The following is a 55,587-nucleotide window of genomic DNA, read 5'->3' on the forward strand; positions in this document are numbered from 1 at the left end:
TCGCGCTGGAGCCGAAGACCGGCCGGATCCTGGCGATGGTCTCGACGCCGTCGTACGACCCGAACAAGCTGGCTTCGCACACGTCGAAGGCGCAGACCGACGCCTGGAACGCGAACAACAAAGACCCGAAGAAGCCCATGCTGAACCGGGCGATCTCCGAGACCTACCCGCCGGGTTCGACGTTCAAGCTCGTCACCGCGGCGGCCGTGCTCGAGGACGGCAAGGGCCCGGACACCCCGGTCGACCCGGCGCCGAACACGAAGCTCCCCGGCACCAGCGTGACGCTGGAGAACTACGCCGGCGCCGCGTGCCCGGGCACCACGTTCAAGGACGCGCTCGCGCACTCCTGCAACGTGCCGTTCGCGCAGTTCGCCGGCCAGCTCGGCGCGGACAAGATGAAGAAGACGGCGGCGAACTTCGGCATCGGGCAGACCGACCTGACCGTGCCGATGAAGGTCGCGCCGTCGACGGTCGGCCCGCTCGACTCGCAGGGCGCGCTCTACCAGAGCGGCATCGGCCAGCGCGACGTCCGGCTCACGCCACTGCAGGACTGCCTGCTCGCGGCCACCGTGGCCAACGGCGGGATGGCGATGAAGCCGCAGCTCGTGCAGTCGGTGCTGGCGCCGGACCTGTCGACCATCGAGGACTACAGCCCCACCGAGCTCACCGGCACGGCGGCACTTTCGTCGTCGAACGCCGCGATCCTCAAGGACATGATGATCGCTTCCGAGGGCTTCACCAAGGGCGGCGGCAAGCGCCCGGACATCCAGATCGCGTCGAAGACCGGAACCGCCGAACACGGCACGGACTCCAAGAACACCGCACCGCACGCCTGGTACACCGGTTTCGCCCCGGCGAACGACCCGCAGATCGCGGTCGCCGTCATCGTCGAAGACGGCGGCAACCGCGGGCTCGCGGCCACCGGCGGTACCGTCGCGGCGGAAATCGGCCGCGCGGCGATCAACGCCAAGCTCGGGGGTGGATAGCGGATGCTGTCCTCGGGCCAGCTGCTGGCCGAGAGGTACAAGCTGACGAGCCGGATCGCCGTCGGCGGGATGGGCGAGGTCTGGCAGGCCAGCGACACCCGCCTGGACCGGACCGTGGCTGTCAAGATCCTCAAGGCCGAACTCTCCGGTGACGCCGAATTCCTCCACCGCTTCCGGACCGAAGCGCGGATGACGGCGTCGCTCAACCACCCCGGCATCGCCGCGGTGCACGACTACGGCGAGACCCTGTTCGACGGCGACCTGTCGATCGCGTACCTGGTGATGGAGCTCGTCGACGGCGACCCGCTGGCCGGCCTGCTGGCCAAGCACGGGCGGCTGTCGGCGGAGTTCACGCTCGACATGCTCGAGCAGGCGGGCAACGCGCTGCAGGCCGCGCACGAACAGGGCCTGGTCCACCGCGACGTCAAGCCGGGCAACATCCTGGTGACGTCGGCGGGCCAGGTGAAGATCACCGACTTCGGGGTGGCGAAGGCCGCGGACGCGGCCCCGGTCACCCGGTCCGGCATGGTCATGGGCACCGCGCACTACATCGCGCCGGAGCAGGCGCTCGGATCCCCGGCCGAGCCGGCGTCCGACGTCTACTCGCTCGCGGTGTGCGGGTACGAATGCCTCGCCGGGCACCGGCCGTTCCTTTCCGAGAACGCCGTCACGGTCGCGATGATGCACATCCGCGACATCGCGCCGCCACTGCCACCCGACGTGCCGCCCGCGGCGCGCGCGGTGATCGAGGCGACGCTGGTCAAGGACCCGCGGCAGCGCTACAACAACGGCGGCGAGTTCGCGGCCGCCGTCGCCGCGGTCCGCGCGGGGCTGCCGCTGCCGGCCCCGTCCGGTCTGGTCAACGCCGCCTACGCGACCGGGCAGCAGCCGCAGCAGCAACCGCCGCCGCCGCAGCAGGTTCCGCAGCAGCCGGTCCCGCCGCAGCAGCAGCACATGCCGGTCGGTCCGCCGTCGCCCGCGGTGAACCCGATGGTCGTCATCGGCCCGCCGTCCCGCCCCGCGGTGCGGCCGGTCATGATGCCGGTCCCGAAGAAGAAGTCCCAATGGGGCTGGTGGGCGCTCCTCGCGGCGATCCTGCTCGTTGTCCTGGTGGCGGGGATCGTGCTGATCGCGAAGATGATCGGCAGCTCCGGCTCGCCGCCGCACACCGGCCAGACGACGAGCCAGGTGGTCCCGGGCAGACAGCCGCCCACGGAAGAGCCGCCCGCTACGAGTGTCCTACCGGCGGAGTCTCCCGGCACGACCGACGATGGCCAGCAAGGCATCATGACCACACCTTGGACGGAATGGAACGGCACCCAGAGATGAGCACACCCAGACTGCTCTCCAACCGGTACGAGCTGGGCGAAACGCTCGGCTACGGAGGCATGTCCGAGGTCCATCACGGCCACGACGTGCGCCTGGGCCGGGAAGTCGCGATCAAGATCCTCCGTGCCGATCTCGCCAGGGACCCGCAGTTCCTGGAGCGCTTCCGCCGTGAAGCGCAGAACGCCGCCGCGCTGAACCACCCGGCGATCGTCGCGGTCTACGACACGGGTGAGGCCAACGCCGAGTTCGGGCCGCTGCCGTACATCGTCATGGAGTACGTCGAAGGCCGGACGCTGCGCGACATCGTCAAGACCGAAGGCCCGATGTCGCAGAAGCGGGCCATGGAGGTCATGGCCGACGTCTGCGCGGCGCTGGACTTCTCCCACCGGCACGGCATCGTGCACCGCGACGTCAAGCCGGCCAACGTGATGATCACGAAGAACGGCGCGGTCAAGGTGATGGACTTCGGCATCGCGCGCGCGATGCACGACGGCCAGTCCGCCATGACCCAGACCGCCGCGGTGATCGGCACGGCGCAGTACCTGTCACCGGAGCAGGCGCGCGGCGAGTCCGTCGACGCCCGCTCCGACGTCTACGCCGCCGGTTGCGTGCTCTACGAACTCATCACCGGCGAGCCGCCGTTCACCGGTGATTCCCCGGTCGCGGTCGCCTACCAGCACGTCCGTGAAGACCCGAGCCCGCCGTCGTCGGTGAACCCGGCGGTGGCGCCCGAGCTCGACGCCGTCGTGCTGAAGGCGCTGGCCAAGGGCCCGGCGAACCGCTACCAGTCGGCGGCGGAGATGCGCTCGGACCTGGTGCGCACGCTCTCGGGCCAGCGCCCGGCGGCGCCGATGGTGATGTCCGAGGACGAGCGCACCCAGGTGATGAACTCCGACCGGCGCCAGCCGCAGCGCTACGAGGAGTACAGCGAACCGGACGACGAGGACCCGAAGGCCAAGCGCCGCCGCCGGACGATCCTGGCCGCGCTCGCCGCGGTGTTCGTGCTCGGCGCGGTGCTGCTGATCATGTGGCTGTCGGGTTCGTTCAAGAGCAACGAATCCACGACGGTGGCGATCCCGGACGTGCTGCACCAGCGGGTGCCGCAGGCCAAGGAAACGTTGATCGGCAAGGGCTTCAAGACGTTCGACACGAAGAACGTCACCTGCGGCGTGCAGCCGACCGACGGCAGCCCGACGTGCACGCAGGACGACATCAACAACGTCGTCAAGATCGACCCGAACGTCGGAACTCCGGTCAGCACGGACGCGAAGATCACCCTCTACGTCGGGGTCGCCCCGGGCAAGGCCAGCGTGCCGGACCTCAAGGGCAAGACGCGCGACCAGGCCGAAAAGGCGCTGACCGACGCGAAGCTGACGCTGAACCCGGACGTCCAGGAAGTCGAGGTCGACGACCCGAACCAGGCCGGCCTGGTGCAGAACCAGACACCGACGGCGTCGTCGGAGGTCGACGAGGGCACCAGCGTGCAGATCACGGTCGCGAAGTCCAAGGAACTCAAGTCGGTCCAGGACTTCACCGGCAAGCCGTACTCGCAGGCCGACTCGGCGCTGCGCGCGCTCGGCTTCAAGACCAAGAAGCTCGAGCAGGCTTCGGACACGGTCCCGAAGGACAGCGTCATCACGCAGAACCCGAACGGCGGTTCGCTGGCCGTGGGGGCGACGATCACGCTGACCGTGTCGACCGGCCCGGAGAACACCGACCAGATCCAGATGCCGACGCTGGTCGGGATGACCACCGACCAGGCGGAGGAAAAGCTGCGGAGCATGGGCTGGACCGGGAAGCTGAACGAGAAGGCCGACCGGAACAGCAACGCGCCGGAAGGCACGATCACCGGCCAGAGCCAGCAGCCGGGCACGCAGATCAGCAAGGACGCGAACATCACGGTCAACGTGTCGGAAGGCAGCGGGATCCCGAGCTTCACGTTCACCCCGCCGACCAGCTCGCGTTAGCGGAGGACAGCGAAAAGGCCCGCACGGTTCGCCGTGCGGGCCTTTTTCGTTCGTCAGGCTTTGTCGAGGAATCCCCGGACGGCGCCGAGCACCTGTTCGGCGTCGCTCGAAGGGCCGCAGTCGAGTTCGAGTTCCTCGGCCGCGCCGGAGCGCTTCACCTTCAGGGAGACGCGGGATTCGCGGCAGCGGTGCAGCCACGCGAAGAGCGAGCTGCAGAAGACGCCGGCGGAGTTGCTCGTCACGCCGACCACGACGGCGTCGAAGAGCTGGACGCGGCCCCGGAGTTCGTCTTCCCCGCGCAGCCAGGCGGCGAGCTCCGGGAGCTCGCCGCCGGAATCCGGCACGGTGATCGCGACGATCCCAGCCGTCACCCGTTCTCCCTTCACCCAGAACCGGAGAGGCCCCGAACCTTAGTCGGCCGCGGGCTCCCGCAGGAAGCCCGGTGCGGAAATTGAATTCTGCAAGTTGCCATCACGAGCGGCGGCGAACGAGAGCCGAGACGCCGGAGAAGCTGGCGGCCAGCAGGACCACCGACGTCCCGAGCGCGAGCGCCAGCGGGCCGGCCACCGGTTCTTCGTCGGTCAGGGCGTGCAGCAGCGGGTGGACCAGCGGGATCTTCGCCAGCAGCACGACGACCAGCGTGATGACGGCGGCGAGCACCGTCCAGCCGATCCGGCCCACCAGCAGCCGCGAGCACGGGAGGGCGATCGCGATGCCCAGCAGCGCGCACGCGAGGTGGGCGAGCAGCCCGATGCCCAGCGCGGACGGCTGGACCTTGAACGACTTGAGCGCCGACCACACCTCGGTGATCACCGTGAGGACGAGCGAACACGCCAGCACCGCGAGCACCGCGCCGGTGATCATCCGCCGCCACTGGCGGGCGTGGCTGAGGGTCACCAGGCGCTGGACCGGGTCTTCGATGTCGAGCAGGGCGATCGTCAGCCAGCACGAGACGACCAGCAAGCCGCCGGCGCTCACGCCGAACAGCGGCAGTGGCGGCGAATTCGGGTCGGCGTAGAGGATCACGCAGAGCGCGAGGTAGGCCAGGAGCGCGGGCAGGTACCGCTGCGAATGGCCGAGCAGCACGAAGTAGTAGCGGGTCATGGCGAGCACGGCGCCACCTCCCGCACCGACCAGCCGTCCTTCAACGCCCGCAGCAGCACCGCGTCCACCGCGGCGACCTCGACGGTGAGCACCACCTGCGCGCCTTCGACGACGGCGTGCCGGACGCCGGGCTCGCCGGCCCAGCCGGTACCGCCGCCGCGCAGGACGATCCGGGTGGTCGGCTCGGTGCTTTCCGCCGTGAGCCTGCCTTCGTCGATGAGGTGGACGACGTCGGCGTGGTCGTGCACGACCTGCGGGCGGTGGTCGGTGAACACGACGCTCGCCCCGCGCGCCCGCGTCTCGGCGACGAGCTCGCCGAGGATCGCGTGCGTGCCGACGTCGAGCCCGGACCACGGCTCGTCGAGGACCAGCAGGTCGGGATGCACCATGACGGCCTGCGCGAGCCCGACCTTCTGCGCGTTGCCCTTGGACAGCGTGCGCAACGGCGCCGCCGGGCCGCCGACCAGCGCGAGCCGCTCGAGCAGCGGGTCGATCATCGAGAGGTCGGTGAGCCCGTGGATGCGCGCCATGTGCCGCAGGTACGCCCGCGCGCCCATCCGCTGGCCGGCCGGGAAGCGGTCCGGCAGGTAGCCGATCCGCGGGGTGCCGGTGAGGGAGCCGGTGGTCGGGTGCGAGACACCGGCCATGATCCGCAGCAGCGTCGACTTCCCGGAGCCGTTGCTGCCGAGGACGCCGACGACGTGCCCGGGCTCGACGCTCAGGTCGACGTCGCGGAGGACGAAGTCACCTCGCCCGTACCGCTTGCCGACCCCCTCGAGCCGGATCACGCAACAGCGGCCTTCTGGAGCGCCTGGGTCGCGCGCTCGAGTTCGTCCACCCGGACCGGGTCGACGGGGTGCCCGGCCGCGGCCAGCCAGTTCGCCAGCATCCGGTGGCCGCCCTCGGTGAGCACGGACTCCGGGTGGAACTGCACGCCTTCCAGCGGCAGCTCGCGGTGGCGCATGCCCATCACGATGCCGGACTCGGTGCGCCCGGTGACCTCGAAGACGTCTTCGGCGATCGTCTCGGGCAGCACGGTCAGCGAGTGGTACCGGGTGGCCGTGAACTCCGCCGGCAGGTCCTTGAGGATGCCGGCGCCGGTGTGGCGCACCTGGCTCGTCTTGCCGTGGAGCAGCTCGGGCGCGCGGTCGACGGTGGCGCCGTAGACGACGCCGAGCGCCTGGTGCCCGAGGCAGACACCGAGCATCGGCGTGCGCGTCTCGGCGCACTTGCGGACGACGTCCATGCTCTGACCAGCGCGTTCGGGCGTCCCGGGGCCGGGCGAGACCAGCACGGCGTCGAACTCGGGCACGCGGTCGAGGTCCACGACGTCGTTGCGCCAGACCGTGCAGTCGGCGCCGAGCTGGGCCAGGTACTGGACCAGGTTGTAGACGAAGCTGTCGTAGTTGTCGACGACGAGGACGCGCATGGCGCCGAGCTTACCGGCTCCCCGGCGCCGCCCTCCACGCCTTGGATTCCGCCGAGGGAAAAGGCCTGGAACCCGAGATTGGGGGTTCTCGGCCTGCGGATTCACGATCTTGCTGATCCCGGTGCAATTTCCGTTCGACCAAAAGCGGGCCGGGTAGTCGCTGCCGTTCCCGGCGGACTCGCCGACGCCCGCACCCTTTTCCGCGAAGGACAGGCAGTCGCCGGAGGCGACGTTCGAACCACGCCGGGTCGTGGGCCGGCGCTCGGAATCGTCACTGCGACGGCACGAACAACTCACGCTGGAAAACGTCGGACAACAGCATGCCAGGCCATTTCGACCCGGTGAGGCATGTCTTGCTCACGACACTGCGCGACCCGGCCCCTCCCACCAGGTGGACCGTACGCGAGATCACATTTCAAGTTAGGTGACCCTAACTTACGGTGGAACGTGTGAGCCGAACTCTTCGCGTAGCCGTGGTGGGCGCCGGTCCCGCCGGGATCTACGCCGCCGACATCCTCGACAAGTCCGACGCCGATGTGCAGATCGACCTGTTCGAGCGCATGCCGGCGCCGTTCGGGCTGATCCGCTACGGCGTCGCCCCCGACCACCCGCGCATCAAGGGCATCGTGACCGCGCTGGAGAAGGTGCTGTCGAAGCCGAACGTCCGGCTGCTGGGCAACATCGACTACGGCACCGACATCAAGCTCGACGAGCTGCGCGAGTTCTACGACGCGGTGATCTTCTCGACCGGTGCGTCGGCCGACCGCGCGCTCGACATCCCGGGCGCCGACCTCGACGGCAGCTACGGCGCCGCCGACTTCGTGTCCTGGTACGACGGGCACCCGGACGTGCCGCGCACCTGGCCGCTGACGGCGTCTTCGGTCGCGGTCCTCGGCGTCGGCAACGTCGCCCTGGACGTCGCGCGCGTCCTGGCGAAGACGGCGGACGAGCTGCTGACCACGGACATCCCGGAGAACGTCTACCAGGGCCTCAAGGCCAGCCCGGTGACCGACGTGCACGTGTTCGGCCGCCGCGGGCCGGCGCAGGCGAAGTTCACGCCGCTGGAGCTGCGCGAGCTCGACCACTCGCCGAACGTCGAGGTCATCGTGTACCCCGAGGACATCGAGTTCGACGAGGGCAGCATCGCGGCGCTGCGGGCGTCGAAGCAGATCGACATGGTCGTGAAGACGTTGCAGGAGTGGGCGATCCGCGAGCCCGGTACCCGGCCGCGGCGGCTGCACCTGCACTTCTTCCACTCCCCCGCGGAGATCGTCGGCACCGGCGGCCGCGTCACCGGGCTGCGCACCGAACGCACCGAGCTCACCGGCGACGGGAACGTCCGCGGCACCGGCGAGTTCCACGACTGGGACGTCCAGGCGGTCTACCGCGCGGTCGGCTACCTGTCCTCGCACCTGCCGGAGATCCCGTTCGACCACACGGCGGGTGTCGTCCCGAACCAGGCCGGCCGTGTGCTGGACCTGGACGAAAACCAGCTCCCCGGCGTGTACGTGACGGGCTGGATCAAGCGCGGCCCGGTCGGCCTGATCGGCCACACGAAGGGCGACGCGGCGGAGACCGTCGCGAGCCTGCTGGCGGACGCGGACACGTTGACGGCGCCGAAGTTCTCCTCGCCCGACGCGATCCTGGACTTCCTGGCCGCGCGCGGGATCCCGTTCACGACGTGGGACGGCTGGGGCCGCTTGGACGCGCACGAGAAGTCGCTCGGTTCGGCGGCGGGCCGGGAGCGGATCAAGGTCGTCGAGCGCGAGGAGATGACGCGGGTTTCGCGCGGCTAGGCGTCCGCGCCGAGGTAGGCGAGAACGGCCAGCACGCGGCGGTTCGTGTCGTCCGAAGCCGTGATCTCGAGCTTCGCGAAGATGTTCGCCGTGTGCTTGCCGACCGCCCCTTCGCTGAAGTGCAGCTTCGCCGCGATCGCCGCGTTCGAGCAGCCTTCGGCCATCAGGCCGAGCACCTCGCGTTCGCGGGCCGTCAACGCGGCCAGCGGGTCGGTGGCGTTGCCCGCCACCAGTTTCGCGATCACCTCGGGGTCCATCACCGTGCCGCCGGCGGCGACCCGGCGGACCGCGTCGATGAACTGGTCCGCGTTGAACACGCGGTCCTTCAACAGGTAGCCGATCGCGCCCGTGCCGTCGGCCAGCAGTTCGCGCGCGTACAGCTGCTCGACGTGCTGGGACAGCACGAGGATCGGCAGCCCCGGCACCTCGCGGCGGGCGGCCAGCGCGACCTGGAGGCCCTCGTCGGTGTTCGTCGGCGGCATCCGGACGTCCACAATGGACACCTCGGGCCGGTGTTCCCGCAGCGCGTCCGCCAGTTCGGGACCGCTGCCGACCGCCGCGACGACGTCGAAGCCGTGCGCCGCGAGGAGGTGCGTCAGACCGTCTCGGAGGAGGTACTGGTCCTCGGCGACGACGGTTCTGGGTAGATCTGACACGGGAGCTCCACGGTCGCCCTGGTCGGCCCGCCGATCGGGCTGGTCAGCGTCAACCTACCGTCGAAGGCGCCCAGCCTGCGTTCGATTCCGCGGAGTCCCGACCCGCGGGCCGGGTTCGCGCCGCCCGGGCCTTCGTCGGTCACCACCAGCGTCAGCAGGTCCTCGTCGAAGGAAACCTCGATCGACGCCCGTTTCGCGCCGTGCTTCGCCGCGTTGCCGAGCAGCTCGGACACGGTGAAGTACGCGCACGCTTCCGCCGGCTCCTCGAGCCGGTCCGGCAGTGAGCCGGTGACCGGCACCTTCAGCGGGCTGTCCAGTGCCAGCGCGCGGATGGCGTCCAGCAGCCCGCGTTCGGAGAGCACCGGCGGGTGGATGCCGCGGATCAGCACCCGCAGCTCGGTGAGCGCCTCCGACGACGACGCGCGCAGCTCGGCCGCGAGCCGTTTCGCCGCGGCCGGGTCGGTGTCCACCAGTGCCTCGACCGCGCCGAGCTTCATGCCCATCGCGACCAGCCGGGACTGGATGCCGTCGTGCAGGTCGCGCTCGATCCGGCGCAGCTCCGCCGCCTGCGCGACCGTGACGTCGGTGCGCGTCTGCTTGAGCCGTTCGACGCGCCGGGCGAGCCGTGACGACTCGGTCGGCCCGAGCCACACCTTGACGAAGCGGGCCTGCTGGCGGGCGAGCCAGGTGGTCGGGACCAGGCCGGCGACGATCATCGCCAGCGCCAGCGGGGTCTGCGCGAGCGCACCCAGGTGCGTCGACACCTCGGGCAGGACCAGCCAGCGGACCGGGGAGCTCACGAACGGCCGCCACCCCCACAGCGTCACCAGACCGACGAGCCCCCAGCCGAGCAACGCGACCGTCGGCAGGGTCAGCGCCAGCGAGACGAGCGGGATCAGGCCGCCGCCGGCGAGGTCGCGCCAGGTGGCCCGGTCGCGCAGGATCCACCGCCTGCGGGCGTGCTGCACCGGCCAGAACGGCTCGTCGTAGAGCTGTTTGCCGACCTGGTAGAGCCCGTCCGGTCGCGGCACCGGCAGGCCGGGCGGCGGCAGGTACGGGCGGGCGATCCGCACCCCGGTCCAGTTCCCGGTTTCGCGGCGCAGCGTGTCGGTGATGGTCCGGCTCCACAGCACGACGGGGGCCGCCACCGGCGTGGCAACGGCGATGACGACCAGCTGCCACGCCGAAAAGACGAACTGCACCAGGGAAAGCACGAGGATGCCGATCTGGTGCCCCAGCGATTCCAGGTGCCGCTGCAGCCGGTTCCCGCGGCGTTCGACCACCGGCCGCGGGCCGAGCCACCAGCGCGTCCACCGGCCGTAGCCGCGCAGCACCGACGGCCCGCCGACCAGCACGGCGACCGGGAGGAACAGCGTGACCAGCGGGTTCACCAGCTGCCACGCGAACTCGCGCTCGGCCGCCGGGTCCTCCAGCGCCCAGGTGAGCCGGTGCTGCCAGCGGATCCAGAACGCCCGCTTGTAGAGCGTGTTGCCGTCGCGGTACCAGCCGTCGCGCTCGCGCACGGGCTCCGGCGGCTCGGGCTGGTACGGCGCTTCGACCTCGACGCCGCACCAGCGCCCGGCCAGCGCCCGGGCCGTCGTCGAGCGGCCGCGGGCCCATTCGACCGCGGGGCCGAGGAAGAACACCAGCCCGGCGCAGAGCAGCGCGAACGCGATCAGCTCGACCAGCACGTCGAACCAGCTCAGCAGCGAACGCGCGGCCAGCGCCAGCGCCCGGCCGAGGGCACGCGGGTACGTCATCCCGGCACCTCCTTTCCCCCCGGAATCTTCGCCGGACCGCCGGCGCGGCCGCGATCCGCGAAGCCCCACGAACGGGGTGGGCCCAGCCCCACCCCCGCTTCAGCAAAACGCTACCTGAGCTGGGGTTTCAGCGTCATTCCGCGCGGGCGGGCCGATTCGTAGCTTTGTCGGCATGCCCCTCATCGAAGTCACCGACCTCCGCAAGCGCTACGGCACCCGGGTCGCGGTCGACGGCGTTTCGTTCACCGTCGAGCGCGGCGAAATCTTCGGCATCCTCGGCACGAACGGCGCCGGGAAGACCACCACCGTCGAATGCCTCCAGGGCCTGCGCCGGGCCGACGGCGGCACGCTCTCCGTGCTCGGCCTCGACCCGGCGACCGACCGCGCGGCGCTGACCCGCCGCGTCGGCGTCCAGCTGCAGGAAAGCCAGCTGCCCGCGAAGCTGCGGGTGCGCGAGGCGCTGGAGCTGTTCGCCTCCTTCTACCCGGACCCGGCGGACATCGACGCCCTGCTCGACCAGCTCGACCTGCGCGACCACGCCCGCAGCGCGTTCGGAAAGCTCTCCGGCGGCCAGAAGCAGCGCGTGTCGATCGCGCTGGCCCTCGTCGGCCGCCCCGAGCTGGCGATCCTCGACGAGCTCACCACCGGGCTCGACCCGCACGCCCGCCGCGAAACCTGGCAGCTGGTCGAGGGCGTGCGCGACACCGGCGTCACGGTCCTGCTCGTCACCCACTTCATGGACGAAGCCGAGCGCCTCTGCGACCGCGTCGCGATCTTCGACGCCGGGCGCGTGGTCGCCACGGGCACCCCGGCCGAGCTCCGCCAATCCGTCAACGCGTCCACTTTGGACGACGCTTTCGTCTCGCTGACCAGGAGTGCGCTGTGAACACCTTCGCCAAGATCACCACCACCGAAACGAAGCTCTTCCTCCGCTCGCCGTTCATGGCGGTCGCGGGCGTCCTGCTGCCGTCGATCCTGCTGCTCGCGATCGGCGCCATCCCCGGCATGACCGAACCCAGCGAAAAGACCGGCGGGTTCCGGTTCATCGACGCGTGGGTGCCGTCACTGATCGTCGTGAGCCTCGCGATGCTCGCGCTGCAGTCGATCCCCGCCGCGGTCACCGCCTACCGCGAGCAAGGGGTGCTGCGCCGGCTGGCCACGACGCCGGTGCACCCGGCGAACCTGCTGGGTGCGCAGCTGCTCATCCACGTCGTGGTCGCGCTCGCGGGCATCGCGCTGGTGCTGGGGCTGGGCAACGCCGTCTACGACGTCCCGCTGCCGAAGCACCCGCTCTCGTTCGCGCTGACGCTGCTGCTCGGCGTCGTCTCGATGTTCGCGCTGGGCCTGGTCGCGGCCGCGGTCGCCCGCACTTCGAAGGCCGCGAACGGCGTCGCGATGGTCGCGTTCCTGCCGACGATGTTCTTCGGCGGCGTGTACCTGCCGCGGCCGCTGCTGCCGGAGGTCGTCCGCCGGATCGGCGACTACGTGCCGCCGGGTTCGCAGCCGCTGCAGGACGCCTGGGTCGGCACCGGGGTGCAGCCGCTGCAACTGGTCGTGCTCGCCGCCTTCGCGGTGGCCGGGACCGCGCTGGCGGCGAAGCTCTTCCGCTGGGAGTGACCAGGCCTTCCGCCATATTGGTGATGATCATCGTTTTCTCTTGTGGCCAGGCCACCCGGCCGGTAGCCAAGAGGGTGGCCCTGCTCAAACTGGAGGTTCGATGTCCCTGGACGTGTCACCCGCGCTGCTGGAGAAGGCCGAGCGCGGGGAGGTCACCGACGCCGAGTTCGTCACCTGCGTCAAGGAATCCCTGCCGTACGCCTGGGAAGTCATCACCGGCGTCATCGCCGACGCCGAGGGCGCCGCGGACGGCTTCGCCGACAACGAGACTCCCCCGCCGAGCGAGGTCGCCCGCGGGCAGCTGCTGCGGGCGCTGGCCTCGGACGCGATCCGCGGCGGTCTCGAGCGGCACTTCGGCGTCAAGCTCGCGTTCCAGAACTGCCACCGGGTCGCCGTGTTCAAGAAGACCGAAGTGGACGGTGACCGCTACCGCGCGTTCGTCTCGCCGCGCGGCCAGCTGCTCAACCAGAGCCCGGAACTGCGGGACTGCTAGCCCGCAGCGCGGGCAGCACCTCGGTGCCGATCCGCGTGATGTTCGCGTAGGTCCCCTCCGGCGTACCCGACGCTTCCACGAGCATCAGCACGTGGGAGACGCCGGTGCGCCGGAGGCTCGTTCCCAGGGTCCGCACGCAGTGGTCCGCGGTCCCCACGGGGTGGATCGCGCAGAGCCGTTCGGTGTACTCCCGCGGGTCCCGCGACGGCCCCGGCCGCCCGTCGACCGTGACGTGCGCCCCCAAACCGTCCTTCAGCCACGCGGGGAGCGCTTCGCGGACGACGGCTTCGTCGCCGACCTGGCAGAGCACGGTCGAGACGTGGTCCGCCGGCTTCCCGTAGGCCGCGACGGTGGCCGCCTTCTCCTCGTCGTCGGCGTGCAGCCCGAGCAGCAGCGGCAGGTTCCGGTCCGCGGCCTGGCGCACGGCGTCCGACTTCGGCCCGCCGCAGGCCACGACGACGTCCGGCCGCCGCTCCGGCGACGGCACGACGGGCACCTTCCGGAACGCGAAGTGCCGGCCCCCGGCGTGCGCCCGGCCGGTGGTGGCGCGGAGGAAGACGTCGAGGGTCTCCTCGAAGCCGGTCTCGTAGCGGTCCAGCCCGGTGCCGAAGACTTCGAGGTCCTGCCAGGGGCCACCGCGCCCCACGCCGATCCGCAGCCGGCCGCCGGAGACGGCGTCGAGCAGGGCCCACTGCTCGGCCAGCGCCACCGGGTGCGTCGTCGACAGGACGCTCACCGCGGTCCCGACGCCGATCCGCGACGTCCGCCCGAGCACGTGTGCGGCCAGCGTGATGGCCGACGGGCAGACGCCGTAGGGCACGAAGTGGTGCTCGGCGAACCAGACGTCGTCGAAGCCGGCTTCTTCGGCCAGCTCGGCCGCGCGGACGGACCGGCGCAGGACGTCGGAGTCGCGTTGCCCGGGGAACCGGCCGCTGACCAGGAAGACCCCGAACCTCAAGGGCCGAGCCCGACCAGCAGGCGCGCGGTCGGCAGCCCGCTCTCGAGGTACTGCACGAACAGCTCGTTGTGCAGAGCCTGCGCGACGACCAGGCCGGACCGGTTGAGCCCGGCGTGGCAGCGCACGAGCGTCGACCGGCCCGCGCGCACCGCATCGGCGGCCAGCACCGCGAACCGCTCGGCGCCGGCGATCTGCGCCTCGCTCAACGGCCCGTCCGGCATCTCGGCGAGGTGGTGTTCGACGCCGGGCGGCGGCCCGTGCCCTTCGCGCTGGTACAGGCTCAGCACGAGGTCGTCCCGGTCCTTCCGCCGCGTCTTCAGTTGACCGCGACCTCGTTGAACCACAGCCGCGGCTCCAGCCACGGGAAGATCACGAACATCAGCAGCGCGACCACGCCGAGCACGAGGACCACCGCGATCGTCAGCTTGACCGCGAAGGGGCCGGGGAACTTCCGCCAGAGCCAGGCGTACATCAGGCCTCCCCGATCTTCGAAAGCAGGTCGCCGTAGTCCTTGACCTGGTTCTTCGGCACCTGCTGGGTCAGCACCGACGTGATGATGAGCCGCTCGCGGGCGGAGAACTGCGGGTGGCACGTCGTGAGCGTGAGCAGCGCCGCCTGCTGGGCCTTCGGGAGCGTCTCGGCGTCCTTGTACGGGACCGGGTTCACCGCGGTGCCCTGGCTGGGCAGCACGACCTTGCGGCCGAACGTCTCGCTGTACGCCCCGCCGTCTTCGGCGTTGGGGTCGCGCAGCGTCGAGACGCCCTTGCACTTCGGGTCGGCGCCCTTGGTGCCCGCCCAGTTCTCGATCTCGTCGTCGTAGGGCAGGACCTTGTAGATGTAGAAGTCGGTCGAAGTCTCGATCACGATCTGGTCACAAGACGAGAGGTTGTCCAGGTCGTTGAACGGGGCACCTTTGCCGACGCGGTGGCCGGCCACGGCGAAGTTGCCGGGCTCGCCGGGCAGCGACGTGCCCTTGTAGTGGCCCGGGCCGACCTCGAGCGCGGTCTCGTCGGTGCCTTCCTGGATGGTGAAGTTGTAGTCGACGCCGAACGTCGGGATGTGGATCCGGGCGAACGCCTTGCCGTCGATCAGCTCGGGGTGCAGCGTCCGGTCGTGCGCCCACTCGCCGTCGAGCTGGTCGCTCGCCTCGGACTGCTTGCCCGCCGAGAACAGGTCGGTCACGTACAGCTCGTAGACCATGAACAGCAGTACGACCAGGCCCAGCGTGATGAGGACTTCGCCGGCCGTCCGGATCGCGACGCCGCCCTTGCCCAGCGGGGCCGGGGCGGGCTTCTCCTTGGTCGCGGCGCCGCCCTTCCCGACCGGGGCGAAGACGATGGTCTCCTCGTTCGCACCCGCGGGCGGCGGGCTCGCGTACCGGCGGGGCGCCGGGGCGGGCGAACGCCGGGGCGGCTGCTGCCCCTGCGGCCCGCGCTGGGGCGGCCGGGGCGGCACCTGGCCGCGAGGGGGCGTGGCCGGACGACGCGGCGGCACCGGCCGCTGTCCTGGGTGTCTGCGCCGGTCGTCATCCGGTCCTTCGCGCATCTCCACGCAAGCTCCTCTCAAGCCGCGCCGAACCCTGGGTGACGCCGTTGTCACGGTGCGGGAAAATCCGACCACTCCGGCCGCTGCTTTCCTGCGGTCGTTTACGTTAACGTGTGCACGTGGCGCTGGTTGCGCACCCTCAGCGGGACATCGCCACCAGACGAGCCCGAAGAGCACCGCGAGGAACACACGATGCCCAAGTCCAAGGTCCGCAAGAAGACCGCTTACACCCCGCCTGCCGACCGGCGCACGCCGGTGAAGGTGCGGGCCGCCGGCCCGACCGGCCTCGCCTGGAAGATCCCCATGTTCGGGCTGATGCTCGTGGGCCTGGTGTGGCTGCTGGTGAACTACATCGCCGGTGACAAGATTTCCTGGATGGCCGATCTGGGCAACTGGAACTTCGCCGGCGGTTTCGCGCTGATGATCGCGGGTCTGCTGATGACCATGCGCTGGCGTTGATTATTACTCCGAACGGCGGCTTGACGCCGAATTACACCGGTGTGACTCATCCCCAGTGTGGATAACCCCTGTGGATAACTACCTCACCTCTTGGGCGCCCCGGCAGGCCGTTGTGGTATCGGCTTGGGCGGTCACGGCGCTGCTGCTGGCCGGCGTGGTGTTCGACGCGCTGTCGGGCGACCGCGGTGGGTTGGTGCTGTTCGTGCTGGCGGCCGTGGCCGTCGGCGCGTTCGCGACCCACGCCACGCTCGTCCGGCCGCGGCTGGCGGCCGATGCCGAGGGCTTGGTGGCCCGCACGCTGGGTGGCACGCACCGGCTGCCGTGGGCGCAGACCCGCACCCGGCTGCGCACCACGCGCCGGCTGGGCCGTGACGGCGTCACCCTCGAGCTCGAGCACGACGAGCAGCTCTACGTCTTCGGGTGGCTGGACCTCGGCGAGGACCCGCGGGACGTCCTGGACGTCCTCAGCACGCTGCGTGCGCGCGGCTAGGCCGCGCAGACGTAGGTCTGGACGCCGCGGTACGGGAGGAAACCGCAGGTCGCCGTCCCGAACCGGGTGGCTTGGTAGGCCAGCAGGCCGACGATGGCGACCACGATGATCGCGATGCCGATGGCCTGCCAGCGCGCCTGGCCCTCCTGCGGGGCGTAGAGCAGCGCGACGGTGACCACCGCCCCGGTCACCAGGCCGCCGACGTGGGCCCAGATCGAGATGCCCGGGATGCCGAACGTGATGAAGGCGTTCAGGGCGAGGGTGATGATCAGCCCGGTCGGGTTCAGCCGCAGCTTCAGCACGAGCACCGCGTAGGCGCCCATCAGGCCGAACAGCGCGCCGGACGCGCCGACCGTCGGCGGACCGTTCTGGTCGAAGATCAGGACGGCGGCGGACGCGCCGAGCATCGAGGTGAAGTAGAGGGCGAGGTAGCGGCCGCGGCCGCACACCTGCTCCAGGGCCCGGCCCATCATCCACAGCGAGAACGAGTTGACCGCGATGTGGATGAGCCCGTAGTGCAGGAACCCGTTGGTCAGGACCCGCCACCACTCGTCGTTGCCCAGGGTCGCGGCGACGTAGAGGCTGCCGCGCTGGAAGACGGCCGAGGTGTCGTTGTCGTTGAGGCTCTGCGCCTGGAACGCCGTGAAGAGGTAGACCAGGACGTTCACCGCGAGGATGACCTGGGTGACGAGCACGGACTTCGACAGGCGCGCACCGAAGACCGTCCGCTGGCCGAAGCCGGCTTCCTGGTGTTCGCGGTGCTGACGGCGCTGCTGCTGGCCCCCGGCGTGCACGCAGTCGGTGCACTGGAAGCCGACGGGCGCTTCGCGGAGGCAATCCGGGCACGCCGGACGCCCGCACCGGGAACAGCTCAATCCGGTCGGGCGGTTCGGGTGCCACCAGCACCCGGGGAGCGCGGCTTGTTCGGCGGCGGGGTTCGGCGGTTGGTTCACGATGTGACCAACCTACCGAAACCTCGCCGAGTCAGCCGTCAGTGCTCGACGGTGACCTTCTCGATCACGACGTCGGTCAGCGGGCGGTCCGCCGGGCCGGTCGCGGTGCGCGCGATCGCGTCGACGACGTTGCGCGACTCCTGGTCGGCCACCTCGCCGAAGATCGTGTGGCGGAAGTTCAGGTGGGCGGTCGGCGCCACGGTGATGAAGAACTGCGAGCCGTTGGTGCCCGGCCCGGCGTTCGCCATGGCCAGCAGGTACGGCTTGCTGAACTGCAGCTCCGGGTGGAACTCGTCGCCGAACTTGTAGCCGGGGCCGCCGCGGCCGGTGCCGGTCGGGTCGCCGCCCTGCAGCATGAAGCCGTCGATGACCCGGTGGAAGATCGAACCGTCGTAGAAGGGCCCGGAGTTCGTGCCCGCCGCGTTGGGCTGGGTGTACTCCTTGGTGCCTTCCGCGAGCCCGACGAAGTTCGCGACCGTCTTCGGCGCGTGGTCGGGGAGCAGGTTCAGGTGGATGTCACCCTGGTTGGTGTGCAGCGTAGCTTTCACGAGACTCATCGTGCCATCTCCCACATCGTTCGGGGGTCCGGGGGCGCGCCCCCGGCTGGGGTCTGGGGTTTGACCCCAGAAGGACAGAGCGGGCGGCGCGGAAAAGGGGCACGATAGGTTACGGGTAACAGAGCAGTGTCAAAACGAATGATGAGGTGAAGCCCATGTCCCGGGCGACAGCCCAGGCCGTCGAGACCGCCGACAAACTCGTCACCGAGGGTGTCAAGCAGGGGCGGCGCGCGCAGAAGAAGCTCGCGAAGAAGACGGAACTGACCCGCAAGGAGCTCAAGAAGAGCTCGAAGGCCGCTCGCCAGGAGGCGCTCGCGCGCCTGTCCGAGCTGCGCAAGCCGGGTCGCAAGGCGAAGAAGGCCGCCATCAAGGCCGCGAAAGCGGCCGGCGACTCGAAGCGCCGCGGCAAGAAGGACTTCAAGGCGGCGAAGAAGGACTTCTACGCTGCCGTGACCGAGGCCAAGTCGGCCGCGAAGGGCACCCGCAGCCGTCGCAAGTGGCCGTGGCTGCTCGGCCTGGTCGTGGTCGGCGCCGGCGCCGCCTACGCCCTCCGTTCGAAGCAGGAGCCGCCGGTCGCGCCCGCGCCGCCGAAGGCCACCCCGCCCGCGCCGAAGCCCGCCGAAACGGCGAAGCCGACCCCGCAGGCGAACGGCAAGGCGCCCTCCGCGGCGCCCGCCGAAAAGAAGAACTGATAGCGACGCGAAGAGGCCCCCGGGGGTGCACCGGGGGCCTCTTCAGTCGTGCTCCGAGCTAGCTCACGCGTTGGCGGCGTGCTTGTCGACCAGCGCGCCGAGCCTCGGCAGCGCCTCCTCGACGTTCTTCTTGCCGTTCGGGCGCAGCTTGCCGTAGACCTTCTTGATGCTGTCACGGCTGCTGCGCTCCGCGCGCGAGTCGGTGACGCTCAGCAGCGCGTCGGAAGCCTCGTCCGAGCGGCTGGTCAGGTAGGCGCCGAAGTCGTTGCCACCCTTGGCGCGGTAGTCGCCGTAGAACGGCTCGAGCGCGACCACGAAGTCGGGGAGCAGGGTGTCGACGGCCGAGGGGATGATGCCCGGCTTGATCTTCTTGACGGCCGCGAAGCCGGTCTTCACAACGGCACCCGAAACGCCGCCCTTGTCCGAGACCTCGGCGTCGACGAGGGTCTCGAAGTCGGTCACGACCGCCGGGCGACGGCTGGAGTCGAGCAGGATTTCCTTGAGGGTGTCAGCCACGAATCTTGTCCTTTGTCGTTGCAGAGTTGGTGCCCCGCCCCGGGGTGGGGATGCCCCGGTGGCTGCGGTGCGCGAGTCCACGAAGCCTGCGCGTGACGCACAGGGTAATACAAGATCAACATCACTCACCCGTGTGGAGCCCGCTACCTAGAGCTTCAGGGCAGCGATAGCCTTCTTGACCACTGTGCGTGCCTTCACGCTTTGCTTCTGGTTCGTGGTCGCGATGACCGCCGCGGAGCCCTTGGCGACAGCGTAGACAGCGCCGTCGTCGGTGGACAAATAGCCGCCCTTCCAGCCGGAAGGGTCGCTCGCCGGGTTCGACGAGTCCACCGGCGCCGCTTGGTTGACCAGCGCCGTCGCCGTTTTCGCGTCCCCGACGTACACCCGGACGGTGAGCTGGACCTTCCCGTCCGGGCGATAGAAGAAGCACGCCGGGTGGGGCTGGTCGGCGGACACGCGCACCTTCGACACGTGCTGGCCGTTCGAGTCGGCCACGAATTCGCTGCCGAGGTAAGGGCAGTCCTCGGTCGCACCGGGTTGCGGCTCCGGCGGCAGCCCGGCGGCCGCGGCGGAGGAGGCGGACGGCGAACTGGGCGTCGCGGTGCCGGACACGATGGCGGGGCCGCAGCCGGCCAGGAGGACCGCGGCGGGCGCGAGAAGTACGAGTCGTCGCATAGCGCGCACAGTCAACCATGCGGCGTGTGTGAAAACCGCTGGCTGAAGACGCCGGGACGCCGAGGCGTGCGACGATGGCGGCGAGTGGTCCGGTTCACGACCCGAGGAGGTCCGGCGTGCTCACCCCCGAGCAGTACCTCGGCGCGGTGGCCGAGCGCATCCAGCGCTCGGGCGGCCGGCTGAACTCCGTGCAGATCGGGCCCGCGACGGCCGTCGTCGGCCTGTTCACCGAGTCGGTGATGCTCTCGACGATGAACTACTGCGTCATCGCCGCGGCCGTGCCCGAGGTCAGCGCCGCGGCGCTGTACGACTTCACCGGCCGCGCCACGCAGCACGCTCGCGCGAACCTCATCGGCACCATGGGCTGGACCGCGGCGTCGGTGGTCATCGCCGGGCTGGTCGGCCAGCGCGTGTACCCGGACGCCGCGCAGGCCGCGTCCGCGAAGTCGGGCAACCAGTTCGGCGGCGAGACGCGGATGGTCGCGGTGGACCTCTCGGCCGGGCAGATGTTCGCGTTCGTCGGCGGGAAGTTCTGGGGCGCCGCGGTGCAGGGTTCGGTCAACGCCAAGCTGACGTACTGCTTCCCGCAGCCCGCCGAGGTCTACCAGCAGGTGCAGTGGCAGCAGGCCCAGCACCAGCAGCAGCAACCACCGGTCCAGCAGCAACCGCCCGCGCAGCAGCCGCCGCCGGGCTGGCAGCAGCAGGCGCCGATGCCGCAGGTGCCGCCCCCGCCTGCCGTCGGCCCGGGCGGTCCCCAGCCGCCCGTCTACCCGCCGCCGGGGCACCAGCCGTACGGTCGTTGACATGGTGCAGCTGCGCGGGTGGCCGTCGTTCCCCGAAGAACTCCCTGTGTTCACGCCGGAAACGGCGCCGCCGGACCCGCGGGCGCTGTTCCTGGACTGGCTGACCGAAGCCGGCGAGCACGTGCTCGCGCCGCACGCCGTCACACTGTCCACAGTGGACGCCGATGGTGCGCCCGACGCCCGCGTCGTGATCCTCAAGGACGTCGGCACGGCCGGCTGGGCGGTCGCGACCAGCTCCGAAAGCCCGAAGGGCCTGCAGCTGAGCAAGGACCCGCGGGCCGCGCTGACGTTCTTCTGGCCCGGCCGCGGCCGCCAGGTCCGGCTGCGCGGGCCGGTTTCCCCGGCCGCGCCCGAAGTTTCGGCGGAGGACTTCCTCGCCCGGCCGCCGGCGTCCCGCGTCGAGGCGTTCATCGGGCGCCAGTCCCAGGTGCTGGCCGACCCGGCGGACCTCGTCGCCGCGGCCGCGGAAGCGGAGCGCTGGGTCGAAGAAAACCCCGGCACCGCCCCGGAAACGTGGACGCGGTACTTCGTGGACCCGGACGTCGTCGAGTTCTGGCAGGCGAGCCACGACCGCCGGCACGTCCGGTTGCGGTACCGCAAGACCGGCGGCGGCTGGGTCCGCGAACGCCTCTGGCCCTGAGAAGCCCTGATCGGGGGTATCCCGTACGCGGGCGGCTGTGCGCATGATGCACCCATGCGCTCGAAGCTCCTGACCGCCGGGCTCGTCCTGGGGGACGACCGAAGCTGACGGATCCGCACCCGTGCCCGGGCCAACCGGGTTTCACCTGCTCGACGTTGACCGTGCCGCTCGACCACACCGGCCGCGTGCCGGGCACGCTCGACCTCGCCGTGGCGACCGCCGACAACGCCGACGCGCCCAAGGGCGTCCTGCTGTTCCTGACCGGCGGCCCCGGCCAGGGTGGCGTCGGCACCATCACGCGGATCGCGAAGCAGCGGCTGCCGGAAGTCGCGAAGGACTACCGGTTCGTCATGCTCGACCAGCGCGGCACCGGCCCGTCCGGCGCGCTGAAGTGCCCCGGGCTGCAGGAGCAGATGGGCAGCTCGGACATCGCGACGCCTTCCCGCGACGCGGTGCTCGAATGCGCACACATCCTCGGCGACACGGCACCGCTGTACTCGACCGACCAGACGGTCGCGGACTTCGACCAGCTCCGGCGCGCGCTCGACGTGCCGAAGATGGTGGTCGACGGCGTCTCGTACGGCTCCTTCACGGCGGCCCGGTACGCGCTCGCGCACCCGGGCAACGTCAGCAAGGTCGTCCTCGATTCGGTGCTGCCGCACCACGCTTCGGCGTCGGCCTCGCTGTACCTGACGGGGCTGACGGCCGAAGCGCGGGTGCTGCGAGCGGCGTGCGCGGTAGCTCCCGCGTGCGGCTACGACCCGGCCGACGACCTGGCGTGGGTGGTCCGCCACCGCAGTCCGGCCGACGGCGTGCGGATCTTCGACCTGGTCGTCACGTACGAGTTCGTCGACCCGACGTACCGCAACGCGGCGGCGGGCGACCTCGTCGGCGCCGTCCACGAGGCCCGCGCGGGCGCCCCGGCTGACCTGGACGGCCTGCTGGAGGCGTACAAGTCCGGCGGCGACGACCCGGCATCGTTCAGCGCCGGCCTCCACGCGGCGACGCTGTGCGCGGACCAGCGCTTCCCGTGGGACTCCGCGGCGACGCCGGTGTCACTGCGCCAACCACTGCTATCGCTGGCCGCCCGCACGCTGCCGGCTCGCGCGACTTGGCCGTACACGACGGAAGTGGCCACGCAGCAGGGATTCATCCAGAGCTGCCTCCCGTGGCCGGCCGAGCGCCCCGCTTCGAACCCGGCCGGCCGGCTGCCGAACGTCCCGGTGCTGCTGGTGAACGGCGACCGCGACCTGTCGACACCGCTGGAGTGGGCTCGGGAGGAAGCGGCGCAGGCTCCGCGCGGTCAGCTGGTGATCGTCCCGGGCGAGTCCCACTCGATCCAGAACCGCGAGCGCGGCCACGCGGGCCGGGACGCGGTGATCAGCTTCCTGCGGTAGCCGTCCAGGTGACCGGCAGCTCGTGGACGCCGTAGATGTTCATGTCCGTCCGCAGCTTCACCTCCCCCGCGGGCACCGCGAGCGCCAGCGTCGGGAAGCGCCGCAGCAGGGCCTCGAAGCCGGCGCGCATCTCGATGCGGGCCAGCTGCTGGCCGAGGCACTGGTGGACGCCGTGGCCGAAGGAGAGGAGGCCGCGGGCGTTGCGGTGGACGTCGAGGGTGTCCGGGTTGTCGAAGCGGCGGGGGTCGTGGTTGGCGGCCAGCAGCGAAACCACGACCGTTGAGCCCTGGGGGATCGTTTCGCCGCCCAGCTCCAGGTCTTCGGTGGCGTAGCGGAAGAAGATGTCGGCCACCGACAGGTAGCGCAGCAGTTCCTCGACCGCGCCCGGCAGCAGGTCCGGGTTCGCACGAACCCCGGCGGCCTGCTCCGGGTGCTCCAGGAGCGCGAAAGTGCCCAGCGACAGCATGTTCGCGGTCGTCTCGTGGCCGGCGAGCAGCAGCAGGAACGCGGCGCCGGTCAGCTCCTCGACGGTCAGGTCCTCGTGGCGGGCCAGGTCGGACAGGATGTCGTCGCCGGGCTCGGCGCGCTTGCTCGTGACCAGCTCGGTGAGGTACGTGTTCAGCGCGATGTACGCGCCCATCTTCGTCTCGAGCGGCTGGTCGCGGACCATGAACTGCGCCGAGTCGGCCTGGAAGCTTTCGCGGTCCTCGTACGGCACGCCGAGCAGTTCGCAGATCACCAGCGACGGCACCGGGAGCGCGAACTCCTTCACCAGGTCGATCGGCGGCGTCAGCTGTGCGAGGTGGTCCAGCTGCCGCTCGACGATCTCGACGATGTGGTCCTCCAGCGTCTTCATCCGCTTGACGGTGAAGGCGCCGGTCAGCTTGCGCCGCAGCCGGCCGTGGTCCGGCGGGTCCATCGCGATGAACATGCCCGGCAGCTGCGGGGACGGCTCGGTCGCGGCGGGCATGCCCGTCTCGTACGGCACGTGGATGACGTCGAGGTCCAGCCGCGAGCTGAACCGCGTGTCGGCCATCAGCTGCCGGACCTCTTCGTAGCCGGTGACGAGCCAGCCCTCGTGCCCGTCGGGGAACACGAGCGGGCTGACCGGGCGCGCGTCGCGCAGCCGGCTGATCCCGCTCGGCGGGTCGAAGGGGCCCGCGTCGCGCTCCATGGGCAGACCGTGCGGGACGTCGACCTTCTGGCTCATCGGATTTCCTTTCGTGGTGGTTGCCGCCACGATGGCCGGGCCGGCTGACACGGGCCTGACACCGCTCGGACACCGGCGTCCGTGGCAAGATCGGCCTGGTGCAGATCGGGATACTGGGCCCCTTCGAGGTCCGGACGGACGACGGCGCACTGGCCGACGTGCCGGGCGCCCGGTTGCGCGGCCTGCTGGCCGCCCTCGCGCTCGACCCGGGACACGTCGTCCCGAAGGCGACGCTGGTCGACTGGATCTGGGGTGAGCACCCGCCCGCCGATGCCGCGAACGCGTTGCAACGCCTGGTTTCCCGGCTGCGGAAAGCGCTGCCGGAAGGGTCCGTCGACGGGCAGCCGACCGGCTACCGGCTGCTGCTCGGCCCCGACGACGTCGACGCCGTGCGGTTCGAACGCCTCGCCGGCGAACCGGGCCGGCTCCGGGAAGCGCTCGAGCTGTGGCGCGGTCCGGCCATGCAGGACGTCGACCTGCCCGAAAGCGCGGCCCTCGAAGCCGCCGTCACCCGACTCGAAGCCCTGCGCCTGACGGCCGTGGAGGAGTACTTCGACGCCGAGCTGAACCTCGGTCACGGCGCGAAGGTCGTCACCGAGCTGACCGATCTGGTCGCCGCCAACCCGATGCGCGAACGGCTCGTCGCCGCGTTGATGCGCGCCCTCGTCGCCAGCGGCCGCGACTCCGAAGCGCTGCTCCTGTACCAGCGCACGAAGGACGCGCTCGCCGATTCGCTGGGCGTCGATCCTTCGCCGGAACTCTCGGCGCTGCACGTCGCGCTGCTGCGGGGCGAGCTGGCGCGGCCGGAAGCGGACCGGAAAACCAACCTGCGGGCCGAGCTCACCAGCTACGTCGGCAAGGACGCCGACGTCACCGCGGTCAGCGAGCTCAGCTCCGGCCACCGGCTCACCACCGTGATCGGCCCGGGCGGCTCGGGGAAGACCCGGCTGGCCACGGAAACCGCGCGGCACCTGCTCGGCGACCTGCCGGACGGCGCCTGGGTGGTCGAGCTCGCGGCCATCGGCGCCGACGGCGACGTCGCGCAAGCCACGCTCGGCGCGCTCAAGCTGCGGGACGCGCTCCTCGGCGAGGCACCGGACGCGGAGCCGACGGACCGGGTCATCGCGGCGCTGCGCGAGCGATCGATGCTGCTGGTGCTGGACAACTGCGAGCACGTCATCGAGTCCGCGGCGGCGTTCGCCCACCGCGTCCTCGGCGAGTGCCGTCGGCTGCGGATCCTGGCGACGAGCCGGGAACCGCTCGGCATCACCGGCGAGGCGCTGTGGCAGCTCGCGCCGCTGGTCCTGCCCGCGCCGGACGCCGATCCCGCCGAAATCGAGGCCGCCCCGGCCGTCCGGCTGCTGCGCGACCGGGCCGGCGCGGTGCGCAAGGAGCTCGCGACCGACGACGCCGCGCTGCCGACGTTGGCGCGGGTTTGCCGGGCGCTGGACGGGATGCCGCTGGCGATCGAACTCGCCGCCGCGCGGCTGCGCACCATGTCGCTCGACCAGCTCGCCCACCGGCTCGACGACCGCTTCCGCCTGCTGACCGGCGGCAGCCGCACCGCGCTGCCCCGGCACCGGACGCTGCGCGCGGTCATCGACTGGAGCTGGGAACTGCTCACCGACGCCGAGCGCGTCGTGCTGCGCCGGCTGTCGGTGTTCGCCGGCGGCGCGAGCCTGGAAGCGGCCGAGCGGGTGTGCGGCGGCGACGTCGTCGAGGAGTGGGAAGTCCTCGAACTGCTGACGGCGCTGACCGAAAAGTCGCTGGTGGTGGTCAGCGAGCGCGACGGCGCGCAGCGGTACCGGATGCTCGGCACGATCAAGGAGTACGCCGAGCAGCGGCTCGCCGAGGCCGAGGAAACGACGCGGGCTCGGCACGCGCACCTCGCGTACTTCACCGAATTGGCCGAGACCGCGAAGCCTCACCTGCGCGGCGGCGAACAGCTGGACTGGCTGGCCAAGCTCGAAGCCGAGCACGAGAACATCGCGGCGGCGATGCGCGGTGCGCTCGCGGCCGCCGAAGCCGAGCCCGCGATGCGCCTGGCGGCCGGTGCCGCCTGGTACTGGTGGCTCGGCGGGCACCGGGCGGAGGGCAACGAGCTGGTCCTGGCGGCCACGGCCGTGCCCGGCGACGTGCCGGACGAGCTCCGCGGTGTCGTCTATTCGTTCGTCGTCCAGTTCGTGACGTCCGGGCAGCAGAGCGACGAGTCCCAGGCGGTGGACTGGATCCGGAAGGCCTACGAAATCAGCCGCCAGACCCCGGACGGCGACCTGGAGCTGCGGTTCGCCCCCGCGCTCGAACGCCTGCTGCACGGGCCGGACGCGGCACTGACCGCGTTCGAACCGCTGCTCGCCGACGAAGACCCGTGGGCTCGCGCGGTGGCCCGGCTGCAGCTCGGCAAGATGCGGATCCAGTTCGGCCACGGCGATCGCGAGGCGGACGCGCACCTCGAGACGGCGCTCGCCGAGTTCCGCGCGATCGGCGAACGGTGGGGTACGTCGTTCGCGCTGACCGAGCTGGCCGACCGCATCGCCGTGCGCGGCGAGTTCGCCGGCGCCTGCGCGTACTACGAAGAAGCCGTCGTGGTGGTCACCGAGGTCGGGGCCATCGAGGACGTCGTCCGGATGCGGATGCGGCAGGCCCAGCTGTACTGGCTGCTCGGCGACGAGGACGCGAGCGCGGTGGCGCTGGCCGAAGCGCAGCGAGCCGCGGAACGCGTCGCCTGGCCGAACGCGCTGGCCGAGCTGGCACTGTCGAAGGCGGAACTCGCGCGCTGGCGCGGTGATTTCGAGCAGGCCCGCCGCCAGCTCGACGTCGCGACGACGATGCTGGGCGACGGCGCCGGGCTGCCGACCGTCCGCGCGGTGACCGGCGACCTGCTCGGCTACCTGGCCACGGACGTCGGCGAATCCCGTGAACACCGGGCCGCGGCGTTCGCCGCGGCGTCCGAGACGGGCCACCCGCTCGTGCTCGCGCAGGTCCTCGTGGGAATCGCGGATCTGGCGCTGCGCACCGAAGAACCCGCGCAGGCCGCCCGCCTGCTCGCGGCGAGCGCCGGCCTGCGCGGACTGGCGGACCGCTCCCACCCGGACTTCGCCCGGATCGAAGCGGACACCCGGAATCGCCTCGGTGACGAAGGGTTCACCGAGGCGACGCGGGAGGGAACGGCGGCGAGCTGGGACGAGCTGGCGGGCGTCACGCTCGCTTCGTGAACTTCGCCCGCGCCCACACGTAACCGACCACGGCGATCCCGACGCACCAGGCGACCGCGGCGATCGCGTAGCCGGTGGACGGCGTGCCGGTGAGCAGTCCGCGCACGGTTTCGATGATCGGCGTGAACGGCTGGTACTCGGCGAATTCCCGGAGGCCGGGCCCCATCTTTTCGGCGGGCACGATGGCGCTGCTGAAGAACGGCAGCATCACCAGCGGCACGGCGGCCATCCCCGCCGTTTCCGGCGTTTTCGCGGCCAGTCCCAGCGCGACGGTGAACCAGCCGGCCGCGAAACCGAGCAGCACGATCATGCCGACCACGCCGAGCCAGTCGAGGAAACCCGCGGACGGGCTGAAGCCGAGCAGGAAAGCGACGCCGACGAGCGCGGCGATGGCGATCAGGTTGGTCAGCACGCTCGCGACGACGTGCCCGGTCAGCACCGCGCCGCGCGAGACGTCCATGACCTTGAAGCGGTTGATGATCCCCTTCGTCATGTCGGAGTTCACCGACGTCGCCGTGGCGCCGAGGCCGTAGCAAATCGCGAGGAGCGTCAGGCCCGGCGTGGCGTAGTCGACGTAATCGACGCCGACGTCGAACGCGTCTCCGAGCATGTAGACGAACATCAGCATGATCACGATCGGCATCAGGACGGCGTTGAAGACCGACGTCGGGTTCCGGGCGATGTGCTTGAAATTGCGGCGAAGCATGACCGTGGCGTGGGTGCTCATCGGGAAACAACCTCCGTGGCGTGGCCGGTGAGGGCGAGGAAGACGTCGTCGAGATCGGGGGTGTGCACGGAAAACTCTTCGGCGGTGAGCGCGTATTCGTCGAGCCGGTCGAGCAAGGTCCGCAACGATTTCGAGCTGCCGTCGCCGGGAACGCGCAGAGCGAGTGCCTCGTCGTCGCGGGTGCCGTCGACGAGGACGCGCGCGGCGGCGTCGAGCTCGGCGGCGGTGGCGAACCGGAGCCGGACGTGGGTGCCGGGCAGCCGGCGCTTGAGCTCGTCGGCGGTGCCCTCCGCGACGAGCCGGCCCTGGTCGAGCACGGCGATCCGGTCGGCCAGCTGATCGGCTTCCTCGAGGTACTGCGTGGTGAGGAAGATGGTGACGCCGTCGGCGACGAGGTCGCGGATGATCGCCCACATCGTCCGGCGGCTGCGCGGATCCAGACCGGTCGTCGGCTCGTCGAGGAAGATGATCCGCGGGTGGCCGACGAGCGTCATCGCCAGGTCGAGCTTCCGGCGCATGCCCCCGGAGTAGGTCGACGCCGGCTTGCGCGCCGACTCCGTGAGTTCGAAGCGCTCGAGCAGGTCGGCCACGACCCGCTTGCCGTCCTTGGCCCCGCTGAGGTCCACCATCAGCTGGAGGTTCTCTTCGCCGGTGAGGAGCTCGTCGACGGCCGCGAACTGCCCGGTGACCCCGATCGCGGACCGGACCTTCTTGGTCTCGGCCGCGATGTCGTGACCGGCGACGCTGATCGCGCCGCCGTCCGCCTTGAGCAGCGTGGTCAGGACGTTCACCATCGTCGTCTTCCCGGCGCCGTTCGGGCCGAGGAGGGCGAAGATCGTCCCCGCGGGTACCTGCAAGTCGATGCCGTCGAGCACGACTTTGTCCTGGTAGGCCTTCCGAAGCCCGGAAGCCGTGATCGCCATTTCTGTCATGGGAGCACTGTGTTCGGCCGGCCTGACACCGACCTGACCTCACCCTGACACGGGCGCTGTCACGTCAGTCCTGCGGCGTGAGCAGCACGATCGGGATCACGCGGTCGGTCTTCCGCGCGTATTCGTCGTACAGCGGGAAGATGCCGGCCATCATCGGCCAGAGCGTCTCGCGCTCGGCCGCGGACGCCACCCGCGCACGGGCGGTGAACCGGCGCGTCCCAGCCTGGACGCCGACGCTCGGGTTCGCCTCGAGGTTTTTGAACCACGCCGGATCCTCGTCGGCCCCGGCCTTCGAGGCGACGACGACGAAGTCGTCCCCCGAGGTCCCGTAGATCAGGCAACAGCGCCGCGGGGTCCCGGTCCGGCGTCCGGTGGTGGCGAGGATCAGCGTGTGCAGACCGTTCGACTCGTGCCCCTCGGTTCCCCCGGAGTCCAGGTAGGTGCGGGTTTGCTCGGCAACCCAGTCCCAAGCCGAGTCGGTGGCGCGGTCGAGGTCATCGGCGACGGCCATGGCAGTTCCCCTTCAGCTGAGTTCTTCGACGAGCCCGACGATGACGCCGGCGGGCCCGCGGACGTAGGCGTACCGGCAGTAGTCCTGGTACCGCGCGATTTCGCCGACGAGCTCGCCGCCGTGCTCGCGCAGGCGCTTGACGAGGTCGTCGACGTCATCGATGACGAAGGTGATCCGCGGAATGCCGGGGACGTTGACGGGCGCCCACGGCGCTTTCTCGGCGGAGGTCGGTGTCCGGAAGGTCGACAACTCGACCCGGCCGTGGCCGTCGGGCGTCTTCAGGAACGCGATGTCCGCGCGGACGTCGTCGAGCCCGATGAGCTTGTCGGCCCAGTCCCCCTCGACGGTGGCTTCGCCTTCGAGCTCCATCCCGAGCTCGACGAAGAACGCGACAGCGGCCGCGAGGTCCTCGACCACGTAACCGGTGTGGTCCAGCCGGTGGATCGCCATGATTGCCTCCCGAGTCAGGCGGCCTCCGCAGCCGCTCACACCCCTGGGACGGAGCCGGCTCCGGGATTTCGACAACCTCCCGGGACGACGAAGGCCAGGTCTCGCGGACCTGGCCTTCGTCGGACGTGATGTGGAGCTGAGGGGAATCGAACCCCTGACCCCCGCCTTGCAAAGGCGGTGCTCTACCAATTGAGCTACAGCCCCGGACGCGAGCGGCGCACGGCCGCCCGCGCACAGCGTCAGTTGTGGGACGCGCCCGCCGGCTTGGCCGGCGTGGTGCCGTTGCTCGAGGGGACCGGCGCGGTCGCCTCGCGCCAGAGGTCGGCTTCCGCCTTGGCCGCCTTGTTGCGCTTCACGACGAACAGGACGCCGCCCGCGATGACCGCGAGTGCCAGCAGCTTCTTCACCGAAGCCCCCTTCTCAGCTTGCTTCCCTTACCCCGCGATGTTACTGCACCGGCTCGGCGCGGTTGCCGGGTGCCGGTGGTTCCACGTGGAACCACGGGTAATCGACGTCACACGCCCACGGAAATACCGCGGCCGGGCGTCCTGTTGTACCCATTGGTCGGTTCGCCCACCGTGTCCCCCGGGCCTCAACCACTGCCTTCGCGGAGTTCCGTCCGGCTGGAGCCGCGAAGCGCCACCTCGCCGAGAGGCGACCGTGGTGCGTGCCGACCGTGACTGCTCAGCCCTGCCGGCCTTCTCTTCCCGGCAGGGCTGACCTGTATCCGGGACATTTCGGGGTCGGGCCCCGATGCCGGCGCCTTCCGCCGAAGACACCCTCGGGAGAGGAAAGCCGTCAACGGAAGGAGTTCCCGTATGCGTACCGCGTTGCTGGCCGGCGCCGCTGCGCTGCTCGTCGCCACCGCCGCGTGCAGTTCGTCGACGCCGCCCGCGCACTCGGTCGACCAAGCCCAGGCCGCCCGGATCGCCACCGACGAGTACGGCGGCCGGTCGCTGGGCGTGGAGCGGGACACCGCTCAGAGGCAGCCGAGCTGGGAGGTCGAGATCGCGGACAGCAGCCAGGGGCGCATCGAGGTCGACGTCGCCCAGCAGACGGGCGCGGTCCTTTCGATGGAGCGGGACTGACGCGCTACCAGCTGCCCAGGTAGTTGCCCTGGTCGCCGACCTGCGGGTTCGGCACGACGTCGTCCTGCCGCGCTTGCCGCAGCCCGCCGGCGATCCGCTTCCCCTGGCGCCCCCGGTCCCGCAGGTCGACGACCACAGCGATCGCCTGCAGCGCGACGAGCACGATTCCCGCGATGATCCACCCCATGTCCGGCCCCCTTCGTCTGCTTCGACGGTAAACCCGTTGACTGCGAAGAGAACCCGCGCTTGATCGAGAATTAAGGAGCGGAAACGACGAAACCCGGCTCGCGCAGTGGCGAACCGGGTTCTGTTCGAGTGGGCCTACCAGGACTTGAACCTGGGACCTCTTCGTTATCAGCGAAGCGCTCTAACCACCTGAGCTATAGGCCCTTGAACGAGGAGAACTTTACAGGACCCCCGGAGGGGTCCTGTAACCGGGTCACTCTCGTTCCGACAGGGTGACTTCGAGGCCGCCGGCCAGGTCCGCGGACACGTTGTAGATGAACGCGCTCACCGTGGCCAGCGCCGACACCAGGACGATGTTGATCGCGCCGAGGATGGCGGCGATGCCGAAGACGCGGCCCGCGCTGATCAGCGGCTCCGACGACGCATTCGCGCCTTCGCCGCCGACCAGGGACGAGTACGTGCCGTTCAGCTTGTCCCACACGCCCATGCCGTCGAGGACCGTGTACAGGACGCCGACCGCGACCAGCCAGACGAAGAACATCGCCACGCCGAGGACCAGGCTCAGCTTGAGGACCGACCACGGGTCGAACCGCTTCACCTGCAGCGAGGCGCGACGCGGGCCGCGACCCGGGCGACGCAGCGCGCTCGGGCGGGCTCGCTGGCTCGAGGCCGACGGGATCGCCTGCTCGCCGCCCGGTGGGGTGTCGCCGCTGCCGCCGAAGAGGCGGGGGGCGGCGCTTCCGGTCACCACCGGGCGCTGCTCCGGGGAGACCGGCTGGGTCTCCCCGGCCGGTGCCTCCGGCTTGTACAGCGCGGCGTCCTCCGTGGCCAGCTTGACCGTCGCTTCGGAGTCGCCTTCCTTGTCGACCCGCTGCCAGGGCGGGCTCGCCGGAGTCCCGTTCGAACCCGCTGCGTCGGGATTCTCGGATGGTGTCACGAAGAGTCAGTCCTTACCCGTGCCGTGGGGCCGCCGTCGAGAGCAAACTTACTGCTCCGGCGTGGCCGTCGTTTCCTCACCCGCGTCAGGTGCTTCCGAAGCCGGCGCGTCCGCTTCCGGCGCCGGTGCGTCCTCGGGGGTGTCACCATTGGCGACGTCCGAGGGCTCGTCCGCGTTGCGTGCGACGGCGAGAAGAGTCGTCCCTTCGCCGAGATTCATCAGCCGGACCCCCTTCGTCTGCCGTCCTGCCTTGCGCACGTCGCCCGCCGGCGTCCGGATCACGCCGCCGCTCGAGGTGATCGCGTAGAGCTCGTCCTCGGCGTCGACGATGAGCGCACCCACCAGCCTGCCACGTTTGCGGTCGTGCTGGATGGTGAGCACGCCCTTGCCGCCGCGGCCCTGGACCGGGTAGTCCTCGATCGGCGTGCGCTTGGAGTAGCCGCCGTCCGTCGCGACCAGCAGGAACTTGCCTTCCTTGACGACGCTGATGCCGAGCAGCTCGTCGCCGTCGTTGAAGCGCATCCCCATCACGCCGGACGTCGGGCGGCCCATCGGCCGCAGCGCCTCGTCGGTCGCGTGGAAGCGGATCGACTGGCCCTCGGCCGACACCAGCAGCAGGTCGTCCTCGGCCGCGGCCAGCACCGCGCCGACCAGCTCGTCGCCCTCGCGCAGGTTGATGGCGATCAGGCCGCCCGAGCGGTTCGAGTCGAAGTCGGTGAGCTTGGTCTTCTTCACCAGGCCGCGCTGGGTGGCGAGCACCAGGTACGGCGCCACCTCGTAGTTCTTGATCTGGATGACCTGGGCGATCTGCTCGTCCGGCTGGAACGCCATCAGGTTCGCCACGTGCTGGCCGCGCGCGTTGCGGTTGGCCTCGGGCAGGTCGTAGGTCTTGGTCCGGTAGACGCGGCCCTTGTTCGTGAAGAACAGGATCCAGTCGTGCGTCGAGCAGACGAAGAAGTGCTGGACGATGTCGTCCTGCTTCAGCGTCGCGCCCTGCACGCCCTTGCCGCCGCGCTTCTGCGAGCGGTACAGATCCGTTTTCGTTCGCTTGGCGTACCCCGTGCGGGTGATGGTGACGACGACGTCCTCGACCGCGATGAGCTCTTCGTCGGTGACGTCGCCGCCGAAGCCGACGATCTGCGTGCGCCGGTCGTCGCCGTACTTCTCGACGATCGCCATCAGCTCGTCGCGGATGATCCCGCGCTGGCGCTCCGGCTTCTCGAGGATGTCCTTGAGGTCCGCGATCTCCAGCTCGATCTCGGCCAGCTGGTCGATGATCCGCTGGCGCTCCAGCGCGGCGAGGCGCCGCAGCTGCATGTCGAGGATCGCGGTGGCCTGGATTTCGTCGACGTCCAGCAGCTCCATCAGGGCCGGCCGGGCTTCGTCCGCCGAGGGCGACCGCCGGATGAGGGCGATGACCTCGTCGAGCATGTCCAGCGCCTTGACGTACCCGCGCAGGATGTGGGCCCGCTCTTCGGCCTTCTTCAGGCGGAAGCGGGTCCGCCGGACGATGACCTCGACCTGGTGCTTCACGTAGTGGCGGATGATCTGGTCGATCCGCAGCGTGCGCGGCACGCCGTCGACCAGGGCCAGCATGTTGACGCCGAAGTTCTGCTGCAGCTGGGTGTGCTTGAACAGGTTGTTCAGCACGACCTTCGCGACCGCGTCCCGCTTGATCGTGACGACGATCCGCATGCCGGAGCGGCTGTTGGACTCGTCGGCGATGTCGGAGATGCCGGTGAGCTTGCCGTCGCGGACGAGGTTCGCGATGTTCTCGACCAGGTTGTCCGGGTTGACCTGGTACGGCAGCTCCGACACGACCAGGATCGTGCGGCCCTTCGCGTCTTCCTCGACCTCGACGACCGCGCGCATCCGGATCGAGCCGCGGCCCGTGCGGTACGCGTCTTCGATGCCGGCCGTGCCGAGGATCATCGCCTTGGTCGGGAAGTCCGGCCCCTTGATGCGGACCAGCAGCGCGGCGAGCAGCTCGTCGTCGGTCGCCTCGGGGTTCTCCAGCGCCCAGACGACGCCTTCGGACACCTCGCGCAGGTTGTGCGGCGGGATGTTGGTCGCCATCCCGACCGCGATCCCGGAACCGCCGTTGACCAGCAGGTTCGGGAACCGCGACGGCAGGACGTCGGGCTCCTGCGTGCGGCCGTCGTAGTTGTCGGAGAAGTCGACGGTGTCTTCTTCGATGTCGGCCAGCATCTGCATGGCCAGCGGCGCGAGCCGCGACTCCGTGTACCGCATGGCGGCGGCGGGGTCGTTGCCCGACGAGCCGAAGTTGCCCTGGCCGTCGATCAGCGGGTAGCGCAGCGACCACGGCTGGGCGAGCCGCACCAGCGCGTCGTAGATCGCCGAGTCACCGTGCGGGTGGTAGTTGCCCATGACGTCGCCGACGACGCGGGAGCATTTGTTGTACCCGCGGTCCGGCCGGAAGCCGGAGTCGAACATCGAGTACAGGATCCGGCGGGCGACCGGCTTGAGGCCGTCGCGGACGTCGGGCAGCGCGCGCGACACGATCACGCTCATCGCGTAGTCGATGTAGGAGCGCTGCATCTCCTGCTGGATGTCGACCGGTTCGATCCGGTCGTTCTCCGGAGCCGGCGGGAGGGTTTCCGTCATGGGGTCCTTCTCGGGTGCGGGTGGTCCTGGCGGCGGACGAGAGCGGGAGGACGCCTACACGTCCAGGAAGCGCACGTCCTTCGCGTTGCGCGTGATGAACGAGCGGCGAGCCTCGACGTCCTCGCCCATCAGGACCGAGAAGAGGTCGTCGGCCTGCGCGGCGTCGTCCATGGTGACCCGGCCCAGCAGGCGGTTCGCCGGGTCCATCGTGGTCTCCCACAGCTCTTCGGCGTTCATCTCGCCGAGACCCTTGTAGCGCTGGATCGCGTCGTCCTTCGGCAGCCTCTTGCCGGCCTCGACACCCGCCTTGATGACGGCGTCGCGCTCGCGGTCGGAGTACGCGTACTCCGGCTCCGTCCGCGGCCACTTGATCTTGTACAGCGGCGGCCGCGACAGGAAGACGTGGCCGTGCTCGATCAGCGGCGTCATGAACCGGAACAGCAGGGTGAGCAGCAGCGTGGTGATGTGCTGGCCGTCGACGTCGGCGTCGGCCATCAGCACGATCTTGTGGTAGCGCAGCTTCGAGAGGTCGAACTCGTCGTGGATGCCGGTGCCCAGCGCGGTGATCAGCGACTGGACCTCGGTGTTCTTGAGGACGCGGTCGATGCGGGCCTTCTCGACGTTGATGATCTTGCCGCGGATCGGCAGGATCGCCTGGTACATCGAGTCCCGGCCCTCCTTGGCCGAGCCGCCGGCCGAGTCACCCTCGACGATGTAGAGCTCGCACTCCTCCGGCTTGGTGGAGCGGCAGTCCTTCAGCTTGCCGGGCAGACCGCCGATGTCGAGCGCGCCCTTGCGGCGGACCAGGTCGCGCGCCTTGCGGGCGGCCATCCGGGCCTGCGCCGAGGAGATCGACTTGTTGATGATCGTCTTCGCCTCGGTGGGGTTGCGCTCGAACCAGTCGGCCAGCCACTCGTTCGACTGCTGCTGCACGAACGTCTTGGCCTCGCTGTTGCCCAGCTTGGTCTTGGTCTGGCCCTCGAACTGCGGCTCGCCCAGCTTGATGGACACGATCGCGGCGAGACCCTCGCGCACGTCGTCGCCGGTCAGGTTGGCGTCCTTCTCCTTGAGCAGCTTCTTGTCGCGCGCGTAGGAGTTGACGACGCGGGTCAGCGCGGCGCGGAAGCCCTCTTCGTGGGTGCCGCCCTCGTGCGTGTTGATCGTGTTGGCGAACGTGTAGACCGACGGCGTGAACCCGGTGTTCCACTGCATCGCGACCTCGACCTCGAGGCCGGTGCCCTTCGCGTCGAAGGAGATCACGCTGGGGTGGATCGGGTCCTTGCTGCCGTTGATGTGCTTGACGAAGTCCTCGAGCCCGCCCGGGTAGCAGTAGACCTTCTCCTTGACGCGGGCGACCTTGCCCTCCGCGTCGGCCTCGGTCTCCTCGTCGGCGACGCGCTCGTCGCGCAGGGACAGCGTCAGCCCCTTGTTGAGGAACGCCATCTCCTGGAGCCGGCGCGAGATCGTCTCGAAGTTGTACGTCGTGGTCTCGAAGATGTCGCCGTCGGCCCAGAACGTCATCGTGGTGCCGGTCTCGGTCGCCGGGCCGAGGTCTTCGAGGGGACCCGGGACCTGGTCGGTGTAGAGCTGGCGCCAGCTGCGGCCGCCGTACTTGACCTCGGCGAGCAGCCTCGTCGACAGCGCGTTCACCACGGAGATGCCGACGCCGTGCAGGCCGCCGGACACCGCGTAGGAGTCGCTGTCGAACTTGCCGCCCGCGTGCAGCTGGGTGAGCACGACCTCGATGGTCGGCTTGTTCTCCTTGGGGTGCATGTCGACCGGGATGCCGCGGCCGTCGTCGACGACGCGCACCCCGCCGTCGGCGAGGAGGGTAACCTCGACCTTAGTGGCGTGCCCGGCCATCGCCTCGTCGACGGAGTTGTCGACGACCTCCTGGACGAGGTGGTGCAGCCCGCGTTCACCGGTGGAGCCGATGTACATGCCGGGGCGCTTGCGGACCGCTTCGAGGCCTTCGAGCACCGTGATCGACGACGCGTTGTACTCGTGCTGGTTCTCGGTCACAGGCCTTGTTTCTCCTCGTCTCGCCCGAGCGGACGTTCGCTCACCTCCAGTGTACTTGGCCGCGTCCGCTGACATGCGGCAAGGACACCCCTGAACGCGTCACAGACGGACGAAATCGGTTCGAGCCGAGTCTTGACGTAACTCGGGAGGTCTGGATGCGTTCTCGGGGCATTCAACCGAGCAACGCGCAACCCGGGTCAGCCGTACGTGTCACGAGGGCCGCGCCCCGGCACGTGCCGGGGCCCTTTCCGCCAGCTCGGGGCGGTCGGACCCTGGATCCGCATCCGTTTGACGACGCCGTTCCCGACGCCCGCGGCGATCTTGTGCAGCAGTTTTCCCTGCAGCAGCCGGAGCTGGGTGGCCCACGCCGTGGAGCTCGCGCGCACGGTGAGTTCGCCGTCTTTCAGCGCGACCGGTTGGGCGTGTTCCGCGACGTCTTCGCCGACCAGCCGCGCCCACTGGGCGAAGACGCGGGCGCTCGTGACGCTCTCGTTCCAGCCCCGGTCGGCGACCAGCCGGGAGACGAGCCGGCCGAGCGGCTGCGGGTCGCGCGCGTCCGCGCCCGGTCCTGACCAGCGGCGCCGCCGGGGGTTCTGGCCACCGCCACCGCCGACGGTGCGGCGCCGGTACCCGGGGGAAGTCCCCCGCTCCTTGGCCTTCGCCTTGGCCGCTTCGAGCGCGGCGTGGGCGAGGTCGCGCCCGGTCGGGGGTGCCTCGTTCGGCCCAGCGGCACCCTCGCGCTCAGTACTGACAGTGGGCTTGGAGTCGCCGCGGGGCGTTTTGTGCCACCCATCTGGCCGCACGGTCACGCGGGGCGATAACTCATTCACCGTGTTATCCACACTGTCCACAGGTTTGTCCCCAGATCGGGTGCGGTTTGTGCCGCCCGTCACACGGGGTACTCGTCCGTCCCGCTCAGCCACGCGTGATCTCACCATCCGCCACCACGAACCGGCCGCCGGCCAGCTCGCTGGGCACGTCTTCGTCGACCGCCGCGGTCACCAGCACCTGTTCGGCGCTCGCGGCCACCTCGGCCAGCCGGGCGCGGCGCTTGCGGTCCAGCTCGGCGAACACGTCGTCGAGCAGCAGCACCGGTTCGCCGGCCTCCCCGCGCAGCAGCTCGTAGCTGCCGAGCCGGAGCGCCAGCGCGAAGGACCACGACTCGCCGTGGCTCGCGTAGCCCTTGGCCGGCGCCTCGCCCAGGATCAGCTCCAGTTCGTCCCGGTGCGGGCCGACCAGGCTGATCCCGCGCTCGAGTTCGGCCTTCCGGGCCTCACCGAGCGCCTTGAGTAGGACGTCCTTGAGGACAGCGGGTTGCGCGCGTTCGCCATCCGGTACGCCGTACGTCTCCGGCAGGCCCGCACCCAGCGACGACCGGTACACGATCTTCGCCGGCCGGGAGTCCGGCGCCACCCCCATGTACGCCGCGGCCGCGTACGGCCCCAGGTCCGCGACGAGGTTCAGGCGCGCGGCCAGCAGCTCCGCGCCCGCCACCGAGAGGTGGTCGTCCCAGACTTCCAGGGTCGACAGCGCGTACGGGTCTTCGCGGCCCGTGCGCCGCTTCCCGGCCGTCTTGAGCAGTGCGTTGCGCTGCTTCAGCACCTTCTCGTAGTCCGCGCGGACCCCGGCGTACCGCGGCGCGCGCAGCACGAGCAGCTCGTCGAGGAACCGGCGTCGCTCGCCCGGGTCACCTCGCACGAGCGCCAGGTCCTCCGGGGAGAACAGCACCGTGCGCAGGATCCCGAGCACGTCACGCGGCCGGCCGACCGCGCCGCGGTTGACCCGGGCGCGGTTCGCGCGGCCCGCCGTGATCTCGAGCTCGACGGTCAGCTCGCGGTCGTCGTTGACCACCGCGACCCGCACCAGCGCGCGCTCGCAGCCGTGCCGGATGAGCGGCGCGTCCGTCGCGACGCGGTGCGAACCCAGCGTCGCGACGTACCCGATCGCTTCCAGCAGGTTGGTCTTGCCGCGACCGTTCTGGCCGACCAGCACGGTCGGCCCCGGTTCGAGCGCGAGATCGGCCTGCGGCCAGGAGCGGAAGTCGGTGACCTGCAGGTGTCGCAGATGCACCAGAACTCCTTTACCCGCCGACCTTCTTGACCGCGTGCCCGCCGAACTGGTTGCGCAGCGCCGCGACCGCGCGCATCGCGGCCGAGTGCTCCTGGCGCGAAGCGAACCGCGCGAAGAGCGCCGCCGAGATGACCGGCGCCGGCACCGCGTTGTTGATCGCCTCTTCCAGCGTCCAGCGGCCTTCGCCGGAATCTTCGACGTAGCCCTCGAGGTCGTCCAGCTCCGGGTCCTCGTCGAGCGCGCGCACGAGCAAGTCGAGCAGCCAAGACCGGACGACCGTGCCGCGCTGCCAGCCCTTGATCACGGCGGGCACGTCGTTGACGACCTTCGCGGCTTCGAGCAATTCGAAGCCTTCGGCGAAGGCCTGCATCATGCCGTACTCGATGCCGTTGTGGATCATCTTCGCGTAGTGGCCCGCGCCGACGTCGCCGGCGTGCGAGAAGCCTTCTTCGCGCGGGCCTTCCGGGCGCAGCGCGTCGAAGATCGGCATCGCCCGCTCGACGTCGGCGGCCGTGCCGCCGACCATCAGGCCGTAGCCGTTGTCCTTGCCCCACACGCCACCGGACACACCGCAGTCGACGTAGCCGATTTCCTTCGCCGCCAGCAGATCGGCGTTCAGCTTGTCGTCGGTGTACTTCGAGTTGCCGCCGTCGATCACCATGTCGCCGGCGGACAGCAGGTTGCCGAGCTCGGTGACGGTCTGCCGGGTCGGCTCGCCGGCCGGCACCATGATCCACACGATCCGCGGGCCGTCCAGTTTGGACACCAGGTCCTCGAGCGACGTCGTGTCGGTGACGTCCGGGTTGCGGTCGTACCCGACCACCTCGTGACCGGCCGCGCGCAGCCGCTCACGCATGTTGAAGCCCATCTTGCCCAGGCCGACCAGACCGAGCTGAACCATGAGATCCCCTTACGTGCTAAGAAAGTCGCGGGTCAGCCGGGAAGGCGGACCGGCATCAGGAGGTAGAGGTAACCGGGGACGAGGTTGCCCTCGGCGTCGGCGGGCTTGATCAGCGCGGGGCGGTTCGGCGTGGTGAACGTCAGCTCCGCCCGGTCGCTGTGGAGGGCGCCGAGACCGTCGACGAGGTAACCCGGGTTGAACGCGATCGTCACCGGCTCACCTTCGTAGTCGACCTGAAGCTCCTCTTCGGCGCTTCCCTCGTCGTCGCCACCCGCGGACAACCGCAGCGTGTTGTCCCCGAACTCCAGTCGTACCTGAGTCCCCCGCTCCGCCACCAGTGAAACGCGCTTGATGGACTCGGTGAGAGCGGACACGTCGATGACCGCGCGTGAAGTGTGCGACGCGGGCAGCAGCTGGCGGTACGGCGGGAATTCCGCGTCGAGCAGGCGGGTCGTCGTGTAGCGCCCGGACCCGGAGAGGCCGAGCAGGCCCTCACCGCTGGCGAGGGCGAGGCGGATCGTGGCGCCGCTCGCGCCGAGCGTCTTGGCCGCTTCGGCGAGGGTGCGCGCCGGGACGAGCACCGCGGCGTCGGCGAGGCCCTCGGCCGGCTGCCAGGTGAACTCGCGCATGGCGAGCCGGAAGCGGTCGGTCGCGACGAGGGTCAGCGAGCTGCCGGAGATCTCGAGCCGCATGCCGGTCAGCATCGGCAGGGTGTCGTCCTTGCCCGCGGCGACGACGACCTGGGTGACGGCCTGGCCGAACGCGTCGCCGGCGAGCTCGCCCGCGAAGGCGGGCTGGGACGGCAGCTGCGGGTAGTCCTCGACCGGCATGGTCGGCAGGGAGAAGCGCGCGCTGCCGCACGTGATGGTGGCGCGGGCGCCGTCGACGGAGATCTCGACCGGCTGGTTCGGCAGGGACTTGGTGATGTCGGCCAGTAGCCGGCCGGAGACCAGCAGACGGCCACCGTCGGCGATGGTCGCCGGGACGCCGACCGTGGCCGAGACTTCGTAGTCGAAGCCCGAGACCGTCAGCGCGTCGGTGTCGCCGTCCGGACCGGCGTCGAGGAGGACACCGCCGAGTACCGGCACGGGAGGCCGGGAGGGGAGGCTTCTGGCCACCCACGCGACGGCGTCGGCGAGCCCGTCACGCTCGACGCGGATCTTCATGCGCGCATCCTTTCGACGACCGAGCCGCGGTGGCTCGGGCCAGGCCTCTTCTCGCGGGACAGTGACCGGCTGCCCCCTCCGGCCGGTCCGCCCTCCGCGCTAGCGGCCAGAACGCGGACCAGGTGCAGGCGTCCACGTTAGGCCGTCGCGGGGGCCGCCGTCACCTCGGCCTCCCCTTGAGTTTGTCGACTTGACGACACGTTCTCGCGGCTGTCCCCAACTTCGTCCATCGCCTGTTTTTGTTTTGTTCTCTCTTAGAAAAGATCTAAGAGCAGTAGCAGTAGTAGGCGTTGTGGATTGTGTGGATTGAGCTCGTTCGCGCAGGTCGGAGTGCTCGCGGGCATGTGGAGAACCATGGTGGTGGACCTGTGGGTAGATCGGGGCATCGGTGGATGGTTTCGGGCGATCCCCGATTCGTCCACAGCCGGGCCCAGTTGTCCCCACGGTTGTCCCCAGGTGTGGGGTGATCGATCCCCAGGATCTGGGGGTGCTTGCCGGGGTCCGGTTCGCCCTACCGGGTGATCGGGACGTCCTGTGCACAGAATGTGGGCAACCTGTGGAATCAGCGTGGACAAGGGTGTGGATGCGCTGTGGATCACCTGTGGGCGGGATGTGGACGGAACCCGCGTCGTCGCTGATCAGAGATCTGGTGGCACTGTGGGCAATCCGCCCACACCATGGGGAAACTTGGCTGTGTACAAAGAAGTTTCACGAATTTCGGGCGGGCACCCCGAACACGACTTCGGGGCGTCCACTGTGTGCGGACGCCCCGAAGTCGTTGCTGGGTAAGGGAGAGCTGCTACTGGCGGGCGCGCTGCTTGATGCGCGACGTCAGCTCCTGCACCTGGTCGTAGATGCGCCGGCGCTCGGCCATCTCCTTGCGGATCTTCTTGTCCGCGTGCATGACGGTCGTGTGGTCGCGGCCGCCGAACGTCTGCCCGATCTTCGGGAGCGACATGTCGGTCAGCTCGCGGCAGAGGTACATCGCGATCTGGCGGGACGTGGCGAGCGCCTTCGTCTTGCCGGGGCCGCACAGGTCGTCGAGCGTGACGTCGAAGAACTCGGAGATGACGCCCATGATCGTGGGCGCGGTGATCTCCGGGGCGTGGGAGTCGGGGATGAGGTCCCGCAGCACGATCTCCGCCAGCGCGGCGTCCACCGGCTGCTGGTTCAGCGACGCGAAGGCGGTGACGCGGATGAGCGCGCCTTCCAGCTCCCGGATGTTCGCCTCGACGCGCGAGGCGATGAACTCCAGGACGTCGCCCGGCACCGCGAGCCGGTCCTGAGCCGCCTTCTTGCGGAGGATCGCGATACGGGTCTCGAGCTCGGGCGGCTGGATGTCGGTGATCAGGCCCCACTCGAACCGCGTCCGCAGCCGGTCCTCCAGCGTCTCGAGGCGCTTGGGCGGGCGGTCGGAGCTGACGACGATCTGCTTGTTCGCGTTGTGGAGGGTGTTGAAGGTGTGGAAGAACTCTTCCTGCGTACCTTCTTTGCCTTCCAGGAACTGGATGTCGTCGACGAGCAGGATGTCTATGTCGCGGTAGCGCCGCTGGAACGCGACCTTGCGGTCGTCGCGCAGCGAGTTGATGAAGTCGTTCGTGAACTCTTCGGTCGAGACGTACCGGACGCGCATGCCGGGGAAGAGCCGTTGCGCGTAGTGGCCGACCGCGTGCAGCAGGTGCGTCTTGCCGAGCCCGGACTCACCCCAGATGAAGAGGGGGTTGTACGCGCGGGCCGGCGCTTCGGCGACGGCGACCGCGGCGGCGTGCGCGAAGCGGTTGGACGCGCCGATGACGAACGTGTCGAAGGTGTACTTCTCGTTCAGCTTCGTCTTCGACGTCTGCGGCTGCGCCGGCGCGGTGTAGGGCTGGCCGGCGATCGGCTGGCCGGAGAACGTCGGCCAGATCTCGTGGACGGCGGCGAGCGCTTCGCCCTCTTCGTCGACTTCTTCGTCCGTGTCGTCACCGTCGTCGGGCTTCGGCGCGACGGACTGGTGCGGGGGCAGCGGCGGCGTGGGCTCGGGGCGCGGCGGCGGCAGCATCGGGCCGGGACCCGGCCGCGGCACGGGCGCCGGCTCGGGCCCAGCGCCGTTTTCCACCCGGCCGGGTGACGGGACGTAGTGGGGGCCGGGAACCGGGGCGACGGCTTCGGTGCTGTCGACCTTCACCGCGAGCGAGATGGCGCGGCCGAGCCGCCGGGAAAGCGCGTCCGTGATCGCGCCGCGCAGGCCGCGTTCGATCGCTTCCTTCGCGAAGTCGCTGGGGGCCGCCAGCAGAGCGGTGCCGTCGAGCAGGCCGATCGGGCGGGTGACGCGCATCCACGCGCGCTGCTGGGGGGACAGGGTCCCGTCCGACAGTTCGCGTACCACCTGTTCCCAGATGACACCCAGATTGTGCTGGTGCTCCGACACCTGACTGGCTCCCCTCCCCTCGTCGGCGTGGACGGCCGAACGCCCCTGGTCACACGGCCCGTGCTCATCAGCGGACCCGCGTGTGCACCGGCACAGCGAATATCCACATAGTTGTCCACAGCTGTGCACTAATGTACGGCGACCCGCGGCGACGCCACCTGCGGGCTCGTCGTACGCCGGTGGGCACTCCACCACCCGGATACTCGTGCACCTCGACCGGTGACCCGAGAGAGGCACGCTAACAAGCCCCGCCCGCTGCCACAAGGCATCCTCGGCGGCCAGCATTTCACGGTGCACGGCGTGTTGCCATTCGGTGCCGGGGCGTCGATGATCTCGGCTCCGCGAGGCGGTCGCGTACCGTGGCCGAGGGGGTGCTTACCGCCCGCCCGACCGGGGTGCGTACCCTCGTAAGGTCTCCCGTATGCGACGGGTGCTATTCGCGTGCCCACGTTGTCGTCGCTCGTCGTGACGAGGCCACACGTTGGTAGGAGACACCAGAGACTGCCGTGCGCCCGCACGACACGCCAGGTGGGGGGAAGAGATTCTTCCCGCCCGACGCGACACACAGGAGAAGCAGTGAGCAAGGGTAAGCGCACCTTCCAGCCGAACAACCGCCGTCGCGCGAAGACGCACGGCTTCCGCCTGCGCATGCGTACGCGTGCCGGCCGGGCCATCCTGGCGGGCCGCCGTCGCAAGGGCCGCGCCGCGCTGTCCGCCTGATCCGGCACGTCGGGGCGCGCCGTGCTGCCGGCTGCCGCACGTCTGCGGCGGAGCGAGGATTTCCGCGTGGTTCTCCGTCGCGGGTCCCGGGCAGGCAGGCGTCGCCTCGTCGTCCACGCACTGACCACGGACCCGTCCGAGGCCGCCGACGTACCGTCGGCGGCCAGGGCGGGTTTTGTGGTGAGCAAGGCCGTCGGCAACTCGGTGGTCCGCCACCGCGTCTCCCGCCGGTTGCGTCATCTCGTTTCCGCCAAGCTCGGAACACTGCCCGCCGGCACTTCGTTGGTCGTACGGGCATTGCCGCCGTCGTCGACCGCGTCCAGCGCCGAGCTCGGGTCCGACCTCGACGCCGCGTTGCGTCGGCTGGGGCTTCTGTCGTCGCGCCGTCCGGCCGGGGATGTCCCCCGCCCGACGCGTCCCGCGGACGCGACCCCCGACCACGGATCAGCGGTGTGACCGGCATGCGAACCACCCCCGAGCACGACCACACGCACGACGTCGAACCCGAGCCGCTGAAGCCCGGTCCCGTCGCCTGGGTCCTGCTGCTCCCCATCAAGCTCTACCGCAAGGCGATCTCGCCCTTCCTCCCGCCGGCTTGCCGGTTCTACCCGAGCTGCAGCGCGTACGCAGTCGAAGCCCTCACCCGGCACGGTGCCGGCCGCGGCTCCTACCTCGCGCTGCGCCGGCTGCTGCGCTGCGGCCCTTGGACGCCACCCGGCCGCGACCCCGTGCCCGAGGAGTTCTCGTGGCGCCACCGACGACCTGAAACACCGATCGAGGAGTAGCAGCAGTGCTCGATTTCATCTACTACCCCGTGTCCTTCATCCTCTGGTGTTGGCACAAGGTCTTCGGGTTCGTCTTCGGCGAATCGACCGCGGTGGCCTGGATCCTCGGCATCATCTTCCTGACGTTCACGGTCCGCGGCATCATGTTCAAGCCGTTCGTGAACCAGGTCCGGTCGATGAAGAAGATGCAGGACTTCGCGCCGGAGATGAAGAAGCTCCAGAAGAAGTACGCGAACGACCGGCAGCGTCAGGCGCAGGAGATGCAGAAGCTCCAGCGCGAGCACGGCGTCAACCCGCTCGGCAGCTGCCTGCCGATGTTGCTCCAGATCCCGGTGTTCATCGGCCTGAACCACGTCCTGCGCGCGTTCACGATGCCGCCGCCCGGTGGCGGGGTGAAGACCGAGAACTACTTCTTCAGCCAGCACGACGTCGAGTCCTACGTCAACGCGAAGCTCTTCGGCGTCAACCTCGGTGAAGCCGTCTACAACGGTGTCGGTGTCGTCAGCGGCGGTGCCACGAACGTCGGCTTCCACTGGAGCGTGCTCCCGGTCGCGCTCCCCCTGATGATCGTCGCGTCGATCGCCACGCACCTCACCGCGCGCCACTCGGTCGCCCGCCAGAACGCCGCGTCGGCCACCTCGCAGACCGCGATCATGAACAAGCTGACGATGTACATCTTCCCGCTCGGTGTGCTCGTCTTCGGTGCGCTGTTCCCGCTCGGCCTCCTCTTCTACTGGCTGGCGAACAACGGCTGGACCCTGATGCAGCAGCGGCTCGTCTACACGAAAATCGACAAGGAAGAGGCGGCCCGCAAGGCGGAGGCCGCGGAGAAGCGCGCGACGCTCGGCCCGAAGCCGGGTCAGAAGCCGGCCGCGCCGAAGGTCGGTCAGAAGCCGGTCCAGCAGAAGAAGAACCAGACCGCTCAGGGCGGCGCCCAGAAGAAGGTCGCGAAGGCGGGCTCGGCCCACGGCTTCGCCCAGACGGCTCCTGCGAGCGATTCCGCGGAGCCGGCCACGACGCCCACGGAGACCAACGGCCAGAACGGCTCGAAGGACAACGGCACCGGCGTGCCGGGCCTTCTCAAAGACTCGACCAGGAAGTCGGGCCGGAAGCGCCGCTGAGGCGCGACCGGTTCGGAGAGGAGACGAATGATGTCGGAGACGATCGAGACGATCGACGCCGATCAGGAAGACGCGACCCCGGAGCCGGCCGCCGACGAGGCGGGCGAGCAGAAGGCGGGCGGCGGTGACGACGTCCTCGTGCAAGAGGGCGACATCGCCGGCGACTACCTCGAGCGCCTGCTCGATCTGCTCGACTACGACGGCGACATCGACTTGGACGTCGAAGCGGGCCGCGCGATCGTCAGCATCGACGGCGGCGAAGACCTCGAGAAGCTCGTCGGCCCCCGCGGCACGGTGCTCGAGGCACTGCAGGAACTGACCCGCCTGGCGGTCCAGCAGGAGACGGGCTCCCGCAGCCGCCTGATGCTGGACATCGCGGGCTGGCGCGCGGACCGCCGCGAGGAGCTCCGCGAGCTCGGCCGCTCGACGGCGGAATCGGTCCTCCAGAGCGGCGAGCGGGTGCGGCTCCAGCCGATGAGCCCGTTCGAGCGCAAGGTGGTCCACGACGCGGTCGCGACGGTCGCCGGCGTCACCAGCGAGAGCGAGGGCGAAGACCCGAAGCGCCGCGTGGTGATCTTCCCGGAGTCCTGAGACCCGGTCTTTCACAAGCGGCCCCACCTCCGGGTGGGGCCGCTTCTTTTTGTGCTGGGTGTGACTGGTGCGCCCGGCGCCAGGCGAGGTACTCCACTTTTCCGAGGACCCGACGATCACCCGCGGCGGATCGCTCGTGGCTCGGCAGCCCCCGGGTGCACGCGATCGAGTACGGCCGGCTCGCGGAGATCAGGTCGTTGGGCGAGCACGCGCACGCGATGGTGGCGACCGAGCAGGTGTCACCCCTGGGACCGCCGGAACCGGTCGGCGAAGAGCGAATTACAGCGGTGATGTTTCACGTGGAACTGGGGCCGTCGGAGTCGAGCCGCCGGCCCGGGAGACGGCGCTTGGTCGCCTCGACGTGGACGGCGTGTCGCGACGAATGCCGAGCGGCAGCGCCGAGAGGGCGGCGCCCCCTGGAACCACCCCCGACTGCAGGTGCCGTGTTTCACGTGGAACCGCCCACAGGGGGACGCCGGGTGAGTGGAGTTGTCCACATCTGCGGTCTGTCGGCTCGTTTTCGCTCCGACATCAGGGACAATCGAACGAGCGCCGTTTCACGTGAAACGCGCGGACGAGGAGTAGACGGAGTGAGCTTGGAGCAGGCCGCGGGGGCGGTGCGGGCCGCGGCGGAGCGGGTGTTCGGTGAGCACCTGGACCGAGCGGCCGGGTACGTCGAACTCCTGGAGCTTCATGGGGTCGAGCGTGGGCTGATCGGGCCGCGGGAGGTCGAGCGGCTTTGGGAGCGGCACGTTCTGAACTCGGCGGTCATCGGTGAGCAGATGGCGAACGGCGCCCGCGTTGTCGATGTCGGTTCGGGTGCGGGGCTTCCGGGTGTACCGCTCGCGATCGCTCGACCGGACCTCGATATCGTCTTGCTTGAACCGATGGCCCGCCGGGTGGACTGGCTGGCCGAGGTCGCCGAGAAGCTGGAACTCCCGATCACCATCGTCCGTGGACGCGCGGAGGAGCGGCCTGTGCGTGAGCAGCTCGGTGGCGCCGACATCGTCACCGCTCGCGCGGTCGCCCCGCTCGCCCGGCTCGCGGACTGGTGTCTCCCGCTGGTCCGTCCCGACGGCTTCCTGGTTGCCCTCAAGGGCGCCAGCGCGGCCGACGAGATCGATCGCGACGGCGCTGCCATCCGCAAGGCCGGCGGGGCCGATCCGCTGATCGTCGAGTGCGGTGCCGCAGTACTAGAGGTCCCCAGCACGGTTGTGAAGATCCGTCGTCTCCCAGCAACGAGCAAGCCGAAGGCGCGGAGCAGGAAGCGTTAACGGGCCGCGATGTTCCACGTGAAACGACGCGACTCGACCACCGACCAGACTTCTACATGGAGGAGGTGTCGAGACCGGTGAATCCCCCGCCGTCCGACTCCACGGAGACCACCCCTGACGTGGGCTGGACCCCGATCGCCGAAGAAGCCGCCCGCGCCGCGCGTCTGCTGCACCCGGAGGAAGGGACGCTCCCGCGTCCCGGCCGCCGTCGGGTGATGACCGTGGCCAACCAGAAGGGCGGTGTCGGCAAGACCACGAGCACCGTCAACCTCGCCGCCGCGCTGGCCGTGCACGGGCTCAAGACGCTCGTCGTCGACCTCGACCCGCAGGGCAACGCGAGCACCGCGCTCGACGTCGACCACCGGTCCGGGACGCCGTCCATCTACGAGGTGCTGATCGGTGAAGTGACGCTCGCGGAGGCCGCCCAGGCGACCGAGCAGTCGCCGAACCTCTTCTGCGTTCCCGCGACGATCGACCTCGCCGGTGCGGAGATCGAGCTCGTCTCGATGGCGTCCCGCGAGTCCCGGCTCAAGGAAGCGATCTCCGCGGAGGTCCTCAACGAGATCGGCGTCGACTACGTCTTGATCGATTGCCCGCCGTCGCTCGGTCTCCTCACGGTCAACGCGATGGTCGCCGCGCAGGAGGTGCTCATCCCGATCCAGTGCGAGTACTACGCGCTCGAAGGTCTCGGGCAGCTGCTGAGCAACATCGAGCTCGTGCAGCAGCACCTCAACCGCGAGCTCCGCGTCTCCACGATCCTCCTCACCATGTACGACGGCCGGACCAAGCTGGCCGACCAGGTGACGAACGAGGTCCGCAACCACTTCGGCGACACCGTGCTGAAGACCGTCATCCCCCGCAGCGTGAAGGTGTCGGAGGCGCCTGGCTACGGCCAGACCGTCCTCGCTTACGATCCCGGTTCGCGGGGTGCGATGAGCTACGTCGACGCGGCCAAGGAGATCGCCGAGCGCGGCGCACAGTTGGAGAGGGGTAGTTCGACATGACCGAGCGCCGAGGAGGGCTGGGGCGCGGCCTCGCCGCCCTGATCCCGACCGGACCCGCCACCGGCGGTCCCCTGCCCACCGCCGGGGACACGGCGGCGGACAAGAAGGCGGCCGAGGACAAGGGCTGGTTCGCGGCCAACGGTCAGGCGAAGCAGCACAGCGGCGAGGTGGCCGGCGCGGTCTACCGCGAGATCCCGGTCGGTTCGGTCAAGCCGAACCCGAAGCAGCCGCGGCAGGTCTTCGACGAAGACGCGCTCGCCGAACTCGAGCACTCGATTCGCGAGTTCGGGCTCATGCAGCCCATCGTGGTCCGCGAGCTCGGGAACGACGAGTACGAGCTCGTCATGGGCGAGCGGCGGCTCCGCGCGTCGCAGCAGGCGGAGCTCGAAGCGATCCCGGCGATCGTCCGGCAGACCGCCGACGAGTCGATGCTGCGCGACGCGCTCCTGGAGAACATCCACCGCGTCCAGCTGAACCCGCTCGAAGAGGCGGCGGCGTACCAGCAGCTGCTCGACGAGTTCGCGGTCACGCACGAAGAGCTGGCGAGCCGGATCGGTCGCAGCCGCCCGGTCATCACCAACACGATCCGGCTCCTCAAGCTCCCCCTGCCGGTCCAGCGTCGGGTCGCCGCGGGCGTCCTGTCCGCCGGGCACGCCCGCGCGCTGCTGTCGCTGGAGGACCCCGAAAGTCAGGAAGAGCTCGCCGCGCGGATCATCGCGGAGGGCATGTCGGTCCGGGCGACCGAGGAAGCCGTCACGCTCAAGAAGAGCGAGAAGCCGGCCAAGCCGAAGCCCGCCGCACGCAAGCCGATCCAGGCGCCGGGACTGCAGGAGCTCGCGAACCGCCTTTCGGATCGCTTCGACACCCGCGTGAAGGTCGACCTCGGCCGGCGCAAGGGGCGGATCACGCTCGAATTCGGGTCGGTCGACGATCTCGAGCGGATCGTCGCGATCATCGATGCGAATGGGGCGAATCAGACACCGAAAACCGATTAGGGATCACCCCAGGGTGTTTCGTCACGGTGATGATTGCTCGACGCAGTCGCGACGACCACATCCAGTGATCATGAGATCGCGACACGAAAAAGGCCGCCACGGAAGCTCCGAGGCGGCCTTTCGCGTGCGAAGGGTCAGCGGGAAATCGCGCGTCCGATCAGTTCGGCGAACACCGTGCCGAGCGACTTGCCCGCGGCTTCGATCGCCATCGGCACCGTCGACGTCTCGGTCAGCCCCGGCGACGGGTTCACTTCCAGGAAGTGCACCGTCCCGTCCGCCGCGACGATCGCGTCGGTGCGCGAGATGTCCCGAAGCCCGAGGACGCGGTGCGCGGCGACGGCGAGTTCGGCCGCCGCCTTGGCCGCGGCGTCGTCGAGGCGGGCCGGGGTGAAGAAGTCGGTCAGGCCGGCCGTGTAGCGGGCCGTGTAGTCGTACACGCCGCTCTCCGGGACGATCTCGACCGCGGGGAGGGCCTCGGGGCCGTCCGCGCCTTCGATGACCGTCACGGCCACCTCGACGCCGTCCACGAACCGCTCGGCGAGCACGGTGTCGCCGTACGCGAAGCAGCCGACCATCGCCGCCGGCAGTTCGGCGGCCTCGCGGACCACCTGGGTGCCGAGTGCCGAGCCGCCCTGGTCGGGCTTGAGGATCAGCGGCAGGCCGAGACGCTCCACCATCGCGTCGAGCACCGCCTGGGCGCCGAGCTCGCGGAACGTGCTGTGCGGCAGCACCACCCAGCCCGGCGTCACGAACCCGGCGTTCTCGATGAGCGCCTTCGCCGTCGGCTTGTCCCACGCGCGGCGGCAGCCCTGGGAGCCGGTGCCGACGAACGGCACGTCCAGCATCTCCAGCACCGTCTGCACCGAGCCGTTCTCGCCCTCACCGCCGTGCAGCGCGACGACGACCGCGTCCGGCCGCTGGGTGCGCAGGCGCTCCAGCAACCCGGCGTCGGTGTCCCACTCCTCGATGCCGAGGCCCTCGGACTTCAGCGCCGCGGAGAGCCGCCGGCCGGACCTCAGCGAGACGTCGCGTTCGTGCGAAAGCCCGCCGGCGAGCACGGCAACGGTACGGTCGACCACCGTGGAAACTCCTTAGCTAAAAGAACTAGACCGTGTCCGGGGACGGGTTCTGCGGCCCCTGGATCTGGCGCGAGCCCACGTTACCGAAGGTGCGGGCCAGGTCCATTTCGGACTCCAGCACCGCGGCCAGCCGCCGGACGCCCTCGCGGATCCGCTCCGGCGTCGGGTAGCAGTAGGACAGCCGCATCTGGCGGCTGCCGAAGCCGTCGGCGTAGAAGCCGGTCCCCGACGCGTACGCCACCCGGGCGGTCACCGCGCGCGGCAGCATCGCCTTCGTGTCGACGCCCTCCGGCACCGTCACCCAGACGTAGAAGCCGCCGTCCGGCTTGGTCCAGGAACAGCCCGGGGGCAGGTGCTGCTCCAGCGCGGACAACATCGCGTCGCGCCGGTCGCGGTAGTTCTCCTGGAACTTCTTGATCTGGCCCTTCCAGTCGTGCGTGGCCAGGTAGCGCGACACGATCATCTGGTTGAACGTCGGCGGGCACAGCGTCGCCGACTCGGCGGCCAGCACGAGCTTCTCGCGCACGGCGTGCGGCGCGAGCACCCAGCCGACGCGCAGGCCGGAGGCGAACGTCTTGGAGAACGAGCCGAGGTACACGACGTTCTCGGGGTCGGCCGAGCGCAGCGCCGGGTAGGTCTGGCCGTCGAAGCCGAGCAACCCGTACGGGTTGTCTTCGACGACCAGCACGCCGTGGTCGCGGCAGATCTCGAGGATCTCCGCGCGGCGCTCGACGGCCAGCGTGACGCCGGCGGGGTTGTGGAAGTTCGGGATCGTGTAGAGGAACTTGACCCGGCGGCCGGCCTTCTCCGTCCGGACGAGCGCTTCGCGCAGCAGCTCCGGCACCAGGCCGTTTTCGTCCATCGCCACGTGCACGACCTGCGCTTGGTACGCGGCGAAGGAGCCCAGCGCGCCGACGTAGGACGGCCCTTCGGCGATCACGACGTCACCGGGGTCGCAGAACAGCCGCGTGACCATGTCCAGGCCCATCTGGGAGCCGACGGTCACGACGACGTCGTCCGGGTGCGCCTTGATGCCCTCCAGGGCCATGATCTCGCAGATCTGCTCGCGCAGCGCCGGGACGCCGTGCGCGGAGCCGTACTGCAGCGCCACGAGGCCGTCTTCGGCGATGATCTCCGCCACCTGTGCCGAGAGCGTGTCGAGCGGGAGCGCGGCCAGGTTCGGCATGCCGCCGGCCAGCGAAACCACCTCGGGCCGGCTGGCGACCGCGAAGAGCGCTCGGATCTCCGAAGCGGTCATCCCGGCGGTCCGGGCGGCGTACCGCTCGAGGTGCGGGTCGAGGTTCTGGCGGCCGCTGTGCGGCTTGCTGGGGCGGTTCTCGGTCATCGACGATTCACCCGTGGCTCGGTTAACAGATCCTGTCGAGTGTAACCGTGCACCCATCCGGGACCCCTGGCCTTTCGGCGCTCGTCACATCGGCCTATCCTCGACCATGGCTCCCGTGTCCGTGCTGTGGTTTTCGCGCGGCTTGACGGCCGGGCAGCCCGTCGGGAGCGCAGGTCAGGGAGGTCGCGGGTGTCGCGTCGCGTCGTGGGCGTCACACTGGACAACCTCGAGCACTTGCCGAAGAGCTGTCGCCGGTGCGTCTACTGGGAGCTCGCTCCCCACCTGAAGAACCAGGCGGAGGAGTTCGGCGCCACCGAGGTCGAAAAGGAAGCCTGGGTCTCGAGCGTGCTGCTCGAGTGGGGTTCCTGCGGCCGCATCGTCTACAGCGACACGCTGCCGGTCGGGTTCGTGCTGTACGCCCCGCCGAACGCCGTCCCGCGCGCGCTGGCCTTCCCGACGTCCCCGCCGAGCGCGGACGCCGTCCTCCTGACGGCCTTCCAGGTCCTCCCCGAGTTCCGCGGTGGCGGCCTCGGCCGGATGCTGGTCCAGGCGGTCGCCAAGGATCTGACCAAGCGCGGTGTCCGCGCGATCGAGGCGTTCGGCGACGCCCGCCCCGACGAGACGGACCCGGACGGCGGCCACAGCTGCGTGCTGCCGGCGGCGTTCCTGCAGAGCGTCGGCTTCAAGACCGTCCGCCCGCACCCCAAGTGGCCGCGCCTGCGCCTGGAGCTGCGCTCGGCGATCACCTGGAAGGAAGACGTCGAGGCGGCGCTGGAGCGCCTGCTCGGCCAGGTGACGATCACCACGGCCGAGCCGAGTCTCGGCCGCGCCTGAGCCACCCCGCAAACGTTTGCGCCTGGGTTTCGTCACGTGCGAAACAGCGTTGTGCACGACTGTGGAAGAAGTGCCGAGTTATCCACAGAGCGCTGATAGGAGCGGTGGAAAAGCTGTGGAGAACTACCCGTGAACCTGGGGACGCAGAGGCTGCGTCCCCAGGTGTGGTGGGGCAGGTGAAGGTGAGCCGCTAGGGGTTGTGGTCGGCCCTACTCGGCCTTCGCGAGCTCGTGCGCCAGGACGTCGGCGAACGTGAACGTTCCCGTCGGCTGGTCGCCCTCGCCGAGCAAGTACAGACGCTTGACGGCGATCAGGATGCCCTCCGCGACGATGTCGCGGAACGCCGGATCGGCCAGCTTGCGGCTGTCGTCCGGGTTCGTCAGGTAGCCGATCTCCACGCGGACCGCCGGGCAGCGGGTGCGGGTGAAGATGTCCCACGACTTGTAGTGCGTGCGGTTGTCCTGCAGGCCCGTGCGGGCCGCGACCTCGCGCTGGATGAAGCCGGCGAGCAGCTCGCCCACCGTCGACGTCGTGCCGTTGCCGGTGCCGAAGTGGAAGCTCGCCACGCCCTGCGCGCGCGGCGACGGGTTCTTGTCGCTGTGCAGCGAGAGGAACAGGTCGGCGCCCGCGTCGTTGGCGAACTTGGCGCGCTCCAGCTCGGTCGGGCTGTGGTTCGGGCCGCGGGAGATCAGCGCCTCCATGCCGGTGGCCTTCATCCGGCCCTCCAGGCGGCGCGCGAGGTCCCACGCGATGTCGGCCTCGCGCAGGTCGCCGGCGACCACACCGAGGTCGTCACCGCCGTGGCCGGGGTCGATCACGATGCGCTTGCCGCGCAGCCGGGGACCGGCCTGGCGCACCAGCTCCTGCTCGCGCAGGAACACGGGGCGGCCGCCGCGGGCGCGCGGCGAGGACAGGCGGTGCAGCTCGCGGATGGTCGCCGGGCCGCACATGCCGTCCGGCGTCAGGCGCATGTCGCGCTGGAACGTCTTGAGCGCGCGCTCGGTCGCCGGGCCGAAGTAGCCGTCGGGACGGCCGGCGTCGAAGCCCAGCTCGGTGAGCCGCTCCTGGAGCGTGAAGACGTCGTCGCCGTGGACCGGCGACGCGATCATGTAGGACAGCGGACGGCTGCCCAGGTGGTAGCTGGCGCCCTTGAGCGCCTGGAACGTGGCTGCACCCACGACGCCGTCGATGATGAGCCCACGGCGCTGCTGGAAAGCACGGACGGCGTGCTCGACGGCGACGTCGAACGTGTCGTAGTCATCGGTACCGGTGACCGGCGGGAGCAGGTCCATCCCGGCCAGGATGGACCTGATCTCGGCGACGTCCGGACCGGCGTCACCGCGGCGGAGTACCCGCATGCACTCCTCGCTCTTCCTAAGGCACCGATTCGGGGGCTCGGTGCGTGGCAGAAAACCTTCGCTGGGACAAGCCCAGGTCCTCTATTGTGCCTTGCGAACTCTCGGTGACAGCGCAGGCCCGGTAGGTGCGTCAAGAACCCGTTCGTGGTGAACCTCTAGTGGCCCTCGTCACGCTCGATTCGCCCACGGCGGTGAGATTCCCCCGAACGACGAAGACCCGGGGCCCACAGGAGTATTCCCGCAGGCCCCGGGTCCGCCGGGGGCGTCTTCGCTCAGAGGACGTCGGCGAGGTCCGACAGCAGCGCGGCCTTCGGCTTGGCGCCGACGATCTGCTTCACCGGCTTGCCGCCCTGGAACAGGATCAGCGTCGGGATGGACATCACCTGGTAGTCACGCGGCGTGTTCGGGTTCTCGTCGATGTCGATCTTCGCGATGGTCAGCTTCTCGCCGTTTTCCGCCGCGATCTCCTCGAGCACCGGGGCGACCATCTTGCACGGGCCGCACCAGGTGGCCCAGAAGTCGACGAGAACCGGCTTTTCGCTGGTCAGGACCTCGTCGACGAACGTCGCGTCGGTCACCTTCACGGTGTTGGTCATGTTTGCTCCTTCAGGGATGGGTGAACGCCGGAAAGTCAGTTGGTGCCCGCGCCGTAGCCGCCGCCGACGAGCTCGGCCGCCTCGTGCGCGTCCGCTTCGCCGTGCTCCGCGAGCCATCGTTCCGCGTCGATCGCCGCGCTGCACCCGGAGCCCGAGGCGGTGATCGCCTGCCGGTAGGTGCGGTCCACCAGGTCGCCGGCCGCGAAGACGCCGTCGAGGTTGGTGTAGGAGGAGCGGCCCTGGGTGATGACGTAGCCGTCCTCGTCCAGGTCGACCTGGCCCTTCACCAGCTGGCTGCGGGGGTCGTGGCCGATCGCGACGAAGAAGCCCGAGACGTCCAGCGTCGACTCGCTGCCGTCCTTGGTGTCCTTCAGCCGCAGGCCTTCGACCTTGCCGTCGCCGAGCACGCCGGTGATCTGCGAGTTCAGCTTCCACTTGATCTTCTCGTTCGCGCGGGCGCGCTCGAGCATGATCTTGGACGCGCGGAACTCTTCGCGCCGGTGGACGAGGGTGACGGACTTCGCGAACTTCGTCAGGAAGGTCGCCTCCTCCATCGCCGAGTCGCCACCGCCGGCGACCACGATGTCGTGGTCCCGGAAGAAGAAACCGTCAC

At 70.0% G+C, this 55,587-nt stretch carries 58 protein-coding genes and 2 tRNA genes (2 of these 60 cut by a window edge); 24 read left to right on the forward strand and 36 right to left on the reverse strand.

What is annotated here, in order from left to right; genetic code table 11:
* The 3 genes in view from ACLJQM_RS34750 to pknB are tightly spaced (at most 3 nt apart) and all read left to right on the forward strand, a layout consistent with a single transcriptional unit that may run on beyond the window.
* Positions 1-986, forward strand: partial view of a peptidoglycan D,D-transpeptidase FtsI family protein gene (locus ACLJQM_RS34750; protein WP_360775296.1) — the 3' portion only. The gene continues 484 nt to the left of window position 1, outside the view; only the last 986 of its 1,470 coding nucleotides appear in the window; its start codon lies off the left edge, out of view; it ends in the stop codon at positions 984-986.
* Between the two features lie 3 nt (positions 987-989).
* Positions 990-2,315, forward strand: a complete 1,326-nt coding sequence (locus ACLJQM_RS34755; protein ID WP_360775299.1) for a serine/threonine-protein kinase — start codon at positions 990-992, stop codon at positions 2,313-2,315.
* The gene (pknB, locus tag ACLJQM_RS34760) at positions 2,312-4,282 is read left to right on the forward strand and encodes a Stk1 family PASTA domain-containing Ser/Thr kinase (protein WP_247016167.1); all 1,971 of its coding nucleotides are present in this window, start codon (positions 2,312-2,314) and stop codon (positions 4,280-4,282) included. Before ACLJQM_RS34755 ends, pknB begins: the two co-directional genes overlap by 4 nt.
* Before the next feature lie 53 nt (positions 4,283-4,335).
* On the opposite strand, the gene ACLJQM_RS34765 is transcribed toward pknB, so the two are convergent.
* The 4 genes from ACLJQM_RS34765 to ACLJQM_RS34780 all read right to left on the reverse strand — a co-directional run bounded on the left by ACLJQM_RS34765 (position 4,336) and on the right by ACLJQM_RS34780 (position 6,815).
* A complete protein-coding gene (locus ACLJQM_RS34765) occupies positions 4,336-4,653 on the reverse strand; it encodes an effector-associated constant component EACC1 (RefSeq protein ID WP_360775302.1) in 318 nt (105 codons plus the stop codon).
* 100 nt (positions 4,654-4,753) lie between these two features.
* On the reverse strand, positions 4,754-5,395 hold the full coding sequence (locus ACLJQM_RS34770) for a hypothetical protein (RefSeq protein ID WP_410634605.1): 642 nt from the start codon (positions 5,393-5,395) through the stop codon (positions 4,754-4,756).
* Positions 5,383-6,174 (reverse strand): ABC transporter ATP-binding protein, encoded by a 792-nt coding sequence (locus tag ACLJQM_RS34775; protein ID WP_410634607.1) that lies wholly within the window; start codon positions 6,172-6,174, stop codon positions 5,383-5,385. Before ACLJQM_RS34775 ends, ACLJQM_RS34770 begins: the two co-directional genes overlap by 13 nt.
* Positions 6,171-6,815 (reverse strand): aminodeoxychorismate/anthranilate synthase component II, encoded by a 645-nt coding sequence (locus tag ACLJQM_RS34780; RefSeq protein WP_410634609.1) that lies wholly within the window; start codon positions 6,813-6,815, stop codon positions 6,171-6,173. The genes ACLJQM_RS34775 and ACLJQM_RS34780 overlap by 4 nt, the downstream gene beginning before the upstream one ends.
* Positions 6,816-7,291: 476 nt before the next feature.
* On the opposite strand from ACLJQM_RS34780, the gene ACLJQM_RS34785 reads away from it, so the two are divergent.
* Positions 7,292-8,611 carry an FAD-dependent oxidoreductase gene (locus ACLJQM_RS34785; RefSeq protein ID WP_410634823.1) on the forward strand — a complete coding sequence of 440 codons (1,320 nt, stop codon included), beginning with the start codon at positions 7,292-7,294 and terminating at the stop codon, positions 8,609-8,611.
* On the opposite strand, the gene ACLJQM_RS34790 is transcribed toward ACLJQM_RS34785, so the two are convergent.
* Positions 8,608-9,267: a response regulator transcription factor gene (locus ACLJQM_RS34790; RefSeq protein ID WP_360775314.1), complete on the reverse strand. Its 660-nt coding sequence runs from the start codon at positions 9,265-9,267 to the stop codon at positions 8,608-8,610. The two genes, ACLJQM_RS34785 and ACLJQM_RS34790, sit on opposite strands and share 4 nt — an antisense overlap.
* A complete protein-coding gene (locus ACLJQM_RS34795) occupies positions 9,207-11,027 on the reverse strand; it encodes a histidine kinase (RefSeq protein ID WP_410634612.1) in 1,821 nt (606 codons plus the stop codon). The genes ACLJQM_RS34790 and ACLJQM_RS34795 overlap by 61 nt, the downstream gene beginning before the upstream one ends.
* A gap of 172 nt (positions 11,028-11,199) precedes the next feature.
* Between ACLJQM_RS34795 and ACLJQM_RS34800 the strand changes: the two genes are divergently transcribed.
* From ACLJQM_RS34800 to ACLJQM_RS34810, 3 genes are all read left to right on the forward strand, one after another.
* Positions 11,200-11,913 carry an ABC transporter ATP-binding protein gene (locus ACLJQM_RS34800; RefSeq protein WP_410634614.1) on the forward strand — a complete coding sequence of 238 codons (714 nt, stop codon included), beginning with the start codon at positions 11,200-11,202 and terminating at the stop codon, positions 11,911-11,913.
* Positions 11,910-12,644 (forward strand): ABC transporter permease, encoded by a 735-nt coding sequence (locus ACLJQM_RS34805; RefSeq protein WP_247016183.1) that lies wholly within the window; start codon positions 11,910-11,912, stop codon positions 12,642-12,644. Before ACLJQM_RS34800 ends, ACLJQM_RS34805 begins: the two co-directional genes overlap by 4 nt.
* Before the next feature lie 100 nt (positions 12,645-12,744).
* On the forward strand, positions 12,745-13,137 hold the full coding sequence (locus ACLJQM_RS34810; RefSeq protein WP_247016185.1) for an SCO5389 family protein: 393 nt from the start codon (positions 12,745-12,747) through the stop codon (positions 13,135-13,137).
* Here ACLJQM_RS34810 and ACLJQM_RS34815 read toward each other — a convergent pair.
* The 4 genes from ACLJQM_RS34815 to ACLJQM_RS34830 are packed head-to-tail and all read right to left on the reverse strand — an operon-like array spanning position 13,106 to position 15,640.
* A complete protein-coding gene (locus ACLJQM_RS34815; protein ID WP_410634617.1) occupies positions 13,106-14,095 on the reverse strand; it encodes an LLM class flavin-dependent oxidoreductase in 990 nt (329 codons plus the stop codon). The two genes, ACLJQM_RS34810 and ACLJQM_RS34815, sit on opposite strands and share 32 nt — an antisense overlap.
* Entirely contained in the window at positions 14,092-14,382 is a 291-nt protein-coding gene (locus ACLJQM_RS34820; protein WP_410634619.1) for a hypothetical protein, read from the reverse strand. The genes ACLJQM_RS34815 and ACLJQM_RS34820 overlap by 4 nt, the downstream gene beginning before the upstream one ends.
* A 29-nt stretch (positions 14,383-14,411) precedes the next feature.
* The gene (locus tag ACLJQM_RS34825; protein ID WP_125309437.1) at positions 14,412-14,567 is read right to left on the reverse strand and encodes a hypothetical protein; all 156 of its coding nucleotides are present in this window, start codon (positions 14,565-14,567) and stop codon (positions 14,412-14,414) included.
* Positions 14,567-15,640: a class E sortase gene (locus tag ACLJQM_RS34830; RefSeq protein ID WP_247025429.1), complete on the reverse strand. Its 1,074-nt coding sequence runs from the start codon at positions 15,638-15,640 to the stop codon at positions 14,567-14,569. The genes ACLJQM_RS34825 and ACLJQM_RS34830 overlap by 1 nt, the downstream gene beginning before the upstream one ends.
* 192 nt (positions 15,641-15,832) lie before the next feature.
* Between ACLJQM_RS34830 and crgA the strand changes: the two genes are divergently transcribed.
* Both crgA and ACLJQM_RS34840 read left to right on the forward strand, forming a co-directional pair.
* A complete protein-coding gene (gene crgA / locus ACLJQM_RS34835; RefSeq protein WP_033261030.1) occupies positions 15,833-16,099 on the forward strand; it encodes a cell division protein CrgA in 267 nt (88 codons plus the stop codon).
* Positions 16,100-16,211: 112 nt separating this feature from the next.
* Positions 16,212-16,589, forward strand: a complete 378-nt coding sequence (locus ACLJQM_RS34840; RefSeq protein ID WP_410634622.1) for a PH domain-containing protein — start codon at positions 16,212-16,214, stop codon at positions 16,587-16,589.
* On the opposite strand, the gene ACLJQM_RS34845 is transcribed toward ACLJQM_RS34840, so the two are convergent.
* Positions 16,586-17,383: a rhomboid family intramembrane serine protease gene (locus tag ACLJQM_RS34845; RefSeq protein WP_247016193.1), complete on the reverse strand. Its 798-nt coding sequence runs from the start codon at positions 17,381-17,383 to the stop codon at positions 16,586-16,588. The genes ACLJQM_RS34840 and ACLJQM_RS34845 overlap by 4 nt on opposite strands.
* 197 nt (positions 17,384-17,580) lie before the next feature.
* Positions 17,581-18,099 carry a peptidylprolyl isomerase gene (locus tag ACLJQM_RS34850; RefSeq protein WP_247016195.1) on the reverse strand — a complete coding sequence of 173 codons (519 nt, stop codon included), beginning with the start codon at positions 18,097-18,099 and terminating at the stop codon, positions 17,581-17,583.
* 155 nt (positions 18,100-18,254) lie between these two features.
* On the opposite strand from ACLJQM_RS34850, the gene ACLJQM_RS34855 reads away from it, so the two are divergent.
* Entirely contained in the window at positions 18,255-18,791 is a 537-nt protein-coding gene (locus ACLJQM_RS34855) for a hypothetical protein (RefSeq protein ID WP_247016197.1), read from the forward strand.
* Positions 18,792-18,854: 63 nt separating this feature from the next.
* On the opposite strand, the gene ACLJQM_RS34860 is transcribed toward ACLJQM_RS34855, so the two are convergent.
* Together ACLJQM_RS34860 and ACLJQM_RS34865 are read right to left on the reverse strand one after the other, a co-directional pair.
* Complete coding sequence (locus ACLJQM_RS34860; protein WP_247016199.1) at positions 18,855-19,307, reverse strand: DUF6918 family protein; 453 nt, start codon at positions 19,305-19,307, stop codon at positions 18,855-18,857.
* 147 nt (positions 19,308-19,454) lie between these two features.
* Positions 19,455-19,982, reverse strand: a complete 528-nt coding sequence (locus ACLJQM_RS34865; RefSeq protein ID WP_247016201.1) for a DUF2020 domain-containing protein — start codon at positions 19,980-19,982, stop codon at positions 19,455-19,457.
* Positions 19,983-20,098: 116 nt separating this feature from the next.
* Between ACLJQM_RS34865 and ACLJQM_RS34870 the strand changes: the two genes are divergently transcribed.
* From ACLJQM_RS34870 to ACLJQM_RS34880, 3 genes are all read left to right on the forward strand, one after another.
* On the forward strand, positions 20,099-20,785 hold the full coding sequence (locus ACLJQM_RS34870) for a hypothetical protein (RefSeq protein WP_360775340.1): 687 nt from the start codon (positions 20,099-20,101) through the stop codon (positions 20,783-20,785).
* Between the two features lies 1 nt (position 20,786).
* On the forward strand, positions 20,787-21,425 hold the full coding sequence (locus ACLJQM_RS34875) for a pyridoxal 5'-phosphate synthase (RefSeq protein ID WP_410634626.1): 639 nt from the start codon (positions 20,787-20,789) through the stop codon (positions 21,423-21,425).
* Positions 21,426-21,586: 161 nt separating this feature from the next.
* A complete protein-coding gene (locus ACLJQM_RS34880; protein WP_410634825.1) occupies positions 21,587-22,822 on the forward strand; it encodes an alpha/beta fold hydrolase in 1,236 nt (411 codons plus the stop codon).
* Here the strand turns inward: ACLJQM_RS34880 and ACLJQM_RS34885 are convergent.
* On the reverse strand, positions 22,806-24,032 hold the full coding sequence (locus ACLJQM_RS34885; RefSeq protein WP_410634628.1) for a cytochrome P450: 1,227 nt from the start codon (positions 24,030-24,032) through the stop codon (positions 22,806-22,808). The genes ACLJQM_RS34880 and ACLJQM_RS34885 overlap by 17 nt on opposite strands.
* Before the next feature lie 98 nt (positions 24,033-24,130).
* On the opposite strand from ACLJQM_RS34885, the gene ACLJQM_RS34890 reads away from it, so the two are divergent.
* Positions 24,131-27,247, forward strand: a complete 3,117-nt coding sequence (locus ACLJQM_RS34890) for a BTAD domain-containing putative transcriptional regulator (RefSeq protein WP_410634630.1) — start codon at positions 24,131-24,133, stop codon at positions 27,245-27,247.
* Here the strand turns inward: ACLJQM_RS34890 and ACLJQM_RS34895 are convergent.
* From ACLJQM_RS34895 to ACLJQM_RS34920, 6 genes are all read right to left on the reverse strand, one after another.
* On the reverse strand, positions 27,231-27,974 hold the full coding sequence (locus ACLJQM_RS34895) for an ABC transporter permease (protein ID WP_410634632.1): 744 nt from the start codon (positions 27,972-27,974) through the stop codon (positions 27,231-27,233). The genes ACLJQM_RS34890 and ACLJQM_RS34895 overlap by 17 nt on opposite strands.
* The gene (locus ACLJQM_RS34900; RefSeq protein ID WP_410634633.1) at positions 27,971-28,906 is read right to left on the reverse strand and encodes an ATP-binding cassette domain-containing protein; all 936 of its coding nucleotides are present in this window, start codon (positions 28,904-28,906) and stop codon (positions 27,971-27,973) included. The genes ACLJQM_RS34895 and ACLJQM_RS34900 overlap by 4 nt, the downstream gene beginning before the upstream one ends.
* Before the next feature lie 64 nt (positions 28,907-28,970).
* Complete coding sequence (locus ACLJQM_RS34905) at positions 28,971-29,417, reverse strand: nitroreductase family deazaflavin-dependent oxidoreductase (protein ID WP_410634634.1); 447 nt, start codon at positions 29,415-29,417, stop codon at positions 28,971-28,973.
* A 12-nt stretch (positions 29,418-29,429) separates the two neighbouring features.
* Positions 29,430-29,867 carry a VOC family protein gene (locus tag ACLJQM_RS34910; RefSeq protein WP_410634636.1) on the reverse strand — a complete coding sequence of 146 codons (438 nt, stop codon included), beginning with the start codon at positions 29,865-29,867 and terminating at the stop codon, positions 29,430-29,432.
* 131 nt (positions 29,868-29,998) lie between these two features.
* A tRNA-Ala gene (locus tag ACLJQM_RS34915) sits at positions 29,999-30,071 on the reverse strand.
* 35 nt (positions 30,072-30,106) lie between these two features.
* On the reverse strand, positions 30,107-30,274 hold the full coding sequence (locus ACLJQM_RS34920; RefSeq protein ID WP_020642567.1) for a DLW-39 family protein: 168 nt from the start codon (positions 30,272-30,274) through the stop codon (positions 30,107-30,109).
* Positions 30,275-30,685: 411 nt separating this feature from the next.
* Between ACLJQM_RS34920 and ACLJQM_RS34925 the strand changes: the two genes are divergently transcribed.
* Positions 30,686-30,955 (forward strand): PepSY domain-containing protein, encoded by a 270-nt coding sequence (locus tag ACLJQM_RS34925; protein ID WP_410634637.1) that lies wholly within the window; start codon positions 30,686-30,688, stop codon positions 30,953-30,955.
* Between the two features lie 4 nt (positions 30,956-30,959).
* Here ACLJQM_RS34925 and ACLJQM_RS34930 read toward each other — a convergent pair whose 3' ends face one another.
* From ACLJQM_RS34930 to dnaA, 10 genes are all read right to left on the reverse strand, one after another.
* Positions 30,960-31,142, reverse strand: coding sequence for a hypothetical protein (locus tag ACLJQM_RS34930; protein ID WP_410634638.1), 183 nt, complete (start codon positions 31,140-31,142; stop codon positions 30,960-30,962).
* Between the two features lie 129 nt (positions 31,143-31,271).
* Positions 31,272-31,345, reverse strand: a tRNA-Ile gene (locus ACLJQM_RS34935).
* Positions 31,346-31,394: 49 nt separating this feature from the next.
* The gene (locus ACLJQM_RS34940; protein ID WP_247016259.1) at positions 31,395-32,078 is read right to left on the reverse strand and encodes a DUF3566 domain-containing protein; all 684 of its coding nucleotides are present in this window, start codon (positions 32,076-32,078) and stop codon (positions 31,395-31,397) included.
* 48 nt (positions 32,079-32,126) lie between these two features.
* Positions 32,127-34,703 (reverse strand): DNA gyrase subunit A, encoded by a 2,577-nt coding sequence (gene gyrA, locus ACLJQM_RS34945; RefSeq protein WP_247016261.1) that lies wholly within the window; start codon positions 34,701-34,703, stop codon positions 32,127-32,129.
* A gap of 54 nt (positions 34,704-34,757) precedes the next feature.
* On the reverse strand, positions 34,758-36,725 hold the full coding sequence (gene gyrB, locus ACLJQM_RS34950) for a DNA topoisomerase (ATP-hydrolyzing) subunit B (RefSeq protein WP_247016263.1): 1,968 nt from the start codon (positions 36,723-36,725) through the stop codon (positions 34,758-34,760).
* A gap of 197 nt (positions 36,726-36,922) precedes the next feature.
* Complete coding sequence (locus ACLJQM_RS34955) at positions 36,923-37,534, reverse strand: DciA family protein (RefSeq protein WP_360775377.1); 612 nt, start codon at positions 37,532-37,534, stop codon at positions 36,923-36,925.
* A gap of 106 nt (positions 37,535-37,640) precedes the next feature.
* Complete coding sequence (recF, locus tag ACLJQM_RS34960) at positions 37,641-38,795, reverse strand: DNA replication/repair protein RecF (RefSeq protein WP_360775380.1); 1,155 nt, start codon at positions 38,793-38,795, stop codon at positions 37,641-37,643.
* A 10-nt stretch (positions 38,796-38,805) separates the two neighbouring features.
* Entirely contained in the window at positions 38,806-39,696 is an 891-nt protein-coding gene (gene gnd, locus ACLJQM_RS34965; protein ID WP_247016271.1) for a phosphogluconate dehydrogenase (NAD(+)-dependent, decarboxylating), read from the reverse strand.
* Positions 39,697-39,728: 32 nt separating this feature from the next.
* Positions 39,729-40,862, reverse strand: a complete 1,134-nt coding sequence (dnaN, locus tag ACLJQM_RS34970) for a DNA polymerase III subunit beta (protein WP_410634639.1) — start codon at positions 40,860-40,862, stop codon at positions 39,729-39,731.
* Between the two features lie 799 nt (positions 40,863-41,661).
* Positions 41,662-43,272 carry a chromosomal replication initiator protein DnaA gene (dnaA, locus tag ACLJQM_RS34975; protein ID WP_247016277.1) on the reverse strand — a complete coding sequence of 537 codons (1,611 nt, stop codon included), beginning with the start codon at positions 43,270-43,272 and terminating at the stop codon, positions 41,662-41,664.
* Positions 43,273-43,848: 576 nt separating this feature from the next.
* Between dnaA and rpmH the strand changes: the two genes are divergently transcribed.
* The 8 genes from rpmH to ACLJQM_RS35015 all read left to right on the forward strand — a co-directional run bounded on the left by rpmH (position 43,849) and on the right by ACLJQM_RS35015 (position 49,762).
* Complete coding sequence (rpmH, locus tag ACLJQM_RS34980; RefSeq protein WP_003082934.1) at positions 43,849-43,992, forward strand: 50S ribosomal protein L34; 144 nt, start codon at positions 43,849-43,851, stop codon at positions 43,990-43,992.
* Positions 43,993-44,013: 21 nt separating this feature from the next.
* Positions 44,014-44,448: a ribonuclease P protein component gene (gene rnpA, locus ACLJQM_RS34985; RefSeq protein ID WP_410634641.1), complete on the forward strand. Its 435-nt coding sequence runs from the start codon at positions 44,014-44,016 to the stop codon at positions 44,446-44,448.
* Between the two features lie 5 nt (positions 44,449-44,453).
* Complete coding sequence (gene yidD, locus ACLJQM_RS34990; protein WP_410634642.1) at positions 44,454-44,777, forward strand: membrane protein insertion efficiency factor YidD; 324 nt, start codon at positions 44,454-44,456, stop codon at positions 44,775-44,777.
* A 5-nt stretch (positions 44,778-44,782) separates the two neighbouring features.
* Entirely contained in the window at positions 44,783-45,898 is a 1,116-nt protein-coding gene (gene yidC / locus ACLJQM_RS34995) for a membrane protein insertase YidC (RefSeq protein WP_410634643.1), read from the forward strand.
* A 30-nt stretch (positions 45,899-45,928) separates the two neighbouring features.
* Positions 45,929-46,489, forward strand: coding sequence for a protein jag (locus ACLJQM_RS35000; RefSeq protein WP_247025430.1), 561 nt, complete (start codon positions 45,929-45,931; stop codon positions 46,487-46,489).
* A gap of 590 nt (positions 46,490-47,079) precedes the next feature.
* Entirely contained in the window at positions 47,080-47,763 is a 684-nt protein-coding gene (rsmG, locus tag ACLJQM_RS35005) for a 16S rRNA (guanine(527)-N(7))-methyltransferase RsmG (protein ID WP_247016285.1), read from the forward strand.
* A gap of 77 nt (positions 47,764-47,840) precedes the next feature.
* Entirely contained in the window at positions 47,841-48,767 is a 927-nt protein-coding gene (locus tag ACLJQM_RS35010) for a ParA family protein (RefSeq protein ID WP_410634644.1), read from the forward strand.
* The gene (locus tag ACLJQM_RS35015) at positions 48,764-49,762 is read left to right on the forward strand and encodes a ParB/RepB/Spo0J family partition protein (RefSeq protein WP_247016289.1); all 999 of its coding nucleotides are present in this window, start codon (positions 48,764-48,766) and stop codon (positions 49,760-49,762) included. The genes ACLJQM_RS35010 and ACLJQM_RS35015 overlap by 4 nt, the downstream gene beginning before the upstream one ends.
* A 134-nt stretch (positions 49,763-49,896) precedes the next feature.
* Here ACLJQM_RS35015 and ACLJQM_RS35020 read toward each other — a convergent pair whose 3' ends face one another.
* Positions 49,897-50,841 (reverse strand): D-alanine--D-alanine ligase, encoded by a 945-nt coding sequence (locus ACLJQM_RS35020; protein ID WP_247016291.1) that lies wholly within the window; start codon positions 50,839-50,841, stop codon positions 49,897-49,899.
* A 25-nt stretch (positions 50,842-50,866) separates the two neighbouring features.
* A complete protein-coding gene (locus ACLJQM_RS35025) occupies positions 50,867-52,186 on the reverse strand; it encodes a PLP-dependent aminotransferase family protein (protein WP_247016293.1) in 1,320 nt (439 codons plus the stop codon).
* Between the two features lie 189 nt (positions 52,187-52,375).
* Between ACLJQM_RS35025 and ACLJQM_RS35030 the strand changes: the two genes are divergently transcribed.
* Entirely contained in the window at positions 52,376-53,020 is a 645-nt protein-coding gene (locus tag ACLJQM_RS35030) for a GNAT family N-acetyltransferase (protein WP_247016295.1), read from the forward strand.
* Positions 53,021-53,229: 209 nt separating this feature from the next.
* On the opposite strand, the gene ACLJQM_RS35035 is transcribed toward ACLJQM_RS35030, so the two are convergent.
* The 3 genes from ACLJQM_RS35035 to trxB form a co-directional block, all read right to left on the reverse strand.
* On the reverse strand, positions 53,230-54,378 hold the full coding sequence (locus tag ACLJQM_RS35035) for an N-acetylmuramoyl-L-alanine amidase (RefSeq protein ID WP_360775404.1): 1,149 nt from the start codon (positions 54,376-54,378) through the stop codon (positions 53,230-53,232).
* 272 nt (positions 54,379-54,650) lie between these two features.
* Complete coding sequence (gene trxA / locus ACLJQM_RS35040) at positions 54,651-54,974, reverse strand: thioredoxin (RefSeq protein ID WP_247016298.1); 324 nt, start codon at positions 54,972-54,974, stop codon at positions 54,651-54,653.
* A gap of 35 nt (positions 54,975-55,009) precedes the next feature.
* On the reverse strand, positions 55,010-55,587 hold the 3' portion of the coding sequence (gene trxB, locus ACLJQM_RS35045) for a thioredoxin-disulfide reductase (RefSeq protein WP_410634646.1). The gene runs 415 nt beyond the window's last position; 578 of the gene's 993 nt are visible here — the last part of the coding sequence; its start codon lies beyond the right edge, outside the window; the stop codon is at positions 55,010-55,012.

Source organism: Amycolatopsis sp. cmx-4-83 (assembly GCF_046548815.1).
GTDB lineage: Bacteria > Actinomycetota > Actinomycetes > Mycobacteriales > Pseudonocardiaceae > Amycolatopsis > Amycolatopsis pretoriensis_A.

Bases quoted from the DNA above. Each gene is read 5' to 3' on its own strand.
- ACLJQM_RS34755 (WP_360775299.1), top strand. From the start codon at position 990: ATGCTGTCCTCGGGCCAGCTGCTGGCCGAGAGGTACAAGCTGACGAGC.
- pknB (WP_247016167.1), top strand. From the start codon at position 2,312: ATGAGCACACCCAGACTGCTCTCCAACCGGTACGAGCTGGGCGAAACG.
- ACLJQM_RS34780 (WP_410634609.1), bottom strand. From the start codon at position 6,815: ATGCGCGTCCTCGTCGTCGACAACTACGACAGCTTCGTCTACAACCTG.
- ACLJQM_RS34795 (WP_410634612.1), bottom strand. From the start codon at position 11,027: ATGACGTACCCGCGTGCCCTCGGCCGGGCGCTGGCGCTGGCCGCGCGT.
- ACLJQM_RS34800 (WP_410634614.1), top strand. From the start codon at position 11,200: ATGCCCCTCATCGAAGTCACCGACCTCCGCAAGCGCTACGGCACCCGG.
- ACLJQM_RS34810 (WP_247016185.1), top strand. From the start codon at position 12,745: ATGTCCCTGGACGTGTCACCCGCGCTGCTGGAGAAGGCCGAGCGCGGG.
- ACLJQM_RS34825 (WP_125309437.1), bottom strand. From the start codon at position 14,567: ATGTACGCCTGGCTCTGGCGGAAGTTCCCCGGCCCCTTCGCGGTCAAG.
- ACLJQM_RS34830 (WP_247025429.1), bottom strand. From the start codon at position 15,640: ATGCGCGAAGGACCGGATGACGACCGGCGCAGACACCCAGGACAGCGG.
- crgA (WP_033261030.1), top strand. From the start codon at position 15,833: ATGCCCAAGTCCAAGGTCCGCAAGAAGACCGCTTACACCCCGCCTGCC.
- ACLJQM_RS34850 (WP_247016195.1), bottom strand. From the start codon at position 18,099: ATGAGTCTCGTGAAAGCTACGCTGCACACCAACCAGGGTGACATCCAC.
- ACLJQM_RS34855 (WP_247016197.1), top strand. From the start codon at position 18,255: ATGTCCCGGGCGACAGCCCAGGCCGTCGAGACCGCCGACAAACTCGTC.
- ACLJQM_RS34865 (WP_247016201.1), bottom strand. From the start codon at position 19,982: ATGCGACGACTCGTACTTCTCGCGCCCGCCGCGGTCCTCCTGGCCGGC.
- ACLJQM_RS34875 (WP_410634626.1), top strand. From the start codon at position 20,787: ATGGTGCAGCTGCGCGGGTGGCCGTCGTTCCCCGAAGAACTCCCTGTG.
- ACLJQM_RS34885 (WP_410634628.1), bottom strand. From the start codon at position 24,032: ATGAGCCAGAAGGTCGACGTCCCGCACGGTCTGCCCATGGAGCGCGAC.
- ACLJQM_RS34895 (WP_410634632.1), bottom strand. From the start codon at position 27,974: ATGAGCACCCACGCCACGGTCATGCTTCGCCGCAATTTCAAGCACATC.
- ACLJQM_RS34900 (WP_410634633.1), bottom strand. From the start codon at position 28,906: ATGACAGAAATGGCGATCACGGCTTCCGGGCTTCGGAAGGCCTACCAG.
- ACLJQM_RS34905 (WP_410634634.1), bottom strand. From the start codon at position 29,417: ATGGCCGTCGCCGATGACCTCGACCGCGCCACCGACTCGGCTTGGGAC.
- ACLJQM_RS34910 (WP_410634636.1), bottom strand. From the start codon at position 29,867: ATGGCGATCCACCGGCTGGACCACACCGGTTACGTGGTCGAGGACCTC.
- ACLJQM_RS34925 (WP_410634637.1), top strand. From the start codon at position 30,686: ATGCGTACCGCGTTGCTGGCCGGCGCCGCTGCGCTGCTCGTCGCCACC.
- ACLJQM_RS34930 (WP_410634638.1), bottom strand. From the start codon at position 31,142: ATGGGGTGGATCATCGCGGGAATCGTGCTCGTCGCGCTGCAGGCGATC.
- gyrA (WP_247016261.1), bottom strand. From the start codon at position 34,703: ATGACGGAAACCCTCCCGCCGGCTCCGGAGAACGACCGGATCGAACCG.
- gnd (WP_247016271.1), bottom strand. From the start codon at position 39,696: ATGGTTCAGCTCGGTCTGGTCGGCCTGGGCAAGATGGGCTTCAACATG.
- dnaN (WP_410634639.1), bottom strand. From the start codon at position 40,862: ATGAAGATCCGCGTCGAGCGTGACGGGCTCGCCGACGCCGTCGCGTGG.
- yidD (WP_410634642.1), top strand. From the start codon at position 44,454: ATGCGAACCACCCCCGAGCACGACCACACGCACGACGTCGAACCCGAG.
- ACLJQM_RS35000 (WP_247025430.1), top strand. From the start codon at position 45,929: ATGTCGGAGACGATCGAGACGATCGACGCCGATCAGGAAGACGCGACC.
- ACLJQM_RS35015 (WP_247016289.1), top strand. From the start codon at position 48,764: ATGACCGAGCGCCGAGGAGGGCTGGGGCGCGGCCTCGCCGCCCTGATC.
- ACLJQM_RS35025 (WP_247016293.1), bottom strand. From the start codon at position 52,186: ATGACCGAGAACCGCCCCAGCAAGCCGCACAGCGGCCGCCAGAACCTC.
- ACLJQM_RS35035 (WP_360775404.1), bottom strand. From the start codon at position 54,378: ATGCGGGTACTCCGCCGCGGTGACGCCGGTCCGGACGTCGCCGAGATC.
- trxA (WP_247016298.1), bottom strand. From the start codon at position 54,974: ATGACCAACACCGTGAAGGTGACCGACGCGACGTTCGTCGACGAGGTC.